Here is a 57671-nt window from a genome sequence, read left to right as displayed (position 1 = left end):
GAGCCTATACTCCGATTTAACGATTAGCTCGCTAACATACCCCTTCCTCCTCACCATTTCTGGACGAAATACAAGGCCAAATTCTCCTATCCACTGAGAAATTTCTTCGAGAAAAGCCTCACTATCCTGTGTAGAAGAACGTGTCTCTGCTACCATTCCGTCGTCAAAACTTGTGAAATTAATTAATATATTTGCTCCCTGTGTATTTTTATAAGTACCGCCTACAAACCTGTCACCTGCCTCTCTTTGTAGGTCAAGGCTCATTTCCTTAGGATATTGAATGAATTTATATTTTTCTGTAAGAGTAGGTAAAAACGTATGCCATAGATTTAATCCGCGAGGGTTTATATCGCGAGCGTTGACGAACCAAACGGCTCTGGCAATGACAACTGATACGAGTTCCATGAAGTATCCTTTCTTCTAACGGTATTTACGTTCCTGTTAAAGAATCTGCCGCATTTTGATTTCTATTCCCTTTAATTAAAGATTTTTGAGGTCTTTTATAGTCATTTATATAGCGAACTCTTGGTGTAAGTGATTTTTCAGGTTCAAGCCCTTTTTGACTACTATTTTTACCGGCGTATTCCTTTATTAAACCTTCAGAGATTTGTAACTCGCTAGTGGTTTCATTAACTTCTTGCTCTTCATTTAAAAGGTTAGGTGAGGGTTTGATACCTAGTTGATCCATTAATTTATCAAGAGTGAGGTTACGTAAAGCCGCAAGTTCGATTAGATACTTTATTCTTTCTACGTTCACCCGTTCGACTTCATCGGTGATACCAATTAGCTCTTGTAGTTCCTTATCACTGATAGTGCGAGATTGCCGTTTGGCAATCAAGTTTTGCATTCGAGTAAAGGTTGCAGGAGGAAACCCTTGATTGATTTTCTGTAGAAGCTCTAGCTCTTTCGCAGGTAGAGATGGCGCACCTTTTTTGACTTTAATAGCAAAAAGTTTGTTCACAAATTGTTCCAATTCTGTTGATGACATTTGTGATGCCGCAACTAGTAGCTGGTCGGTTTCAATGTTATTTGTTGGCATAAAGACAAACTCCTTTACACTTCTTTACATCTTCCTTGCCAATCTTAATCAATACCACTCTTGTTGGCGAGTTAGAAAAGTAAATTCTGTAACCTTGGTTTTGACTTATAGGGTTGTTATTGAATAAGACATACCAACTTGAACGAATGAGACAATCGATATTCTAACCCAGAAATCGAGACATCGGCACTCTCGATAAGGCGAGAATACTTATACCCCATAAACAAGGCTTCATCACAATGTAGAGCCTATCAAGCTTCTGCATTCTGGTTTAGCTGTATTCATTGGATATTTTACGAAGAACTATCCTTCATGCATTTAGTGCTTGACTTGGGTTTTGCAAGGTGCTAAAAAATTAGCACCAATCGGGTGCTAGAAATTTAGCACCCCTGGTGAATAATAAAAACCAGGCGACAACGCAAACAAGATTGAGAGGAGATATGACGCAGAAATCGCACCATAAGCTGAGCCGTCGGGAACGGCAAATCATGGATGTTATTTATAAACTCGGACAGGCAACCGCTGCCGAAGTGTTGGAGCAATTGCCGGAACCGCCCAGTTATTCGGCAGTCCGCGCTATGCTCAGGTTGCTTGAAGAAAAGGGGTATTTAAAGCATCAACAGGACGGGCCGCGATACATTTTCATTCCCACACTGGCGCGCGAAAAAGCCAGAAAATCGGCATTGAAACAGATGTTGCAAACCTTCTTTGACGGCTCAACCGAAGAAGCCGTCGCCACGCTTCTCGATATTTCCGGTTCCAAACTCTCGCAGGATGAATTAGACAGACTTTCCGGGTTGATTGAAGATGCCCGTAAAAAAGGACGTTAATTTATGACCGCAATGTTCAATCTGGTTTTCTTTAATTTAAACACCAACGACGGACTGCAATTACTTTTTGATGTGGCAATGAAAAGTTTGCTTGTCCTCACGTTGGCTCAAGTTATGGTTGCCTTGCTCAAAAAATATTCAGCCGCGACCCGGCACCTGATTTTGAGTGTGTCAATCGCCGCCGTGCTGTTGATTCCGGTGCTGGCGTTGAGTTTACCGGCAATTCGCTTCCCGGTTTTACCGACGTTGATTTCACCAACTGTCGCCGATGTCCACATTGAAAATCAGAATAAAATGAGTATGGAGCCGACCAATTCTTCTCCTGCCGAAATCAATAAACCGGTAACTGACCGGAACGAAACCAGGTTTACGGCTCAGGAACCGATGGCTTCATCGAGAGCCAAGCAAACAGAGCTTTACAGAGTTGATGAGTTATCGCTGCCGCCAGTGATGGCGCTACCGGATGTCGCCTCGCATCTGGAAACCGAAAAGCGTCAGTCGGCAAATGAATTCAACTGGGGAGGGCTTATCCTGGCAATCTGGCTGGGCGGATTTTTAATGGTTTCCTGCCGCTTCGCATTCGGCTTATTCAATGTCTGGTTTATCGCGCTCAAGGCAACACCGGTCACCGATATTTCCTGGGTAACGCTTACGCACAGTTTGAGCAACCGGCTGTCATTGAATAAAGGGGTAAAAATTTTAAAGACCGAGCGCGTTTCATTGCCGATGACCTGGGGCGCATTTCGTTCGGTAATTTTACTGCCCGAAGCCGCAGATGATTGGTCATTGAAAGGTCGAAGCATCGTGTTGCTTCACGAACTGGCGCATGTCAAAAGGCGCGATTGTTTGACGCAAACTCTGGCACAGATGGCTTGCGCGATTTACTGGTTCAATCCGCAGGTGTGGAAACTGGCTGCGCGGTTGCGGGTTGAACGTGAACTCGCCTGTGATGATGAAGTTTTGCAAATCGGCACACGACCTTCCGATTATGCGGGGTATCTGGTTGAAATCGCCCGGTCATTTAAAGCCAACGTCTGTGTCTCGCCGTTTGCGGTTGGCATGGCGTGTTCGGAACTCGAAAACCGTGTGCGCACCATTTTGAATACCAACATTAAACGCCAAACCAATTCTCGCCAGCGTGTGGCTTTTACAACGTTAATCGCGACCTTGTTAATCATTCCGCTGGCGATAATTCAACCGCGAAGCAAGGTTGAAGCCCACATCGCGGAGGTAAATTCTGCCAACGCCGATAATGAAATAGCGATTGTTGAAAACCCTTATGAAGTCAATGAAGTCGCCGGCGCGGATAACCAACCGGCGATTTTAAGAAGCCTGGATGATATTAAAGCTTCCCTGCAAACCCAGAACGCCGCACAGGTTTCGAGCAAAAGCGAAAATCAACCGAATCCGGTCATCGCTGTGAATTTTACTAATGAAGCAAACCCCGGTGAGGTGACAACTGGCGAAGGTCAAGGCAGAGGGCAGGGAAGCGGTACAGGTATCGGCGCAGGAAGTGGCGCAGGAACCGGCACCGGAGCGGGCGCAGGTTATGGCGTTGGCGGCGGAGCAGGAATCGGCAGCGGACAGAATTCCGAATCAAAAAATAAATCGACCAAGCCGCTAACCCCGAATGAATTCATCCGCTTGAAAATGGCTGATGTGACGCCGGAATATATCGAATCGCTTAAAAAAATGGGGTTCGATAATTTAAGCGTTCATCAGATAGCCGAACTGAAAATCCATAACATTGATGAAGCCTATGTTCGTCAGGTGCAAAACTGGGGCTTTGATAAACCTACGGTTCGTGACCTCATCCAACTGAAAGTTTCGGGCGTCACCGGCGATTATATTTCGTCAATAAAAAAAGCCGGTTTCGAGCAGCTTACGGTTCGCCAGCTCACCAGTTTAAAAACCTTCAATGTCACGCCGCAATATATTGACGCGCTGCGTAAACTCGGATTCGGAAAACTGACCTTGAATCAAGTCATCAGTTTGCGTTCGCAAAATATCAATGAAGAATTCATTCGCCAGGCAGAGAGTTGGACAGGCGAGAAATTGACCTTGAATCAATTGGTGCAAATCAAGGTTCATAATTTGACCCCGGCGTTTGCAAATGAAGTGAAAGCGATGGGATTCGACAATGTCTCATTCGAGAAGTTGTTACAAATAAAAATTCATGGCATCACCGCCGACTTCGTAAAAGAGATGCGCGGACTGGGGTTTGATAACCTGACGCTTGAACAAGTCCTCCGGTTGAAAATTCACAACGTCACCCCGGATTACGTGCGAAAGATTCGCGCCGCCGGATTCAAAAATGTTTCGCTCAATCAATTGCTTGAAATGAAAATGCACGGTTTGGACGAAATTCTTCTAAGAAACAGTAAGTAAAACAGACGCTTCAGTCAGTTGAAACCGATAGAGGAATTGTTTGTCCACAGGTCTATAGTTTCTGCAATTCAGTATTTCGTTTTGTAATCCCAGCCAAGATTGTCACAAGGAGTGGTTATGAAAAAAACATTATTCTTCGCAGTTATTGGATTACTGATTTATAGCTTTTCGGGAGCCTCGAACGCTGCGCAGGAATCGTTTGCCGGTGATTGGACTGCCAAAGTCAGAGACACCAGCAAAGGACGTATGCTTTATCTCAATATCAGTATGGAGAAGGATGGACGTTACCGCTATATGAACTGGGGCAGCGAAATGCCTTTGCAGGATTTTCGCGGGCTGGATGTCAACGCGGCGGGGAATGTGCAATTCTCTCTCGCAAGAGAAGCTGGCACGGTGACCTTTGATGGACTGTTCAAAGATGGCAAAGGCGTCGGCGATTTCAAATTCACCCCGAATCCGGGTTTCATCAACACCATGCGCAGTTATGGTTATGAAGGGATTACGCCGGAAAAACAGTTTTCGATGGCGCTTCATGACGTAGGCACCAACTGGGTTAATGAATTGCGGTCGGTGGGCTATGACAAAGTCTCGCTCGATAAATTAATCGCTATGCGCATTCATCGCGTCGATGCCGAATACATTCGCGGCATCAAGGCGCTCGGTTTCGATAAACTTTCGGAAGACAAGTTGATTGCTTTCCGCATTCATAATGTGAACGCGCAATTCATCAAAGATGTCGAAGAGATGGGCTTCAAAGGATTGTCTGCGGATAAACTGGTCGCCATGCGCATTCATAACATTGATCGGGAATTTATCGCCAAAGCCAAGGCGCTCGGCTTTAATGATTTGACCCTCGATCAATTGATGACCATGCGCATACATAAAATTGATGAAGAGTTTATTAAAGGCGTCAAAGAGATGGGCTATAGCGATTTGCCTATGCAAAAACTGGTTTCTCTGAAAATTCATCGCGTCAATAAAGATTTCATCAAAGAGATGGAAGACGCGGGTTTTCGCGATATTCCGCTCGAAAAACTGGTGACGTTGCGCATCCACGGCATCGACAGCAAATTCGTTAAAGAGATGCGCGACGCCGGGTTTACCAATGTAACGGTTGATGAACTGGTGCGCTTGAAAATTCATGGCTTCAATTCCGAAGCGATTCGGAAAATGCGTGGCAATTAATCCTAAATGCAATACGCTTTACAACGTTTAGCCAAATGGTCAAAGAGCGAACGGACAGCGCTTTTCAACCTACCGAAACCTTTCAATGTTGCGATTATGGGACTAATCAATCCCATAATCGCACATTTTTGAAAACCATCCGCCAATCACCCCTTTTCCTTACTTTATAAATCAATCGTTTAGCAGCAACTACGCAACGTGGCACGGCATTTGGTATGAAAACCTGCACCCTGCCGCTAACTTGGTCTTTCGGTTGAAAGAAAAAATTTGTCCTGGGGGGTAATTATGTACACCTTATGGCAAGACCTGCGTTATGCCATTCGTTCATTTCTAAAGACACCGGGATTCGCCCTCGTCGCCATCGTCACCCTTGCTTTAGGGATTGGCGCAAACACCGCAATTTTTACCGTGGTCAATGCCACTTTATTGCGCGGCTTGCCTTATAAAGAGCCGGATAAACTTTTTCACTTGTGGGAAACCCGCTCGCAGGGAGACTACAAACAACGCGAAGCTTCTTATCCCGATTTTCTCGATTGGCGACAGGCGCGTTCTCTCGATGTTGCAGCCTACACCGGTAGTCGCGGCGTCACCTTAACCGGTCGCGGAGAAGCCCAACGCATAGCTTCAACCGGTGTCAGCGCCAATTTCTTTTCAGTGCTTGGCGTTGACCCCATGCTCGGTCGCACCTTTCTTCCTGAAGAAGAGAAACCCGGCGTAGGTCGCGTCGTGGTTCTCAATTATGGGTTATGGCAAAGACTTTTTGGCGGCGATGAAAATATCATCGGCGAGAAAATGACGCTCAACGGGCAAACTTACACAGTGGTTGGCGTAATGCCACAGAGTTTTCAATTCGCATTGCGACCCGGCGTTGAGATGTGGATGCCGGTTGAACCTGGACCCGCACAACTCAGCCGTCGTTATATGCACTGGGTTAAAGTCATTGCCCGACTTAAACCGAATGTGACCGTAGAGCAGGCGCAAGCTGATTTGCAGGCAATCGGTGAACAGATTGCCGGACAGTTTTCCGATTCGCATTCGGGCACAACCGTCAGCTTGATTTCGTTACGCGAACAGATTGTCGGCAGTGTAAAACCGATTATGATTGCCTTGCTTGCGGCTGTCGGTTTGGTTTTGTTGATTGCCTGCGCCAATGTTGCAAACTTGTTATTGGCGCGTTCCGCCTCGCGTCAAAAAGAGGTTGCCATACGCCTTGCGCTCGGCGCAAATCGCGCAAGGTTGATTCAACAACTGCTGACCGAAAGCGTTTTGCTGGCGCTCATTGGTGGAACCTTGGGATTGTTTCTGGCGATGTGGGGTGTCGAGGCGTTGATTGCTGCGATACCGCAGATGCAACTCAACACCATGCCTTATCTGCGCGGCTTGAAAATCGACAACACGATTTTGCTTTTCACCGTTGGTCTGTCGATTATGACAGGTATACTTTTCGGGCTGGTTCCTGCCCTGCAATCTTCCAAATTCGATTTGCAATCGACCTTGAAAGAAGGCGGCAAGTCTTCGGCTACACACCTTCGCCAAAACTTCCGCAAAGCCTTAGTCATTGCAGAGGTCGCCTTATCTCTGGTGCTATTGATTGGCGCGGGCTTGATGCTCAAGAGCACACTGAAACTGTTGCAGGTCGACCCCGGTTTCAATACCGAAAACCTCTTGAGTTTTCAGGTCAGCCTGTTGCAAACGAAATATAGCGAAGCGGAGAAAGTTACCAATTTCTATCAAACCCTTCTTGAACATATTGAATCGGTTCCCGGCGTGAAAGCTGCCGGATCGATTGATGTGACCCCGTTTCTTGGCGGCAACACCCACAGTTTTTATGTCGAAGGTACGCCGCAACCTGAAAGAGGACAATCGCCAGAAATCAATGTCCGCACCATCAGCCCAGGCTATTTCAATGTCATGGAGATTCCGGTTATTGAAGGGCGCGAATTTACCAATAACGATAATCAGCGAGCGCCAGCGGTCGTGGTGGTCAATCAAACCATTGCCAAAAGAACTTTTCCAAATGAAAACCCTATCGGCAAACGGTTGATCTTTTTCGGCGACACACCGACCCCGTTTGAAATTGTTGGCATTGTCGGAGACGAAAAAGTAAATAGTCCCGATTCGCCAACCACCGGCGTGGTCTATTTTCCGTTCTTACAGGAATCGAGCACGGTCATCGGTTTTATCGCCCGCACGACTTCCGACCCGAACAAACTGGCGCAAGCCATTCGCAGCGAATGTCAATCGCTTGACCCTGACCTGGCGGTTTCGGGTGAAACCACCATTCAAAATATACTCGATAGCTTACCTTCGACCTTTGCGCGTCGCTATCCGGCTTATCTGATTGGACTGTTTGCCCTGACTGCCTTGTTGCTCGCAGTGATTGGCATCTACGGGGTGATTTCTTATTCGGTCACCCAACGCACACAGGAAATCGGCATACGGTTGGCGCTTGGCGCACAGCGTTTGGATGTCATCAAATTGATTTTAGGGCAGGGCGTAAACCTTATCGGCACTGGCATCGTCATTGGGTTGGTTGGCGCATTTTTCGCGACGCGATTTCTGGAGAGCTTACTCTTTGGTGTAAGCGCCACAGACTTTTCAACTTTCTTTCTGGTTGCCTCAATTATCGCAGGAGTGGCTCTGGTAGCCTGTTTGGTGCCCGCGCGTCGCGCCGCCAAGACCGACCCGATGGTCGCGCTCAGGTATGAATGACAGTGGAGGAATGAAATGAAAGACCTGCTTCAGGATTTACGTTATAGCTTCCGATTGCTCTTTAAAAATTTTGGCTTCACCGCCGTGGCGCTGATTACCCTGGCGCTCGGCATCGGGGCAAACAGCGCGATTTTCAGTGTCGTCAATACAGTGCTTTTGACGCCGCTGGCATACAAAGACTCGGAACGCCTGGTGATGATGAATCATCGCTACCCCAAACTTGATTTGAACGCTTCGGTTTCTGCTGTTGGTTTTACGCATTACCGTGACCAAAACCAGAGCTTTGAAAACATCCTGGCGTTTAATATGTGGCAGGTGAATCTCACAGGCGCAGGTGAACCTGAACGATTGTCAGGTCTCACCGTAACCCCGACCTTTTTCCCGACGCTTGGCATTGACCCCGCAAAAGGGCGCGTCTTTCTTGCCGAAGAAGATCAACCGGGACGCAACAAAGTAGTTGTTCTAAGTGACGGATTGTGGCGCAGACGATTCGGCGCTGACCCGAACATCTTGAATCAATCCATCACCCTCAACGGCGAAAGCTATAACGTCATTGGCATCATGCCTCCGAGTTTTCAATTTGGCAGAGAGTTTGCGCAGACCGTTGATTTATATGCGCCGCTGACTTTCACCGAAGCGCAATTGCAACCCAATCGCTGGCGCAATGAATTCCTCACGGTTTTAGCGCGCCTAAAACCTGGTGTGACGTTTGAGCAGGCGCAGACCGAAATGGATTCTATTGCCGCCAATGTCAGGCAACAATATTTCACCGGCAGCGATGCCAGCGACCCCGGCAGTTGGGGATTGCGCCTGAGACCGCTTCACGAACTGATCGTTGGCGATATTCGACCGGCGCTTCTGGTGTTATTGGCAGCAGTCGGATTGGTGTTACTGATTGCCTGCGCCAATGTCGCCAATTTACTTCTGGCGCGCGCCGCATCGCGTCAAAAAGAGGTGGCGATTCGTGTGGCGCTCGGTGCCAGTCGTATGCGCATGATTCGCCAGTTTTTAACCGAGAGCGTAGTGCTGGCGTTGATTGGCGGTACACTCGGAACCTTACTTGCCATCTGGGGAATCAACGCCCTGTTAAAACTCAATAACGATTTGATTCCGCGCTCGCAGGAAATCGGTCTCGATAGTCGCGTTCTAATATTCACACTGGGAATCTCTTTACTGACGGGAATTCTTTTCGGCTTGGTTCCGGCGCTGCAATCTTCAAAAACCGATTTGCACGATACCTTGAAAGAAGGCGGACGAAGCGGCGCAAGCGGCACCAAACGCAATGTCCGTAGCGCGCTGGTGGTTGCAGAGATAGCTCTGGCATTGGTGCTCTTGATTGGCGCGGGATTGTTGATTCGCAGTTTCACAAAACTTCAAGACGTAAGCCCCGGCTTCAATCCTGAAAATCTCCTGGTCATGCAGGTGGCGTTGCCCGGCAATCAATATAATGAGCCGCAAAAGATAGACAATTTTTTCCAACAGGCGCTGCAAAGTATTCAAGCGTTACCAGGGGTGCAATCCGCAGGCGTTGCCTCGACTGTGCCGATGAGCGGCAACAATTCGAGCGGCAGTTTTGCCATCGAAGGCAGAACCGTTCAACCGGGCGAGATGGCTCCCTGGGGAAATCGCTGGCAGGCGGGAAGCAATTATTTTCAAACGCTGAATATCCCTTTGATTAAAGGGCGATTTTTTGATGACCGTGACGTGCTGACCTCGCAACCCGTAGCGATTATTGATGAGACCATGCAGCGCAAGTTTTGGCCTGATGAAGACCCGGTTGGCAAGCGCATCAGTTTTCAACGCGACCCGCAAGGCAACCCCATCTGGCGCGAAATTGTTGGCATCGTCGGTCACGTGCGCCACAGAGGACTTGAAGGTGAATCGCCCGTGCAATATTACCTGCCGCATCGTCAACTGGCAGGCAACGGAATGTTTGTGATTGTACGAACCGCAAACGAGCCTTCCGGTCTGGCGTCCGCTGTGCGCGGCGCTATTCAATCGGTTGATCGTGACCTGCCGGTTTATCGCGTCACGACGATGGAACAGGTGGTCACCGATTCAATGACCCAGAGGCGATTTGCCATGACCTTGCTTGGCATTTTTGCGCTCGTGGCGTTGATTCTGGCATCGGTTGGACTTTACGGCGTGATGGCTTATTCGGTCACTCAACGCACCCACGAAATCGGCATACGCATGGCGCTTGGCGCAAAATCCGGCGATGTATTGAAGATGGTTGTCGGGCAGGGAATGGTGCTGGCGGTCATTGGCTTAGGGATAGGTCTGGTCGCTGCATTCGGCTTAACCCGATTGATGACCACGCTCTTATTCGGTGTGAGCGCCACCGACCCGCTTATCTTCGCCATTTTGCCTTTGCTGCTTGCCGGTGTGGCAGTGGCAGCGAGTTTAATTCCGGCGCGACGCGCAACCAAAGTCGAACCCATTATCGCGCTCAGATATGAGTGAGATTTTCTAAATTTTTGTTTTAATGATTCAAATTCAGCAAAGCCAAAAGAGAAAAAAGAGACAAGAGATTTTATGGATAATTTAATTCAAGACTTACGCTATGCCTTTCGAGCCTTGCTCAAAAAACCATTTTTCGCAGTGATTGCCATAATGACTCTCAGCTTGGGGATTGGCGCAAACACCGCCATTTTCAGTGTGGTCAATGGCGTCTTGCTTCGCCCTCTGCCGTTTCCTGAACCTGAACGTTTGATGATGGTCTATAACACTTCGGGTAAAGAAGACCAGGGCAGCGCGACCTACCCGGACTTTAATGATTGGCGCGAACGCAATCAATCGTTCACCCAACTGGCAGCCTATTCGACCAGAGATTTCACCATCACAGGCGTCGGCGAACCGTTTCGTTTGCGCGGCGCGATGGTCACACATGAATTATTACCGCTGCTTGGCGTGAGTCCCGAACAAGGTCGCTTCTTTAGCGCCGAAGAAGATAAGCCGGGCGCGCGCGCAGTGATTCTCAGCCATCGCGTATGGCAGGAATATTTCGGTTCCGAAGGTCGATTACCTGAAAAGCCCATCAACCTGAACGGGCAAAATTACAATGTCATCGGGGTGATGCCCGCTGGATTTGTCTTTCCGATTCAGACCGAACCAGTAATCGAACTATGGACGACAACCGCAACCATGCAGGAAGGTCGCGCCCCGCTTACTGCGCAACGCGGCAATCACGCGCTGGAGGTTATCGGTCGTTTAAAAGCTGGTGTGACGCCGGAACAGGCGCAAGCCGAAATGAGTTTGATAGTCAGCGATATTGCTCAACAGTTTCCCGATACCAACTCGGAATTCGGTGTGCGAGTCGCCGCGTTGCATCAAGACCTGATTCGCGATTTCAGTCTGGCGCTGTGGTTGCTGTTCGGCGCGGTCGCCTGTGTATTGCTGATTGCCTGCGCCAATGTTGCCAATCTTTTACTGGCGCGCGCCACTACCAGACAAAAAGAGGTGGCGATTCGCACGGCGCTTGGCGCGAGTCGTTGGCGCATTATTCGCCAGTTGATTACCGAAAGCCTGTTGCTTTCAGTAAGTGGCGGGATGTTGGGAATGTTGATTGCGATGTGGGGAACCGACCTCGTGTTGTCATTGGTTCCGAAAGGCTTGCCGCGCGCCGCAAGCATCGGCTTTGATGCCAGCGTTTTGATTTTTACAACGCTTATTTCGGTAGTCACCGGGTTGCTTTTTGGCATTGCTCCGGCGTTGCAGATTTCCAAAACCAGCCTGACGCAATCCTTGAAAGAAGGCGGACGTAGTGCATCGGGCGGCGCACAGCACAATCGCATTCGCAGCGTTTTCGTGGTCGCAGAAGTCGCCATCGCATTGACGTTGCTGGTAACCGCAGGACTGTTAATCAACAGCTTCTTTCGCTTGCAAAATCTCAAGCCCGGTTTTGAAACCACCAACCTGTTGAGTTTTCGTCTGGGACTTCCCGATACGCGCTATCCGCAGGAACAACATCTGACGAATTTTTATAACCAACTCGCCTCGCGCATTGAAGGCATCGCCGGTGTAAAAGACGTCGCCTACATTACGGCTTTACCATTTAGCGGACAGGGCGCAGGCGTGGGCTTTTCCATCGAAGGCGAGCCAGGCGAACCCAATCGTCCGTTCCCCTATGAAACGGATTTAAGAACCGTAAGTAGCGGTTATTTTCACGCGATGGGAATTCAACTTTTGAGTGGCAGAGATTTTGATGAACGCGATACTTCAACATCAAATCAAGTCGTCATCATCAATGAAACCCTGGCGAATAAATTTTTCCCCAATCAAAACCCGATTGGCAAACGCATCAATCCGAGTTTTGCGACCGATGATCGCGGCATCCTCATGCGCGAGATTATCGGCGTCGTCAGTGACATCAAACATCGAACCTTGAATGAAGAACCGCGCGCCGAAGTCTATATCGCTTATCCACAGAATCCCCGCCCGACCATGTTTTATGTGGTGCGCACCACCAATGACCCGACCGCTACGGTTGCGGCGATTCGCAGCGAAGTTCAATCGCTTGATAAAGACCTGCCGATGTACAACATCAAAACCCTTGATCAATACATCTCGGCATCGGTATCGCAACCGCGATTCAATATGCTGCTGCTTTGCATTTTCGCCAGCGCCGCGCTGCTTCTTACCATCGTCGGTCTTTATGGGGTGATGAGTTATGCGGTGACACAACGCACCCACGAAATCGGTGTGCGCATGGCGCTTGGCGCGCAGACCGGCGATGTAATAAGGCTGATTGTCAAACACGGATTGAAACTGACATTCATCGGCATTGCCATAGGTCTGGCTGGGGCGCTGGCACTGGGTCGCATCACCGAAAGTCTGCTTTTCGGGGTCACGGCATCCGACCCCGTCACCTTTATTGTCGTGTCTTTGATTTTGACAGGAGTGGCTCTGGTAGCCTGTTTGGTGCCGGCGCGCCGCGCCACCAAAGTTGATCCCATGATTGCGCTCCGCTACGAATAGCGCGAATTGAGAAGAGGAAAACCATGCAAACTTTGATACAGGATTTACGTTATGGCTTACGAATGCTCATGAAAAAACCAGGCTTCACCTTTATTGCCATATTGACGCTGGCGCTCGGCATCGGCGCGACCACCGCAATCTTCACCATCATCAACTCGGTGTTGCTGCGTCCGCTGCCCTATCCTGATGCTGAGCGATTGGTCTATGTCGGACAGAAATTCAGGAGCGGTTTAGCCGGTTCGGGCGAACCCAAGTTTCTTTTCTGGCGCGAACACAATCAATCGTTTGAAGCGCTCGCGGCTTACTCAAATTTTGGCGGCGCGGGTGGCAATTTATCGAGTGGAAACGAGCCGGAATTCGTCAGAGGGTTGCGGATTTCCGAAGATTTCTTTCAAGTGCTCGGTGTTTACCCCGCGCTCGGTCGTCCGTTTACCCAAGCCGAAGACACACCGGGCAGCGCCCCCGTGGCGATTTTAAGTGATGGATTGTGGCAAAGGCGATTTGGCGGCGACAAAGATTTGCTTGGTAAAACCGTTCTGCTCAATGACCAATCCGTAACCATCGTCGGAATTTTGCCCAAGCATTTTCAGTTCAGTGAATCAATCGATTTATACGTGCCGTTGAAGGCGCGACCCAATGCCAATTATGACCCGAACGCCACCGTCGTCGGGAGATTGAAATCGGGCGTGACCCTTGAACAGGCAGCAAGCGAATTTCAATCGATTGCCGACGAGTACCGCGAGGCTTTTCCCAAACAGATGCAGGAGGGGGAAAGCGCAGGCGTCAGACCCTACAAAGAAATTTTCACCGAAGATGTAGAAAAATTGTTGTGGATATTGTTTGGCGCGGTCGGCTTTTTATTGTTGATTGCCTGCGCCAATGTTGCCAATTTGCAACTCACACGCGCCGCCGGACGACAAAAAGAGATTGCCGTGCGCCGCGCGCTTGGCGCTGGCAATGGGCGCATCATTCGACAATTACTGACCGAAGGCGTGTTGCTTGCGCTCATCGGCGGCACCGCCGGTTTGTTGCTGGCGGTCTGGGGTACGGAAGTTTTAATTGCCGCTTTGCCACAAGGCTATTTGCCCAATGCCTCGCAGATCAAAGCCGACGGTTGGGTATTGGCATTTGCAATCGTGGCAGCGATCATCACAGGTCTCTTATTTGGACTCGCTCCGGCGTGGCAAGCGGGCAAAGTCGATGTCAACCAGACGTTGAAAGAGAGCGCCGGCAGAGGCACCGCCACACGCGGGCGATTGCGCGGCGCATTGGTGGTTGCCGAAGTCGCTTTGTCGCTGGTCTTGCTTGTCGGCGCTGGATTATTGATTCGCACCTTTGCGAATCTGCTCAATGTCGAACCGGGCTTTGACCCGCGCAATGTATTGACCTTTCAGGTTGCCCTGAACGGGGCGCGTTACGATACGACCAGTGAAGCGGCGGCTTTTTATCGCGATGCTACCGAACGCATAAAAGCTCTGCCGGGTGTCGAATCAGCGGCGGTGGTGAATAAATTACCGCTCGATTGGCAATTCAACATGCCGGTTACTTTTCCCGAAAATCCCGACAAGGTGCAATCGGTGCAGTTGCGCATGATTTCACCGGAATATTTCAAGGTGATGAAAATCGCTTTGCAACAGGGCAGAGAATTCAATGAAGCGGATAACCCGGGCGCAGCGTCGGTGGCGATTATCAATGAAGCCTTTGCCCGCCGCTACTTTAATGAAAAGAATCCGCTCAACCAGCAACTCACCGTCGGGCGCGGACTGGGTGACCCGATGCGCCAGATTGTTGGGGTGATTGCCGATGTCAAACAGATGGGTCTCGACAGTGATGCCCTGCCGATGGTTTTCGTACCGATTCCGCAAATGTCCGACAAATTGATGGCGGTGGTTCGTGCGTTTACGGTAGCGAATTTCACCGTGCGAACCCGTGTCGCGCCGCTCAGTTTGAGCAAGGCGATTAAGAATGAAATTGCGACGCTTGATGCGACGATGCCGGTCTCGCAGATTTTAACAATGGAAGAGGTCGCCAATCGTTCAGTCGCTTCGCAACGCTTCAATATGTTGATGCTCGCGCTGTTTGCGGGACTCGGTTTGTTATTGGCAGCCGTGGGAATTTATGGCGTGGTTTCAAATGTCGTGGCGCAACGCACCAATGAAATCGGTTTGCGAATCGCCCTCGGAGCGCAATCGGTTGATGTCGTGAAACTGGTGGTCAAATACGGATTGGGGCTTGCCATCTCAGGGATTGGCTTGGGATTGATTGCTTCATTCGGATTGACCCGCTTGATGAAAAGTTTTCTGTTTGGCGTGAGCGCCACAGACCCTTTAACCTTTGTATTAATTTCAATATTGCTCATCACTATTGCACTGCTTGCTTGTTACATTCCGGCGCGACGAGCCACTAAAGTCGATCCGATGATTGCCCTGAGATACGAGTAATTGCAATGAGCTGTTAAAGATGTTCGGTTCAATCAAGCAATCGCGGAACCGGTTATCGAGAAAATCATGGATCATTCGCAACCGTCACTCAAACAGCCTTGCACAACCGACATCTTCCGTTAAGAGAGGAAGTAATGGAGATATTATTTAAAGATATTCGCTATAGCCTGCGCTCGTTACTTCAAAATCGCAGTTTTACCATTGCAGCCATCATCACTCTCGCCTTAGGCATTGGCGCGAATACGGCGATTTTCAGTGTCATCAACGCGGTGATGCTGAGACCCTTGCCGTATGCGGAACCCGAAAGGTTGGTGGTTCTCGGCGAATCCATTCCTGATGAAAAGACCATCGACTATGAAATCTCTTATCCGAACCTGCTTGAGTTGCAATCACAGAATCAATCCTTTGAGCAGGTCGCCGCTTTCGGATTTAACGAATCTGTGCTGAAAGGCAAAGATGAACCGGCAACTGTTTCAACCATGCTGGTTTCTGCAAATTTCTTTTCCGTGCTTGCTGCAACCGTCGAACAGGGGCGCAGCTTTATTGAATCCGAAGACCGACCGGGAGGTGAAGCGGTTGTTGTCATCAGCCATCATTTCTGGCAACAACGATTTGGTGGCGACCCTGATTTTATTGGCAAAACCATTAATCTGGACGATGAGCTTTATACAGTCATCGGCATTATGCCCGCAGATTTTAAATTGCCAGATGAGCGCATAGAGGTGTGGATGGCAGTGGGTCGCCTCGCTGACGAACCATTTATGAAAAACCGCGCGGTGCATTTTCTTTCGGCGATAGCGCGACTCAAACCCGATATCACGCTTGAACAGGCGCGTGCTGATATTGAAACCCTTGCTACTCGCATTCAGCAACAGTACGCCAGTGAAGACCCTGGACATGGCTTGCGACTTACGACATTGCAAGCGCGTATAGTGGGCGATTTGCGTACTGCATTACTTGTGCTTTTCGCTGCGGTTGCTTTTTTACTTTTGATTGCCTGCACCAATGTCGCCAACCTGCAACTTACGCGAGCGCTAGGGCGACAAAAAGAACTGGCAATTCGCGCAGCGCTTGGCGCAAGTCGCCTGCGTATTGTTCGTCAATTACTTACCGAAAGTTTAATACTCGCCCTATGCGGCGGCGCTTTTGGCGTGTTGCTGGCTCTATGGGGGGTTGACGTGCTGGTTTATCAATTGCCCGAATCATTCCCGCGCGTAAAAGAGATTGGTGTTGATCGGTTCGTTCTCGGTTTTGCCCTTCTGGTTTCGGTTTTATCAGGTGTGCTATTTGGCTTGCTTCCGGCAGTCAAAGCGGCAGGCGCAAAGTTAAACGAAACGCTCAAAGATGGTGGCAAGGCGCTTTCGTCGGGGCGAAGTCGCGCGCGTAATGTATTGATTATCACCGAAGTCGCCCTTTCACTCATTTTGTTAATCGGCGCAGGGTTGATGATGAAAAGTTTCTGGCGATTAACCAACGTCAATCCGGGATTTCAAGCAGACCATCTGCTGACCCTGAATATCTCTTTGCCGAGAACGAAATACCAAAGCCGCGAGCAGGTCATCAATTTTTATAAGCAACTTCCCGAACGATTGGAAGCGGTTCCGGGTGTTCAAGCCGTCAGTGCCGTAAATGCTCTGCCAATCAGCGGCGGTGATTCCCACGGCGAACTAGCGATTGAAGCTCGTCCATTTAATCCCGGGGAAGCGCCTGCGGCGAGCTTTCGCCGCATTTTGCCAAATTATTTTCGCGCAATGGGAATCGTCTTACTGAGCGGTCGTGAATTCGATAAGCGCGATGAAAGCGGCGCGCCCGATGTGACGATTATCAATGAAACGATGGCGCGGCGTTATTGGCAAACCCCTGAAGCCGCGATTGGGCAACGAATCAAAGTTGGACCGGCAGAAAACGAACCCTGGTTGACTATTATCGGGGTTGTCGGTGATGTCAAACACGAAGGTCTGAATGCGGAACCAGACCTTGCTACCTTTGAACCGCACTCAAAACGACCGCGCATGACCATGAATTTATTAGTGAGAACCCATGTTGAACCCACCAGCGTACTCCCTTCTGTACGCCGGGAACTTAAAACGGCAGAAAGCGAACTGTTGATTGAGAAGGTGAGCACCATGACGGAACGCATTGATAAATCGGTTGCCCCTGAGCGGTTGAATGCGATTTTACTTGGTATCTTTGCTGCGGTTGGGTTGTTTGCCGCAAGTATCGGGATTTATGGGATGCTGGCTTTTTCCGTAACCCAGCGTACACGCGAAATCGGTATTCGCCTCGCCCTCGGAGCAAAGCGTGCTGATATTCTGAAAATGGTTATCGGGCAGGGATTGCGATTGGTGGTTGTAGGCATCGCGTTAGGTTTACTGGCTTCGCTTTGGTTGATGAGGTTGATGGAGAAGTTGTTATTTGAGGTTCGCCCAACTGACCTTTCAACCTTTGCAGTGATTTCTTTGATTTTGACAGGAGTGGCGCTGGTAGCCTGTTTGGTGCCCGCGCGACGAGCCACGAAAGTCGATCCGATGATTGCCCTGAGATATGAATAAAACAATCTTCAAATAAGAAATTGGGAGGAGTATGAATACATTTTTACAGGATGTGCGTTATGGATTTCGTCAGTTGATTAAAAATCCATTGTTCTCGGTGATTGCCGTTTTGACCCTGGCGCTTGGCATCGGCGCAAACACAGCGATTTTCAGCCTGGTGAACACCGTATTATTGCGCCCCTTTCCGGTGCATCATTCCGATCAACTTGTCAGTTTGAATGTCGAAGGGAAAGACGGCGGGATATCGACATTTTCTTACCCGGACTTTAAAGATTTTCAGGAGCGCAATGAAGTTCTTGATGGCATCTATGCGACGCGCATTACGCCCATGAGTCTCAGTCACAAAGGCAGCAATGAACGCATCTGGGGTTATGAAGTATCGGGGAATTATTTTGAAGTGCTTGGCATACAAGCCATCAAAGGTCGGATTTTTACCAACGAAGCAGACCGCGTCAAACTCTCTAGTCCGGTCATCGTTTTAAGCTACGCCTGCTGGCAAAATCGTTTTGGTGGCGATGCGGCAATCATTGATAAAGAGGTCATCATCAACGGGCATACCTTTAAAGTGATTGGCGTGACCCCGGAGGGATTCACGGGAACCGAACTAATTTTCTCGCCGGAAATTTTTGTCCCCATGACCATGCTGGAGTGGATTGAACCCGGCAGCACCTGGTTGGAAAAGCGGGGCACGCACAATATCTTTGTCAGCGGACGGCTCAAGGAAGGAGTGAGTCAACCGCAAGCCGAAACCGCTTTAAATATTCTGGCAACCCAGCTCGCCAACGAGTACCCGGATACCAACGAAGGCATGCATCTTTCACTCGGTGCGCCGGGTTTTATTCTGCCCAGTATTCGCACCGCTTTTGTCAGTTTCTCTTCGATTTTACTGGCAATCGTTTCGCTGGTTTTATTGATTGCCTGCACCAACCTCGCGAGTTTGATGATGACGCGCGCCACCAAACGCAGTAAAGAGATTGCCATTCGCCAATCGCTGGGCGCGAGTCGCTGGCAGTTGATCAGACAATTGCTCACCGAAAGTTTATTGCTATCGCTTTTGGGTGGCACTGCCGGATTATTGCTGGCTTCGTGGATTGTTGATGCGGTGCTGGCGCTCAAACCCCCGATTGATTTGCCGGTCACTCTGGAATTAAAAATCGACTGGCGGGTGATGGTCTTTTCACTGGCAATTTCGCTCATCACCGCTATTTTGTTTGGTTTGATTCCGGCGTTGCAGGCGACGAAAACCGATATTGTTTCAACCCTGAAATCGGAAACCACAATCGGCGGTCACCATCGTTCGCGGATTCGCAATAGTCTGGTGGTGGCGCAGATTGCCCTGTCGCTCATCTTGCTGGTTGCCGCCGGACTGGTGTTGCAATCGCTCAAGCAACTGCAAACCCTTGATGTCGGGTTTCAGGTCAGTAATGGCATCGTGATGTCATTTGATATTGGCTTGCAGGGCTATGATGAGGCGCGCGGACAGCAGTTTCAAAAGCAAATATTAAATCAGGTGAGGTCGCTACCGGGTGTGAAAGCGGCTTCGCTTTCAGACCTTTTTCCCTTGAGTGGGAATTATTCAAATAACGGCATCTATGTTGAAGGACAACCGACCGCGCGCGGCATGAATGTTCCCAATGCCCTGGTTGGGTCTGTGGCTCCCGAATATTTTAAAGCGATGGAAATTCCTGTGCTTGAGGGGCGCGAATTCACCGAGCAGGATGAACAAAATAGTCGGCGTGTGGTGGTGGTCAATGAAGCTTTCGTGCGGCGATTTCTCCCGGAAGCCGAATCGCTTTCGCAAGCTATTGGCAGACGGTTCAGTTATCGAAGCAGCGAAGGTCCGTTTATGGAAATCATCGGCATCGCCAAAAACGGAAAATACTGGAACATCACCGAAGAACAACAACCCTTTTCCTACACTCCGCTACAGCAAAGCTATAACTCTTATACCACGCTGATTGTCCGTGGTGTGACGGATGCCCGTCCATTGATTCCGCTGGTGCGCAATGAATTCAGGAAACTTGATGAAAATCTTCCGGTTTTTGGCGAAAAGACTCTGGAAGAACATCTCGGATTTACGCTGTTTCCGGCGCGAGTTGCAGCAACTTTATTGAGTGGCTTCAGTCTGGTTGCGCTGATTTTGGCAACCCTGGGAATTTACGGGGTGATGTCGTATTCTGTCGCGCAACGCACGCGTGAAATCGGCATCCGCATGGCGCTTGGCGCAAAGCGTAGTGATGTTTTGCAGTTGATTTTGAAACAGGGAATTCGCATGGCAGTGATTGGCATGATTATTGGTCTGGTTGCCGCTTTTTCGCTCACCCGATTAATGTCAGGATTGCTTTACGGCACCAGCGCCACAGACCCCTGGACGTTTACGTTGGTCTCTATAATTTTAGCAAGTGTGGCGTTGGTAGCCTGTTTGGTGCCCGCCAGGCGGGCGACGAAAGTCGACCCGATGGTCGCGCTCAGATATGAATAGATTTCAACATTTGGTTTTTAATTCCAAAAACCCCGCAACCAGCAAAGCCGTTTGGTTGCGGGGTTGAATTGAATTGCACATGTGGGATAACTAATTCCCAAAAGCGCACAACGACGTTCAAGGCTCATCCGCTAACCAATCAATAACATCAATTATTTCAGCATTTTTTTGAACTCTCCCGATGGCATAGGAATTGACTAATGCTTTCTGCGATTTCTCAAATGCGCGAGACACCCGGCCTGAAAGATATGGAAACCTGTTTGTGGAAAGGTTTGAAGATGTTTAGTCATTGCATACTCTTGTTAATTCTGGCTTGCGAATTGTTAATGCAATCCGCAGGCTTCGGTAATGAAAAGCCGGATATGGCTTCATGCCTGATTAATCAAGCAAAAGCCCGCACGGTGATGACAACCGAAGATGATGCTTTAAACCCCACGGGTAACGCTTCCGTGTTGAAGCTCGCAGAAAAAGCGGCGCAACTGCATGGATAGAGGTGATTTTCGGTAATTCCGTGTGGCTTCTTTGAGGTTACGCAACCATTCACAGGTTGATTTGCAGAGGAGAAAATTATGACATTCTTTCAGGACTTACGATATGGCATGCGGATGCTGATGAAGCAGCCGCTTTTTACATTGGTAGCGGTGCTGGCGCTCACTTTGGGTATCGGCGCGAATACGGCGATTTTCAGTGTCGTCAATGCCGTGTTGCTTAGACCGTTGCCTTACGAAGAATCTGATCGATTGGTGATGGTGAATGAACGCAGCGAACAAATGGATGGGATGTCCATCTCTTATCCCAACTTTACCGATTGGAAAGCGCAAAACCGTGTGTTTGAAAATTTCGCGGTGTTCAATCGCGGCAGTTATAACCTGACAGGAATCGGCGAGCCTGAACGCTTGCAAGCCGGACAGGTTTCGGCAGACCTGTTCTCGGTTCTCAGAGTCAACGCCTGGCGCGGGCGTGTATTTACCAACGACGAAGACCAGCCCGGCGCACAATCAGTCGTGATGTTAAGTCACGGTTTATGGAAACGACGTTTTGGCAGCGACGAAAAAATTCTCAATCAAGACATCACTTTGAATAATCGCAGCTATACGGTCATCGGCATTATGCCCGAAGGCTTTCTCTTTCCCAGCCGCGTCGATATGTGGGTGCCGGTGGGACCGCTTTCGGCTCAGGAAAGCTGGAAACAGCGCGGCAATCATCCGGGGCTTTATGGCGTGGGGCGGTTAAATCCCGGTGTAACCATCGAACAGGCGCGCGCCGATATGGACAGCATCGCGGAAAATCTCGAAAAGCAATACCCGGATTCCAATCAAGGTAATCGCGTTCGCATCGTTCCGTTGCTTGAAAATTATGTGCAGGACATTCGTCCGGCGCTGTGGATTCTATTAAGCGCGGTCGGCATGGTTTTATTGATTGCCTGCGCCAATGTTGCCAATCTTTTACTGGCGCGCGCCACCACCAGACAAAAAGAGATGGCGGTTCGCGTGGCGCTGGGCGCGAGTCGTTGGCGCATTATTCGCCAGATGCTCACCGAAAGCGTGGTGCTCGCGCTCGTCGGTGGCGGACTGGGTTTGTTGTTGGCAAATTGGGGCGTCGCTTTAATTCTCGCCATCAGCCCGAATGGCATTCCGCGTTCGCGTGAAGTCGATCTCGATCTTCGCGTGCTCGGTTTTACCTTGCTGATTGCGGTGTTGACCGGGTTATTGTTTGGCATCATTCCGGCATTGCAAGCCAGCCGTCTTGATGTGCATGGCACGTTGAAAGAGACGGGGCGCGGCAATACCGGCAGACATCACTGGCTGCGAAGCGGACTGGTAATCGGTGAAATGGCGATGACCTTAATCCTGCTCGTCGGCGCGGGTTTACTGATTCGCAGTTTTTATCAATTGCAACAGGTCAATCCCGGGTTCTCTTACGATAACCTGTTAAGCTTCAGCGTCTCTCTGCCGCAAAAGAAATATCAGACTGATCAACAACGCATAAACTTTTTCCAACAGGTCATTCAAAATCTGCAAAGTACAGCGGGGGTAGAGCATGTCGGCTTGGCATCGGGTCTGCCGCTTGGCAATAACGGCTGGCAGACTTCGTTCACCATTGATGGTCAACCGCCTCCCGCGCCCGGTCAAACGCCGCTTCTGGAAGCCTGTCTGGTGAGTCCCGATTATTTTAAAGCCATGAATATTCCGTTAATTCGCGGACGCTATTTCACCGAACAGGACAATCGCGCGCATTTGACCGAAGAGAAGCTGCGTGGACTCAGCCCGGATATGGCAAGCTATATGGGATTGAACGCGATTATCATTGATGAAGAATTTGCCCGTCGTTACTTTCCCGATGAAGACCCGATTGGCAAACATATTCGGATGGGTGGCACCGATCCGAAAAATCCCGTGGCAACCGTCGTGGGCGTTGTCGGTCGCGTGAAGATGGACGGACTCAATACCGATTCCAATCGCGTGCAAGGGTATTTTCCGTTCCTGCAAACCCCGCAAAGCGGCATGACGGTTGTGGTGAAAAGTTCAGGCGACCCCGTTAAAATGGTTGCCGCTGCGCGCCAGCAGATTCTTGCGGTTGACCACGACCAACCGATTTATGAAATTCGCACAATGGATGAAATCAAATCCGAATCCATCTCAACCGAAAGATTGAACCTCACATTATTAGGCATTTTTGCAGGCGTGGCATTGATTCTCGCGCTGATTGGTATTTACGGAGTAATGAGTTACGCCGTCAGCCAACGCACCAATGAAATCGGCATCCGCATGGCGCTCGGCGCGCAGATTTCCGATGTCATGAAGATGGTGATTGGCGAAGGCATGAAGATGGCGGTCATCGGTTTGAGTATCGGACTCGCAGGAGCTTTTGCGGTTACGCGGTTTATGGAAGGGATGCTTTTCGGCGTCAAGCCAACCGATCTCACGACCTTTGCTGCGGTATCGGTGATTTTGGCAGGAGTGGCTCTGGTAGCCTGTTTCGTGCCAGCCAGACGGGCGACGAAAGTCGATCCGATGATTGCCCTCAGATATGAATAAACAACCAGGAGTATTATGAGAAATTTTGTACAGGATGTTCGTTACGGATTTCGCCAGTTAATTAAAAGCCCGATGTTCACCCTGGTGGCGGTGATTACGCTGGCTTTGGGGATTGGCGCTAACACCGCCATCTTCAGTGTCGTCAATGCTGTGTTGCTTAGACCGTTGCCCTATAACGAACCCGAGCAACTGGTGGCGGTTGCCGAAACCGATACGCGCAAGGTTGAAATTCGTGGGGCGCTTTCCTATCCCAACTATTTCGATTGGCGAAAGCAAAACACCTGCTTTGAAAATTTCGCCTCCTACTATCGCAACAGCATGGCGCTCACCGGTCTGGAGACGCCTGTCGATATTCCTTCGGCTACAGTTTCAGCCAACCTGTTTGCGGTTTTGAAAGCCAATCCGCAACTCGGTCGCTGGTTTACCGAAGACGAAGAAAATCCCAACGGCAGGCTTGCGGTCGTCATCAGTCATCGCCTGTGGCAAAAACAATTCGGCGGCGATCCGAATATTCTTTCACGTTCCATCAAACTCAATGACCGGCTCTTTCAAGTGGTCGGTGTGATGCCCGCAGGGTTTCAATTTCCCATCAAAGCCGACCCGGTTGACCTCTGGGTCACACTCGCCGTTGATGGTATGAAAACCGAGGACGACGACGCGCCAATGACTGAACAACGCGGGGCGCATTTTTTCGAGGGGATTGCGCGTCTCAAGCCCGGCGTTTCGATTGAACAGGCGCAGGCTGAAATGAGTCAGATTGCCAGCACTCTCGAAAAACAGTACCCGGAAGAGAACACCTATCGCGGCATTAAAATTTCTCCTTTTCAAGAAGTGCTGGTTATCGATTATCGCGAAGCTTTGCTGATTATTTTAGGCGCGGTTGGTTGTGTGTTGCTGATTGGCTGCGCCAATGTCGCCAATTTGTTACTCGCCCGCGCTACGGTGCGTCATAAAGAGATTGCCGTTCGTGTGGCGCTGGGCGCGAGTCGCTGGCAAATCATTCGCCAGTTGCTCACTGAAAGTTTATTGCTGGCGGTTGCCGGTGGGGTGCTGGGTCTGTTGCTCGCGTGGTGGGGCACGGAGGCGCTGGTTGGATTGATTCCCGAAGATGTGCCGCGTCTTGCGGAAATCAATATCGATTGGCGGGTGCTGGCGTTTACTTTTGTCGTATCGCTTACCACCGGCATTTTATTCGGATTGGTTCCCGCATGGCAGGCGACCAAAGTTGAATTAACCGAAGCCATGAAAGAGAACACCCGCGGCACCGGCGCATCGCGTCATCGTTCGCGTTTGCGAAACGTATTGGTGATTGCCGAAGTTGCCATCGCGGTTGTGTTATTGATTAGCGCAGGGTTATTGCTGCAAACCTTTCGCAAACTCCAGGATGTGAATCTCGGCATTGATACGCACAATGTTTTATCTGCGGAAATCGATTTGCCTGTAACCCGTTATCCCAAACCCGAACAGGCAGCCGCGTTTTATCAGCAGTTGACCGAACGGTTGAATTCGCTGCCGGGAGTGGTAAAAGCAAGCGCGATTACGCCGATGCCGCTCAGCGGCAATGGCTACCGCACCAGTGTTGAATTTGAAGGGCGGGAATATCCGCAAGGCGAGACGCCGCGTTCCCATTTTCGCGTCATCACCCTCGGCTATTTCGACACCTTGAAAATCGCACAGGTGAGCGGACGCGATTTCAATGAACACGACACCGATAAATCGCTCAAAGTGGTAATCGTCAATGAAACCTTCGTTAAAAATTATTTCCCCGATGATAACCCCATCGGTAAACGTGTGAAACCCGGTGTTTCGGTCAGCGAAAAAGAAGAGCCTTGGCGGGAAATCATCGGCGTCGTCAAAGATGTCCGGCACAGCCAAATCCTCGGACGCGAACCGGACCCGGAAATCTACCTGCCGCACACGCAGTGCCAGTTCAATTTTATGGGATTGGCTATTCGCACATCGGGCGAGCCGGGCGCGATGGCAAAATTATTACAAGCCGAAGTCAATGCCATTGATAAAGATATTCCGCTTTCGCGTGTGAAAACGCTTGAACAATATCTCGGCGTGGCAATTGCCCAACCCCGCTTCAATGCCATGCTGTTGGGAATGTTCGGACTATTGGCTTTGACATTGACCAGCATCGGTCTTTACAGCGTGATTGCTTATTCGGTGGCGCAACGCACCCAGGAAATCGGTGTGCGCATGGCGCTTGGCGCGCAGACCGGCAATATTCTGAGAATGGTTTTGCGACAAGGGTTGATGCTCACGGCAATCGGTTTAGGCATCGGCATCGTGAGCGCCTATTATTTGACCGAACTGCTAGCCAGGATGCTTTACGGGGTTCGCTCGACAGATTTTTTAACTTTCTTGTTTACCAGCCTGATATTGACAGGAGTGGCTCTGGTAGCCTGTTTGGTGCCTGCCAGGCGGGCGGCAAAAACCGACCCGATGGTTGCCTTGAGGTACGAGTAAAAGGAGAAATTTCATGCAATCTTTCCGGCAAGATGTACGATTTGCGCTTCGCGTACTTTTGAAAAATCCGCTGTTCACGCTGGTGGCGACCATTGCTTTGGCGCTGGGGATTGGCGCAAACACGGCGATTTTCAGCGTCGTCAATGCCGTATTGATTCAAGCACTGCCTTATAAAAATGCCGATCAACTGGCGATAGTCTGGGAGCATAATTTTAAACGCGGGCGCGACCAGAATGTGGTTTCACCTGCGAACTACCTCGACTGGAAAGAACAAAACAGAGTTTTTGAAGATATGGCGGTTTTCATTGACCAGCCGGTCAATTTAGTCGGGGGTGGCGACCCGGAAGAAATCATCGCTCAGTATGCCTCGCCGAACTTCTTTTCCCTGCTTGGCGTAAATGCCGAGCGTGGTCGGGTCTTTTCATTGGATGATGGAACAGACGGACAACCCGCAGTCGCTATTCTCACACACGGTTTATGGCAGAGACGATTTGGCGGCGATGCAAATATTGTCGGGCAAACAATTAGTTTGAATCAACGCGATTGTCAGGTCATCGGGGTGTTGCCGGAAAATTTCCAATGGTTCATTAAATCGGGGTCGATTACCGGAAAACCTGCGGAACTGTTTCTGCCTTATGTGCTGCCTGAACAAGCGCGGGTTCGCCGTGGGCGATACCTCTCATCGGTGGCGCGCTTGAAACCGGATGTCTCAATCGAACAGGCGCAATCGGAAATGACTGCGATTGCCCAAGGATTAGAAGCGCAATATAACGATTTCAATGCCAATTGGGGCATCAATGTAGTGCCGCTCAGGAAACAGTTGTCAGGAGAAATTCGTCCGGCTTTGTTGATCTTGGCGGGCGCAGTTTTTTTTGTGTTGTTAATTGCTTGCGCCAATGTCGCCAATCTGCTGCTCGCGCGCGCTTCAACTCGTCAAAAAGAAATTGCCATTCGCAAAGCTCTCGGCGCGAGTCGCTGGCAGATCACCAGACAATTACTCACCGAAAGTCTGGTGCTATCGCTGATTGGTGGAATACTCGGTCTGTGGTTAGCCATCTGGAGTAAAGATTCACTGATTGCCCTGGCTCCGCCCAATCTGCTTAGCGTTCAAAATGTCAAACTTGATGTCTGGACGCTCGGATTTTCGCTGGTGATTTCGTTATTGACCGGATTGATTTTCGGACTGATTCCGGCTTATGAATCATCACGCGATAATTTTCAGGAAACCCTTAAAGAAGGCGGCAAAAATATTGGTGGAACTTCGCGGACGCATCGCTTGCGAAGCGCCTTCGTCGTCGCTGAGATGGCGCTGGCATTGGTGTTATTAATCGGAGCCGGGTTGTTGATGAAAAGTTTAGGTCGTCTGCAAACCGTTGACCCCGGATTTCAGACCGCTAACCTTCTCACCATGCGCGTAATGTTACCTGCCAGTAAATATCCGCAGGATAATCAACGCACAGGGTTTTTCAATCAGGCGCTTGAGCGTTTGAGAAATCTGCCCGGCGTGCAATCTGCCGGAGCTATCAATGCTTTACCGTTTGTTCAACCGCCAGCAGGCACCAAGTTTGAAATTGAGGGGCAACCGAAAGCTGTGGTCGGTCAAGAACCGATCACCAAGGTTTGCGTCACCGATAAAAATTATTTTGACACCATGCGCATTCCTTTAAGAAGCGGTCGCTTTTTTAATGAACAGGAAAACACCCAAGTGCGCCACGTGGTGATCATTAATGAAAAGCTGGCTGAGACCTATTTCCCTGGTGAAAACCCACTCGGCAAACGCATCACGATTGCCATGAAAAACGAAAATTTGCCGACCGAAATCATCGGAGTCGTTGGCGATGTTCGTTACATGAACCTCAACAGTGAGAGCGAACCGATGGTTTATTGGCCGCATCCCGAACTGACCTATTCATCGATGAATTTTGTTATCCGCACCCAGAATGACCCTTTGAATCTGGCGGGTGCGGCGCGTGCCGTGATTGGTGAACTCGATGCTGATCAGCCGGTCGCCGATGTGCGCACCATGGAAAGCATTGTCGGCAACACCTTGGTGAGCGCGCGCTTCAATATGTTGTTGCTTTCGATATTTTCAATGCTTGCGCTGGTATTGGCTTGCGTTGGGATTTATGGGGTGATGAGTTATGCGGTGACACAACGCACCCACGAAATCGGCATTCGCATGGCGCTGGGCGCGCAAACCCGTGATGTCTTGCGGATGATTATCAAAGAAGGGTTGAGCCTCGCACTTTTAGGGACATTGATCGGTCTGGTTTCGGCGTATGGCTTAACCAGACTGATGACGAAATTGTTGTTCGAGGTCAGTTCAACCGATTTTGTCACCTTTATTATCGTACCGCTGATATTGACAGGAGTGGCTCTGGTAGCCTGTTTGGTGCCTGCCAGGCGGGCGGCAAAAACCGATCCGATGGTTGCCTTGAGGTACGACTAGAACCGCAATTCGTCGAACCGGTTTTCCATTTTGATTGCGGGATTTGAATAATTTGCAGAAATCGGCTGGGTGAGCATTTAGCTCCAAAACTCTGCAAGCTACTTTGTATATTCACTTCCCGCAATCAACGATTACCGGATTCAAATCACCTTTCCTCAACCAGGCAATCTTCAGGCACGGTTCACATAGACTATTTGAACCGCTTAGGTGGTAACGATTCGCATAGGCTATGATTGGTTTAATTTGATAACGGAGGATTCATGCAAACCATCTGGCAGGATTTGCGCTACGGCGCGCGAATGTTATTAAAAAAGCCGGGCTTCACTTTGCTTGCAGTATTGACACTCAGCTTAGGCATTGGCGCGAACACGGCGATTTTCAGTGTCGTCAATACGGTATTGTTGAAACCCTTGCCCTACATTGATGGCGACCGGTTGACGCTGATTTGGCAAACCAATCCCAAAATCGAATTTTTTGCCAATCAAATTCCCCCGACCGTCGCCGATTATGTGGATTGGCAAGCGCAGAACCAGACGCTTGAAACCATTTCGCTGATGGGTTCGTCGTCGGTGAATTTAACCGGAAGCGGAGACCCGCAGCGAGCTGGCGCAGCAACCGTCACCACGAATTTTTTTGAACTCCTCAAAGTTAAACCGCGATTGGGCGCAGCCTTTGCAAGCGTCGATGAACAGAACTTAAAGGAAAAAATCGCGGTCATCAGCGATAACCTGTGGCAATCGCGCTTTGGCGGCGATGAATCGATCATCGGTGAAAAAATCCTTATCGACCAGGAAAGCTACACTATTGTTGCCGTTATGCCTTCGGGGTTCAATTTTCCGCGTCAAAACGAGATGCCCAAGCTCGCAGGCATCTATCATCAAACCGACATCTGGATTCCGATTCAATTAACGCCTGAACAGAAAGCGGATCGCGCAAATCATTTCAACACCGTCATCGGACGACTGAAAGACGGCGTTGCGCTTGAGCAGGCGCAAGCCGATCTCAGTGCCATTGCAAAAAGCCTCGAAGAAAAATACCCCAATAACAATGCGGGTTTCGGCGTTCGGATTGTGCCGATTCGCGAACAGGCGGTCAGTGATATTCGTCTGGCATTATTTGTGCTGATGGGTTCGGTGGCGTTTGTGTTACTGATTGCCTGCGCCAATGTCGCGAATTTACTTTTTGTTCGTGCCGCTGCCCGTCGTAAAGAGATTGCAATTCGTCTGGCTTTGGGCGCAAACCGCTTGCGGGTTATTCGTCAGTTATTAACTGAGAGTTTATTGCTATCAGCCATAGGCGGGCTTTGCGGCGGTTTACTGGCGCCGTGGGTAATCGAGTTGTTGATTAAACTCGCGCCGCAAAATATCCCATTGATTGAAAATGTCCAGACAGATAGCCGCGTGTTAATTTTCACGCTGACCATTTCATTGCTGACCGGCATCATTTTCGGATTGGTTCCGGCATTTCAATCTTCGGACATTAAATTGAATGAGGCGTTGAAAGCAGAATCCAAATCGGCAGGCGGAAATCTCCGCCATCGTCGTCTGCGCAAACTGATTGTGATTTCGGAAATTGCTCTTTCGATGATTCTGCTAATCGGCGCGGGGTTGATGCTTAAAAGTTTTGCGAAGCTCTTAAATGTGAACACCGGATTCAATGCATCCCAGGTCATCACCTTCAACCCGGCAATCTCCGCAAAAAAATACACAACCGATGAAGCGCGTCTGGCGATCAATCAACAAATCCTCGAAAGTGTAAAAGAAGTTCAAGGCGTGAAAGCCGTCGCCGCTGCCTCGAACCTGCCGTTGAGCGGTTCGGAAAATATGGGTGGCTTTTATATCGAAGGAAAACCCGTTGAAAACCCTGACCAATCGACCATGGTTGACCGGCGCGCGGTGACGCCCAGTTATTTTTCGACGATTGGCATTCCGCTAGTGCAAGGTCGGGATTTCAATGAATTTGACCGCGCCGGTTCACCAGGCGTGGTGATTGTGAGCGAAGGTTTCGCGCGCCGCTATCTCGCGGATGAAGAAGTGCTCGGCAAACGGCTGAAAATGGGAAGCGCCAATTCCAATCGCCCTTATCTGACCATCGTCGGGGTTGTCGGTGATGTGAAACATTCCACTATTACCGAACCCGCCAGACCGCATGTGTATTATCCGTTTATGCAGCGACCACAACTTGGCATGTCTTTTGTCATCAACGCGGATAGTAATTGGCAAACGCTGGTTCCGTTAATCCGGGAAGCGATTTGGAAAGGGGATAAAGATATTCCGGTTGATTCCATCAAACCGCTGGCGCAACTGGTTGATGAATCGATTTCGCGAAAACGTTTTCAAATGATTTTGCTTGGATTTTTTGCAAGTCTGGCATTGGCGCTTGCCGGCATCGGTATTTATGGGGTGATGGCTTCTGCGGTCGCCCAACGCGCCCAGGAAATCGGCATTCGACAGGCGCTCGGCGCAAAACCTTCGGATGTGATGAAGCTGATTTTCCGCGATGGGTTATTCATTACCTTGAGCGGCGTCGCGTTCGGTTTGATGGGGGCTTTGGCTTTAACCCGACTGATGACCGCTCTGGTTTTCGAGGTGAAGGTAACCGACCCGATAGTTTATTTTGCGGTGACTCTGATATTGACAGGAGTGGCTCTGGTAGCCTGTTTGGTGCCCGCGCGTCGCGCCATCAAGGTCAATCCGATGATTGCGCTCAGGAACGAATAGACGAGCGGTTGATGGTAAAAATAAGCTTTGCCGGGATAGAGTTCGGGTAAAAGTAATAAAAGGAACCTCAACGGGTTTTGGTCGTAATTTATAACGTTCGCTTCTCGAAATTAATCAATCAGCTAGATTTGAAAACCGGTCAATAAAAAAATCCGGTTTGCTTTTGTGATTTCGGACTGCCAATAAAAAATCAGGAGGAGTCAGATGTTACTGACATTCGTTTTTGCGTTTTTATCGCTTTTTCCATCCGCTTCGACTGACGAATGGAAAAAGAGTTTCACCATCGAAAACATTCCGAAATTGCGTGTTGAAAGCGGCGACGCGAATATCCGCGTGCTGGCGTCGGAAAGCAAAACCGTTGATGTTCGGGTGATTTCCGATGGCTATAAAATTGGCGACGATGGCATCAAAATCATTGACCGACAAAATGGCGATAATGTTGAAATCGAAGTCCGTTTCCCGCGTCGCTGGTTTCAAATGAACTGGCGAAGCAAACGTGTGGATATTGAAATCAATGTGCCTCGCGAAACCAATCTGGATTTAAATACCGGGGATGGTCGAATCGATTTATCGGGCGTAAAAGGCGAAATCCTTTTGCGCAGCGGCGACGGCAAAATCAACCTGACCGACGTTCACGGGCGGCTCAGTGCAAAAACCGGTGATGGCAATATCGAGATGCGCAATGTCAAAGGCGAGATTTCGATGAGCACCGGTGACGGGCGCATTGAGGCAACCGGGTTGGAAGGCGCTTTTCGAGCCGAAACCGGCGATGGTCGCTTGCGAATCCAGGGTCGGTTTGACGCGCTCGACATCCGAACCGGCGATGGAGGAATCGAGGCTACGGCTTTGGACGGATCAAAAACCGAATCGAACTGGAGTTTGAAAACCGGCGATGGCGATATTACCTTGCGGCTTCCTGAAACGCTCTCGGCAGATGTTGAAATGCACACCAATGACGGACACATTGATTTGAATATTCCGGTGAGCGTGGTGGGGAGAACCGGCAACAACGAAATTCGCGGGCGTATCAACAGCGGCGGCAAGATGCTTTATTTAAAGACCGGCGATGGTTCGATTCGTCTGGAAAAACTTTAGACCGGAGTTTACTCAGGCTTCTCTATTTTTCAATCATCAACTCAAAAAAAGAATAATTGGGGCGGCTCGGGTCTCAACTATTCTTATTCATTCAGGCTTGTTTCCTGTTCAGCCCACCTTTCTCAAATGTGGGATTTTGGCGTCCCACATCCGCACAGGTGAACATCTTTTTCCATAAAAATATTGATAAAAGCCTGAATATTTCCGGGTTTTTTGCCGGAATTTCATGGCATACGAATTGACTGAATCTATCTGTTGTATTGATGATTAAAGCGAACCCAAACCCGGCAAAGAACCGCTTTTAATTGAACCAGAGGAAAAATTGATGATTGGTTACCGCTTTTTCATGTGTGCGTTCCTGATTTCTGCTTTGCTGGCATACTCGGCTTTCGCAAAAGGAAAAAACCATCTTGCATCAGACCACAACCCGCGAAAAAAAAATCGGCTTGAAAAGTTGAACAAGGACTTCATTGCAACAGCGCGAAATTTTGAAGTGCAAAAACTGGCGGAAGGAGTTTTTGCGGTAATCCGAAAAGACCTTCCGGGATTGATGGTTGATGCCAATAATGTATTTATCATCAACGATGATGATGTTTTTGTGATTGATGCCAACGGCGCTCCGGCGATCACCAGAGAGGTGCTGGCGGCGCTTCGTAAATTGACGAATAAACCGGTGCGCTATGTCATCAACACCCATTATCACGATGACCACATCCGGGGCAATCAGGTTTACCGCGAGGCATTTCCCCAGGTCGAATTTATCGCGAGCAACTTTTCTTTGGATTACCTGCGCAGTCAAGGCGCAGTGAATCGCAAAAACTTTCTCGAAGGCGCGCCGCGATTTGCCGATGACCTGCGTGGTCTGATGAAAAGTAATAAAAGTTTGCTCGGCGGTGAGATGACCGACGAAGAGCGCGCCAGCCTGACGAGTGATTTGAAATTGATTGATTTGGTGTTAAGCGAAGGACAAATTGCCCAAACCATTCTCCCGACCATTACGGTTAAAGAGCGTCTGACATTTCAAAGAGGAAACCGCGTCATCGAAATTTTGCAACCCGGAAGCGGACATACAGCCGGAGACCTGATTGTGCATTTGCCAAAAGAGGGAATTGTCATCACCGGTGATTTAGTGGTTTCGCCGATTCCGTTGGTCGGTAACCCGCAATCACATATCAATGATTGGGCGAAAACTTTGGAAAAAATCATCGCCTTGAATGCAAAAATCATTGTGCCGGGACACGGCTCACTGATGCGCGATGACGCCTATGTCCGACAACTTGCGAATCTGTTTTCGACCATCAAACAGCAGGCAGAGGTCGCGGTTGCCAAAGGGGTGACGTTGGAGGAAGCCAGAAAAACCATTAATCTGGAGGAGTTGAGAAAATCCTTTGTCGGTGATTCCAAAGTGAAAAAAATCGCTTTTAATATGTATGTTGCAGGTCCTGCGGTAGCGGCGGCTTTTCGTGAAGCCAAGGAAAATCAACGGTGAGTAACCTTATGCAAGTAAGCGTGGCTTCCGGCTCAAGAATTTTTATCGATTCAGGAAATTCAAACTGCGAATCGTTAGTTATAATTGAACCGATAATTTCCGAATGCAGATTAAATTTAAACATTGGAGTTAAAAATGAGTGTACCGTTAATTCAAATGCGCGGCATTGAAAAATTCTATCAACACGGAATTTCCAAAACCTTTATCCTTCGACGAATTGACCTCGACATCAAGGATGGCGAATTCGTTTCGATTATGGGACCATCGGGCGCAGGCAAATCCACCCTCCTGCATATTATGGGAATGCACGACAACAGTTGGTCCGGAGAATTTTACTTTGACGAAAAACCCGTGCATAAATTCAATCCCAAACAGCGCGCCGAACTGAGAAACCAGAATATCGGTTTTGTATTTCAAAGCTATCACCTGTTAGACCATCTGACGGTTTACGAAAACCTTGACATTCCGCTATCGTATCGCAATATCGGTAAGCGTGAACGCGACAGCATCGTCTGCGACATACTGGATCGCTTTAACATCGTCGGCAAAAAAGACCTCTATCCGACGCAGCTTTCCGGCGGTCATCAACAGTTGGTCGGCGTGGCGCGCGCGGTGATTGCCAATCCGAAAATGATTCTTGCCGATGAACCGACCGGTAATTTGCACTCCGGGCAGGGGAAAGAAATTATGGAGTTGTTTAAAAAATTGAATGAAGCGGGAACCACTATCGTTCAGGTGACGCATTCGGAAGTCAATGCATCTTACAGCGACCGCACCATTCAAATTGCTGACGGCTGGATTGTCAAAGGTTGGGATGACCAGAGGTAGTTTGCGACACCAAACCGGCTACGGTGGTCGGTTTGGTGTTATCGCTTTATTTTAACAACCGAAAATATTTCAGCAGAAATTGATATAGATTTAATGAAAGACTCACAGAACCCCAAAATTCTGATAGCTGATGACCAGACCGATGTACTGGAGGCTTTAAAATTTTTACTGAAGCCCGAAGGCTATGCAGTCGAAGCCGTAACCTCTCCGCAGGCGATGTTGGCTGCGCTCGAAGAGCAGGATTTTGATTTGGTGTTGATGGATTTAAATTACGCGCGGGATACCACCTCTGGAAAAGAAGGCTTGGATTTGCTTGACCGCATTCAATCTGCGGACAGCACGCTGCCGGTGATTGTGATGACCGCCTGGGGAAGTGTTGACCTTGCGGTTGAAGCCATCAAACGCGGCGCCCGTGATTTCATTCAAAAGCCCTGGGACAATGCGCGGTTGCTGACCATTCTCAAAACTCAGCGAGAACTCGGACAAGCATTAAAAAAAGGTCAACGGTTGGAAGCTGAAAATCGAATATTGCGCGACCAACCGCGTCCCCGGCTGATTGCCGAATCGGAATCCATGAAACCGGTGTTGCAAATCGTTAACCGCGTTGCCGCCTCCGACGCCAATGTCTTAATCACCGGCGAAAATGGCACCGGGAAAGGCTTGCTCGCAAGCGTCATTCATTCGATGTCGTTGCGCGCCGCCAAGCCTCTGGTGACGGTGAATATCGGCAGCATTCCGGAAGGCGTATTTGAAAGCGAAATGTTCGGGCATGTCAAAGGCGCGTTTACCGATGCGAAAAATGACCGCGTCGGCAGATTTGAACTTGCGGAAAACGGCACTTTATTTCTTGATGAAATTGCCAACCTGCCGCTCAGTCAGCAACCGAAACTGTTGAGGGTTTTGGAAACCGGCGAGTTTGAACGTGTCGGCACCTCGAAAACCCGCAAGACCGATGCGCGCATTCTGTCGGCAACCAATTCGGATATTAATCAGGAAGTTGAAGAAGGGCGGTTTCGTCGCGATTTACTTTTCCGCTTGAATACTGTGGAAATTCACCTGCCGCCGCTTCGCGACCGCCGCGAAGATATTCTTATTCTGGCGATTCACTTTCTGCATCAACATTCGCGGCGCTACCGAAAAAATATCGAAGGGTTTGACGATTCGGCGCGACAGGCATTGTTGAAATATTCCTTTCCGGGAAATGTCCGCGAACTCGACCACGCCATCGAACGCGCGGTTTTAATGGCGCAGAGCAATCTGATTCAAGCAGTTGATTTGGGATTGCAGAGAGGGCGCGAGGTGGCGCGGCGATTGGAAGACATGAGCCTCGAAGAGGTCGAAGCCTACCTGATTCAAAAAACCCTTGCCGAGTGTGATGGCAATGTCAGCCGCGCCGCTGAAAAGTTGGGACTCAGTCGCAGCGCCCTCTATCGTCGTTTGCAACGCTACGGGCTGTGATAAACTCTCTTTCTCGACGATGGCTTCAAAGGCGCAAAAACTCAATAAAACTGTAGCCGGAAATCTAAAAACCGCAAAACCTGCTCCCAGAACCCGCAAACTTTCGCATTCCAATTATATATTTTTCATGTCGATGCTCGCAGGACTTCCTGCGGTGATTTTTTCAATGGTGTTTTTGTGGCAGGGCGATTATACGGCTAAAGTGCAATGGACATTTTCGCTGTTGATCATCGGCTTCTGGTTCGGTTGTTCGCTGGCGGTAAGAGAGCGGGTGATCTTTCCTTTGCAAACGCTCTCGAATTTACTCGCAGCCCTGCGTGAAGGTGATTTTTCCATTCGCGCGCGCGGCGCAATGCACAACGACGCGCTCGGCGAAGCGTTATTTGAGGTTAATTCGCTCGGACAGATTTTGCGCGAACAACGCCTGGAAGCTTTTGAGGCGACGCAACTCCTGCGAACCGTGATGACCGAAATTGATGTTGCGGTATTTGCGTTTGATGACGAAAAAAAATTACGGCTGGTAAATCGCGCCGGCGAGAAATTGTTGGCGCAACCGATGGAGCGTTTGACCAAAAGTTCGGCGGGTGATTTGGGACTTGCCGATTATCTCGAAGACGAAGCCATCCGCACGGTTCAACAAACTTTTCCCGGTGGCGCGAGTCGTTGGGAAATTCGCCGCACCACGTTTCGCGAACGCGGCGTGCCCCATCAATTACTGGTGATTTCGGATGTGAGTCGCGCTCTTCGTGAAGAAGAGCGGCTTGCCTGGCAAAGAATCATTCGCGTTCTCGGACATGAATTGAACAATTCGCTGGCACCGATTAAATCTATTGCCGGAAGTCTTGAGAGCATGATTTTCAAAGACCCTTTGCCGGATGATTGGCGCGATGATGCCCGGCGCGGCTTTTCCATCATCACCGGTCGGGTGGCATCACTCACAAGATTTATGGAAGGCTATTCGCGGCTTGCCAAACTTCCGCCACCGCAATATCAACCGGTTGAAATCGGTGCCTTGATCCAACGGTTGGTGAACCTCGAAACGCGAATGAAAATTCGCTTGCTGGAAAACCCGGAAATCGTCATTCGCGCAGATAGTGACCAACTTGAACAACTGCTGATTAACATCATCCGCAATGCCGTTGATGCTTCGCTGGAAACGCGCGGCAATGTGCAGGTGAGTTGGCGACGACGCGGCGATTTTCTTGAAGTGTTAATCGAGGATGAAGGGCATGGCATAGCCAATTCCAGCAATTTATTCGTGCCGTTTTTTACCACCAAACCCAACGGTTCGGGAATCGGCTTGGTGCTCAGTCGCCAGATTGCCGAGGCTCATGGCGGGACGCTGACCTTGGTCAACAAAAAAACCGGTCACGGATGCGAAGCGAAACTGCGCATTCCGACCCGCCTGACGGCTGCTTCACGGATTCAATAAAACTCAAAAAATTGCGGTTTTCCAACGGTTTTTCAATAATTCAAGAAAACCTAAGATTTATTAAGAAAGGTCTACAGGACTTTTAATTTGAAAGGCGCTATGTTGGCGTTGAATGAAGCGCGGGATTGGAGTTTTTATTTTCGGTCAGTCGTGAAAAATCGTGTTCGGGATTTTGCCTTTACGGAAATAGAGAACCGAGACCCGCAGTTCTTTCAAATTTAACCGCATCGAAAACGGATTACCTTTCAATGCAAGGCTGGGACTGTTTTTCGGTGCGGTTCGCTCAAATCGTTCGGGATTTAATGGGATTTTAAAAAGCCTGGACACCTGTTTGCATTTTGGAAATTACCGGTAGTTGTACTATGATGTGGCATCGCGGAACCTGCCAATTATCAATAGCCAAAAAAAATTTACTACTCAATGATGCTAAGTGAGAAACAGCGAGCCTTATTTAGCGTCAACTATCTGCTGATCTAAACCACTGAATTTACCCTATTGGTGACTGAAAGCCGTGCCTGATAAATCGGTTCGGATACTTCACTAAAGAAGGGACAAATCATCAGAGGGTAATGTTTATGAAAACCATAATGAAACGAATTATTTTGTACCGCTTTGGGTTGTTGGTGGCATTCCTGATCACCACCGTAACCTTTGCATTCAGTCAGGCGCAACACAACCATGAAGCCAATTTGTCGGTTTCCAAAGATAATCGCGCGACTTCGACGAAGACAACCGCCGAATCAGCCCGCGCCGCGTTTGAAAAGTTCACTAAACTCAATGGCGAGTGGATGGGGCGCAGCACCAAAGGTTGGGAAGAGAAGGTCAGCTTTCGCGCCATCGCGCAAGGTTCAGTCGTGGTGGAAAACTCTTTCGATGCGCACCCGAACGAAACCATGATGACGATGTTTTATTTGGACCAAGGGCGTTTAATGCTGACGCATTACTGTGTAGCCAAAAACCAACCGCGTCTGGTTGCGTCGTCTTTTGATGAGGATGGCAAAACTATCTCTTTTACTTTTCTGGATGCGACCAATTTGCCCTCACGTGACAATGGGCATATGGATAAAGCGGTTTTCAAATTCATTGACGAAAACACCATCACCACGCAATGGACATGGTATCAAAACGGTAAGGAAAACTGGATGGAGGAAATCAAATTGCAGCGGATCAAGGGAAAATAATTTTCTCGAAATCGTTCCGGCTAAGCTATGGAATCATACGCTGAGCGATGAAAAATCCCGAACCTGCCGTTTTATTGGTTAGCTTGAATAAATGGGCAACGCTTAAATTGAAGGAAAAATAAGCGGGAAGAAAAAGATGAAAATATTGAAGCTTGAAATAAATGAACCTAAGTATTTTGTTGTTTTGACGCTTTTAGTTTTGGCGTTTACACAAGTTGCTGCTCAAAATGAAAAACAAAAGAAGGCAGATATTTCCGCGCCCGTTGAAAAAGTCATTACGCTTGAGAAACGAACCCTTCCTTCAACAGGAGGACTTACTGGCATCAGCAATATCTTTTTCTCAAAACCTAAAATATCCGGCAAAATTTCCTATGGTTTCTCAAAGAAACTGAAGGATGTTGAATATGCAACTATTGTTGACAATAACCCCAGAAATCCCTTAATGGTTGACAGTAAACCCCGCAATTTCTTTTCAGACTTAGTTCCGATAGGCATTATTCGCTACAAGAATAGTGCAGGTGAAACGGAATATGTTGTTGACACCGACGCTGATTTTGATTTCACACGGGAAAAAAAACTGACGTTTCAGACTTTCGGAGATATGCGGATTGCCGATGTGAAGATTCGCGTGCGGGTCAATGTTCCTTTTAGACCGGATTTCAAGCCTATCGGAGATTATCAAATAATCCTCTCAAAAGACGGTTATGTCTATGCTCGAATTAGTGAATATCGGCAGGGGAATATTAAAATCGGGCAAAATTCTTACAAAATAATAATCCGCCCGTCATCAAGAAATAATCCGAGTTTTGACTTATCAAGTAATACAATTTGTTTGCTCGATTTCAATCAAGATGGCGAATTTACGGAAAGATGGCAACTGGACTCAAAAGGCGAAATTATTGCAAATGAAGAAATTAAAATCTCAAACCCTTTTATGATTGATGGGGAAAGGTTTAGGATTGCCGAACTTGATGAAGCTGGAACCAAACTAAAAATTGTCTCGTCAAATGAGGAAACTTCTATCTCAAACGGCTTCAAAGCCCCTGATTTTTCTCTCAAAGGAATCGATAACAGCTCATTTGATTTGCGAAGCCTCAAAGGAAAAATCGTTTTGCTGGAGTTCTGGTCAATCACTTGTCCTTTTTGTCAACGCATTCTGCCCGAAGTAAATTCACTCATTAAGAAAAACAAAAACGAGGATTTTGTCGCCATCGCCGTTGCCAGAGAGAACGATATTGCAGAGGTCAATAAATATCTGGCACAGAATCCAAGGGAAGCCAAAGTCGCCCTGAGTAACGAGGAGATTTGGCAGACTTACAACAGACCAACTATTACGCCGACTTATTATTTGCTTGATAAAAAAGGCGTCATCAGGCTTTCAGGCTATGGAGCATATACGGACCTTATCAAGATTATTGATAAAAAGATTGAAGAAATTCGCAGTCAAAATGAGAGGGTAATTAAATGAAAAGTTTGAGTTTAATTTTTTTGTTATTCGGGTTGTTCAATGCTTCGCTTTTAACAAGCGAACCAAAACCAATTCGGATAGACGTAAATCATTCAAACATAGGTTTTGCCGTTCCGATTGCAGGCGGTTTGTCGAAAGTTCGCGGTAAGTTTTCCGAGTTCAAAATGGAATTGAATTATGACGATAAAGACATCACCAAATCTACTGTTGACGTGAAAATTACTGTGAAAAGTATTGATACGGGAATTAACCAACGCGACGAACATTTACGAACGGCAGATTTTTTTGATGTAGAGAAATATCCCGAAATCACTTTCAAAAGCAAACGGGTTATTAAAAATGGCAAAAAGCTAACGCTCGTCGGCGATTTTACGATGCACGGCGTGACAAAAGAAATAAGTTTTCCTTTCACGATTACGGGCAGACAGTTTGAGGAAAAAGAAAAACTGCTGACACTTGGTTTTCTGGCGGATTTAACCATCAATCGCCGCGATTTCGGAATCAATTATCAACATCAAAGCGTTCCGAATTTTATTGGCGATTTGGTCGAAATTGAACTCAGCATTATCACTAGAGCAAACAAAATTGAGTAAGCAATCCGGTCTGAGAAACAGTTTTGAAAAAAAAGTGAGTTATGAAAAAACTAATTTATTGCGTTTTAATAATTGTCTTTTTGGGCGTTGGAGCAAACGCGCAGTTTCCTGCCGGTTACGGCTGGGTTTTTCCGCGTGAAAGTCCTTCGGCAAGCGTTTCGCAGACGGTTGGAGTTAGCGAGATTACGATTAAATATCATCGCCCGATGGTTAAAGGACGTAAAATCTGGGGTTGCCAGACAACCGACATCAGACCTAATCCAAGCACAAATTACGGATGCCTAGTTCCGAACGGACAGGTTTGGCGAGCCGGCGCTAACGACGCGACGACAATTACTTTTTCCACTCCTGTCATTATCGAAGGTCAGACGCTTTCCGCCGGAACCTACGGGCTGTTTATAATTCCTTCCGAAACAGAGTGGACCATTATTTTTAATAAACGGGCAAGACAATGGGGTTCATTTTCCTATAACGAAACGGAAGATGCTTTGCGTATAAAAGTCAAACCTCAAACATCCGAGCATCAAGAGAGACTTAAATACGATTTTCCCGATGTGTCCAACTATGCGGCGCAAATCGCCTTGCATTGGGAAAAGGTGAAAGTTATTTTTAACGTAACGGTTGAAACCGACAAACTGACTTCCGCCAAAGCAAAAACCTCTTTTGACCCGGCATCGGGATATTTTGCCGCCGATTATTATTATCAAAACAAGACAAATCTCGATGAGGCGTTGAAATGGATAAATGCTGCTTTAGCGTTTGATGAAAACGGCTCGAATTTAATGCTCAAGGCAAAAATTCTGGCGGAACTCAAACGCTACGGCGAAGCCATTGAAACAGCGGAAAGAGCAGTAAAAATCTACCGCGATAAAAAACAAATAAAGCCTCTTGAAGCGGCGGAGAACCTAATAAGTGAATGGAATAAGTTGAAACAGTAAGACCTGTTTGGGATTCAATAGAGATGAAAAAAATAATAAACAGAAGAGAACTTCTTAAATCAATACCTGTTTTGGCAACTGCTATCTCGGTTTACTCAAGCGGTTCGGCAAAAGTTTTTGCTCAAGAAAATATTTCCGTTTCAAGGGATTTAGCGAATATCAAACTGAGGACGACTCCTTCCGAATTCATAAAAAAGAAAAAATTTGCCAAAGTATTCGGCTCAAAAATGGCTTATTTCGAGTCGGGCAAAGGCAATCCGATTGTTTTCTTACACGGCAATCCGACTTCTTCTTTTTTATGGCGAAACGTCATCCCTCACGTTGAAGAATTCGGCAGATGTATTGCGCCTGACCTTATCGGAATGGGCGATTCGGACAAACTCGCGCCAAGCGATGCCAGTCGTTATCATTTTGCCGAACACTATAACTATCTCGAAGAGCTTTTGAGAAAAATCGGGGTAGAGAAAAATGTCATTTTGATGGTTCACGATTGGGGCGGAAGTCTCGGTTTTGAATGGGCAAGCCGAAACCCGGAAAAGGTCAAAGGCCTCGTCTTCATGGAGACATTTATCGTTTCGCAAAATGCCCAAAATACCCCTCCGCAAGTTTCAAATTGGTTTAAGGCTTTTCGCACCCCCGAACGCGAAAAGCAGATTTTGGAAGAAAATTATTTCGTCGAAAAAGTGCTGTTACGACAGTTTCCGAAAATGAGCGACGAAGACAAAGCGGAATATCGTCGTCCGTTTTTGGAAAAAGGCGAAGCGCGTCGTCCGACGATTGTTTTTCCCCGTCAAGTTCCGCTTGACGGCGAGCCGAAAGACGTTCACGAAAAGGTTTCAGCGCATCTCGAATGGATGGCGAAAAATGACATCCCGAAACTGTTTATCAAAGGCGAACCCGGCGGATTGATTCAAGGCGGGCGCGAAAGAATCTGTCGGGCTTGGAAAAATATCACGGAAGTTTCGGTCAAGGGTAATCATTATTTGCCGGAAGAATCGCCCGTTGAGGTTGGACAAGCGATTGCCGAATGGGTTGAGAAATTATCAAAAAAAGTTGAAAAGGTTTAGCCCAAGCGGATTTTAAACAATCAGCGATTCTGTTCAATAAAAGAGGAGATGTTTTAGTGATGGGAAAAGTTTTATTTTTAGCAATTATTTTATTGATTAGCGCGAATTTAGTTTTTGCTAAGGAAAGTCCGACCGATTTTAAGGTTTACGGAGTGAAAATCAATGTTCAGAGTCTTGAGAAAGGGGTCGAATTTTACAGCGGCGTGATGGGTTTCAAAATTGAAAAGATAAATCTTGCGCTCCGCGAAGTTTATCTTTTGAGCGGCGATAATCGAAAAATTATTCTAAAGGAAACTGCCGAAAAACTTTTCCCTGATGAGGGCGATTACTCATGCACGTCATTCGCTTTGCAGGTAAATAGTCTTGATAGCACGTTGAAAAAATTGGGAGAAAAAGGTGTGAAATTTTTTGAAAAAGAAAAGCGCACTGAAGGTATAGGTTTTTCGCTGCATTATTACGACCCGTTCGGCAATATCTTTTCGATGGTTGAGGTTACTATTGGCGAACGCAAAACCATTGATGAACCTAAACTCTACAATTTTGGTTATTACATTCCAGACATACAAAAAGGAATGGATTTTTATTCTACTAAAATCGGTTTTATCGAGCGGACTAAAAAATATATGCCGGAAGATATGCCGCTTTATCACGCCGATAATTCGTTTGGTTTTATGCTCCATCTCAATCGTAAGGATTGGGGTTTGCGAAAAGATGTGAATGGTAAAAATGCAGTTAATCTGGTTTTTTCGACCAAGAATTTGGCTCAGGCGCAAGAGAATCTGAAAAAACTTGGTATCAAGACATCCAAACCGATGCCGTCAATCGGCGGACAATATTTTTCATTTCAAGATAATTACGGTATCAGAGTTGATTTGATTGAATCGTTGTGAGGTGGAAAAGACGGAAAAATCGCCTGCGCCGTTGAGGAATTGATAAAACTATTGAGAGAAATTTGTAATGCAAATGAACATACGATTTTTATCAAAAAATAAATATCTCGCGCTTTTGCTGATTCTGTTTTTTACTCAACAGGCATTTTCTGTTACGACTGCCGAACTACAAGATTTGTATGACCAAAAGCAGTATTTTGATTTGCGCGATAAATTGCGCGAATTTCAAAATGATCAATCCAATGAAGTGATTTTCTTTCGCGGGGCAATCGCTAATAAATTCAATTCTCCGCAAGAATCAATCGCCTTGCTTAATCGGTTTCTGAAAAACGCTTCGCCGAAAGACGAACGTTTGAAAGACTGCTATTTGCTGTTTGCCGACAACTACGCGAAGACTTTTCAATACGCCAAAGCCGCCGAAAGTTACCAAACGTTGCTGCGAAAATTTTCCGGCGAAATGGATGGAAAAGATAAGGCTGATTATGAAAACGGCTTTAGGCTTTGGAACACTTTGAGGAAAGTTCGTCCGCAGAAAGTTTGGTTCCAGGGCGATTCAAGAATTCAAGGTGTTAAAGCCGAGGTTGGGCTAACCGTTCCGGTTGAAATCAACCGATGCCCGAAGGAATATTTGATTTTTGACACCGGCGCGAATCTCTCTGTGGTTACGGAATCCCTTGCCAAAAAGTTGAACCTGCAAATTATCGAAGCCCGGATTGATGTTGGTGGGATTACCGGAGTGAAAACCCGAGCAAAACTTGCAGTAGCCAAAAAACTCAAACTCGGCAATGTCTTGGCGGAAAACGTCGTCTTTCTGGTTTTTCCCGATAAAGCATTGTATATCGAGCCAATCTCCTATCAGATGACCGGATTTATCGGGTTTCCCCTGATTGCCGCGTTGCGGGAAATCACTTGGGTGAAAAATCAAAAGATTTTGATACCTGCCAAACCGCCTAGCCGCACCGCACAAAATCTGGCTCTCAATAATTTAACTCCCTTGATTGAAGGGCATTATCAAGGAAAACGTCTGATTTTCGGTTTCGATACAGGTGCCAGCAACACCAGTTTTTATCAACCGTTTTTCAAAGCATTTGAGGATGATGTCATCAGGAAAGGAACACAAAAACCCGAAAAAATATCGGGCGTTGGCGGTTCAAAAGAGATAAAAGCCTATTTAATGAAAGACATCAAAATTTATTTCGCGGGCAAAGAGGCGACATTTCCAACAGTAAAAGTCTTGACGGAAAAAACGACCGATTTAAGTCAATATGTTTATGGCAATATCGGCAGGGATCTGGTTGACCAATTTGAAAAGATGACCATGAATTTTCAGTCCATGTCGGTAGCTTTTGAATAAAACACTGTGTTCCCGGACGCCGAGCGAATGATTGGAACAAAGATTTTGAGAACGAGGATAACCAGGAATCCTTGAGAGCGCGCTAATGTACGTAAACCCAGCTATGACTAAAAGCATGAAATCGCTTTAATAATTTTGAATTTGTGAGGTTGAGAAAATGCAGTGGCATACAGTTAAAAATAGTTTGGCAGTAATTTTCATTTTCGGTCTGATTATCGGCAGCGGCTTGGCGCAACAACCGCCATCAGCAGCGATGGCAGATGCCAATAAATTATTTCAAGAACAGAAATGGGCGGAAGCCATCAACGCCTATCAGGAAATCGTAAAAAATAATCCCACAGCGGGACAGGCGTGGTATCGGCTGGCATATAGCTTACACGCCACAGGTAAATATCAAGAGGCGGTTGCCGGTTATCAAAAGGTGCTTTCCATCAACTCGAAAAATGCTCAGGCGATGTACAACCTGGCTTGCGCGTATTCAAGGTTGAATGAAAAAGACCAGGCGATTGACTGGTTGAATAAAGCGATTAACGGCGGTTTTCCGCAGCTGAGAGCCATCAAAGATGACCAAGATTTTGATAATCTTCGCAACGATGCGCGCTTTCAAGAGGCGTTGTTGACTGCCGCAAAAATCGCTACGCCGTGTCTGGTCAACCCTGAATATAAACAATTCGATTTCTGGGTTGGCGAATGGGAGGTGTTCAATCCACAGGGGCAACGGGTTGGTAGCAGCGTCATTCAAAAAGTGACCGACGGATGCATCATCTTGGAAAACTGGAGTGACACGGTTGGCGGCAGCGGCAAAAGCCTGAATTTTTATAATCCTGAAACCCACAAGTGGTATCAAAAATGGGTTGGCAGCGGCGGCAATATCACCGAATTTGAAGGCATTTATCAAGACCGCAAGTTGCTTTACGAGAGCTTCAAAGTCAACAAAGACGGCAGCAAAGTTTTAACTCGAATGACGTTTTTTGATTTGGGTTCGGATAAGGTTCGCCAATTCTGGGAGCAATCAACTGATGAGGGCAAGACCTGGTCGCCACTTTTTGATGGAACCTACATCAGGAAAAAAACCGCCCCATGATTTTGTGCAATCCGAGATATTTTTTTCGTTCTCTGAACACCTATCGCAAAATGCATTTTGGCGCGAGCGGATAAAACCCAAAAGGTCTTGAAAAAGCACAAAAGGACACAAAACTGCTTTGAAAATTCGTGTTCTTCGCAACTTTGTGATAAGACCTTTTCCGATGCGCCCCAATGCAACCCGATATAACCTGTGGAGGTCGGACAGTGGATTCAAAAACTATCACGAGAAATCAACCCATCAGCGTGTTGATTTTCACAATTCTTCTTTTTCTGGTTTCAACATCTACCATTCAGGCTGCGCAAATTTCCGTTGAAAAACTTAAAAAAGAGGCTGAAAAAGCGCTTCGCAAAGGCAATTTTGAAAATGCCGAAATCGGCTTTCGTCAATGGTTGGTGGTTGAAGCGCAAAACCCCGATGCCCTGCTTGGACTCGGTTGCGCGTTACTGAAACAGAGTAAACTCGCGCAGGCTTACACCGTGGCAAACGAGGTCATTGCGCTTGACCGGAAATCTGCGAGAGCCTATGCCGTCAGAGGTATGGCGCTGCTGGGTTCGGGCGAGGTGAATCAGGCGCGGCATGATTTTCAATTCGCAGTGAATATCAATGGAAAAGAATCGATGGCGATTGCCGGGCTTTCAATGATTGCGCTGTATGAAAACCGCTTGATGGATAGCATTCAAGGGTTTCGTCGCGCCATCGATTTGGATGGCAAAGAGCCGGACTATTTTTATTACCTCACACAGGCAGCAACGCGCGGCAAACAATACGGCATAGCTGCCGAGGCGCTCGACCGGTTTCTTCACCTCGCGCCGCAAACCGATGAAGAGCGACGGGCGCGAATGCGCGGGCAGGTTGAACTGCTCAGATTTTTGGGAAAACAAACGCGCGTCTATGAAACCGTCGGTGAAGAGAAATCTTCGACCACTTTTGAAATCGTCAGCAATCGCCCGATTTTGAAAATTCGGATAAATGGCAGAAAAGAGCCTCTGCGATTTGTGCTCGATACCGGCTCGCATATGACGGTGATTTCCGACGAAGCCGCCAAGCGGTTAAAGATTAAACCCGTCGCTAAAGGCGGAAAAGGTCGCGGTATCGGTGGTTATTTCAATATCGTTTATGGCTTCTTACATCAATTGGAAATCGGTGGCGCGCGAATCGAAGGCTTACCGATATTCATTCGCCCGTTTATTCAAGATGCCTTTCCGGTTGACGGCTATCTGGGGACTTCAGCCATTGCCGAATTTTTAACCACAGTTGATTACGGCGCAAAACAATTAATCCTGACCAGACAAACCGATAAGCAGGCGATTCAAGCGCAATTCGATTCCGTTGAAACGGGAACCGTATTGCGGACGACTTCAAATGGCTTGTTGAGCGGAGAAGTGAAGGTCGAAGGTTTTGAACAACCGTTGAATTTTGTCATTGATACCGGCGCAACGGTTTCGGTTCTTTCACAGGAGATCGTCGAGAAATCTGCATTGAAAGCTTTTCGCACCAATGAGCAAGCCAATGTATTAGGAGCGGCAGGCATTGAAGAAAATGTCACGACGCTTTCGATTCCGCGTCTGGATTTCGGCGGTCATGTTCAGGAAAACGTGCGCGCGCTGGTTTTAAATTTACGCCCGATTAATGAAACTTCAGGGTTTCAACAGGTCGGAATTATCGGCGGCAATGTCTTGAGAAATTTTCGCGTAACCTTCGATTTTCAGCGCACCCTGGTTTTACTGGAACCCACGAAAGCCTTGAATAGCCCTGTAAAACAGAATCAATTTTTCGACATCGTTGCCGGCATCCGCTTTTAGTTTCCTAAAAGGCGACAGGGGAAATATCAAACTACAGGGGTAATTTTCCCTGTTGCCTGGTTTTCTGAGATTGAAAAGACAGGAACGAAAAAAAATTGCGGCTGAGCGCTTTCTTTTAAAAGATTGAATTTGCCGAAGGTGTTTTGGCATACCACGCTGGGTATTAGTATAAGAGGAGTTTAACAATCGTTGAGAAGCCCGCTTGGGTTACCGTTTGAGTTTTTCTTCGATTAAAAATCTTCTGGTTTATTGCCACTTCGCCTTCGGCACTATTTTTTATAAGCGATGCAAATTTGCTAATTCAATTCTTTTCGGCAGTTTTTTTATGGCATGATGTCGCCTATGAATGCGAAAGAGATTCAGACGAGAATGCGGGCAATGGGCAGTGAAGAGCGGGCGCGGGTTTCTGAGTGGTTTTTCAAAACCGGACCCGGCGAATACGGCGAAGGCGACCTCTTTTTGGGACTGGATTCGCCGACCTTGAGAAAACTGGCGAAAGAATATCGGGCGGCAAACTTTAAAATTCTCTTGTCGCTGTTGAAATCGAAATTTCATGAAGAACGTTTACTGGCATTGTTAATTTTAGGTTTGCAATTTCTTAAAGCTTCGGATGAAGCAAAGCATGAGATTTATCGCTTTTATCTGGCAAATACGCTTTATATCAATAACTGGGATTTGGTGGATTGTTCCGCGCCGCATGTGGTCGGGGCTTTTTTGATTGATAAAGATAAAGTGATACTTGCAAAGTTAGCGAAATCCGAAAGCCTCTGGGAACGGCGCATCGCCATCGTTGCAACACATTATTTCATCAGAAATTATCATTTCGACACGACCTTTAAAATTGCCGAGATGTTATTGCAAGACCGCGAAGACCTCATTCATAAAGCGGTCGGCTGGATGCTCAGAGAAGTTGGCAAAAAACATTTTGAAGCCGAAGAAGCCTTTATGCGCATCCATTATCAACGTATGCCGCGCACCATGTTGAGGTATGCGATTGAGCGATTTCCCGAAGAGTTACGGCAAAAATTTCTCAAGGGGCACATTTAAAATTCCGGATTTTGCTGATGGAAATAAAGCTTGATTTGATGAACGCCGACGACTGGCTTCAGGTCAGAGCGATTTATCTGGAAGGCATCGCCACGCAGAATGCGACCTTTGAAACCACCGCGCCGCAGTGGACAGTGTGGGATGCCGGGCATTTAAAAAGCTGTCGTCTGGTGGCGCGACTCGATGGTGAAGTCTATGGATGGGCGGCGCTTTCGCCGGTATCCGGTCGCTGTGTTTACGCGGGGGTTGCCGAAGTCAGCGTCTATGTTTCTGAAAAAGCGCGCGGGCACGGCATCGGGCGCAGATTGCTCAGCGCCTTGATTGAAGCATCGGAACAAGCAGGCATCTGGACGTTGCAAGCCGGGATTTTTCCGGAAAATCAGGCAAGTGTGGCGATTCATCGGCAATGCGGTTTTCGCGAAGTCGGGCGGCGCGAGCGCATCGGAAAAATGAACGACAGGTGGCGCGATGTTTTGCTGCTTGAACGCCGCAGCCGTTTAATTGTTTAATTCAAGTTATTGACTAATTATTTACGGGATCAACTCGGAGTCCCTTAATCATTGCAAGTGATGCAAGCGCGATTTGCATCCTTAACCATTGAGAGGGAGAGTTTCATGAAAACGTTGTTGTTCACCTTGGGAGTTATCCTGCTGGGTTGTTTCAGTTCTTTGGCGCAAACCGAAAAACCAATTTCGCAATCCGGCGAAGAGCAAGCCATCCGCCTGCAAGCCAATCTCATCAACCTCAATGTCAAAGTCACAGACGCGCAGGCGCGTCCGCTGGTCGATTTGAAAAAAGAAGACTTTGTTATTTTTGAAGATGGAATTGAACAGGATGTCGCTTTTTTTCAACCGGTCAACGCGCCTGTCAATCTGGTTTTGTTGTTGGATTTCAGCGGCAGTACACGTGAAAAAAGAAAAATATTATTCAAAGCCGCCAAGAAATTCGTTGACGCCCTCGGTAAAGACGATCAAATCGCGGTCGCGGGGTTTACCCGAAAATATTATCTGATTTCCGATTTCACCAACGACCACAACCTGCTTAAAAAACGCATCGATGATGCGGATGAAATCAGCGGCGGCACGGCTTATTACGATGCCCTGTGGAAGACGCTGGATTTATTAATGTCCAAACGCGACTCGCGCAAAGCCATCGTCGTATTAACCGATGGCGTCGATAGCTCACTGTATAAAAATCGCGGCAGTTATTCGTATCTGCCGACCACGCATTCTTTTGAGGAATTACTCGACCGCGCCGAAGAAGAGGATGCTTCGATTTATCCGATTTATCTGAATACCTTGAAACCGCCGTCAAAAGGCGGTGGTTTTATCGGCAAATTACTGGGCTTTGGCAAAGAGATGAACGCTTATCGAGAGCGGGCTTACAACGAAGAAAAGATGATTTACGCGCTGGCGCATCAGCAACTGGAAGCCCTTGCCGAGTCAACCGCCGGAACTTTGTTTACCGCCAACCGGGAAGAAGACCTCGAATCGGTTTATGAGAAAGTCGCCGCCGAATTACATCTCTTCTATAGCCTGGCGTATGCGCCGAAAAAGGGCATGGGAACGGGCGAATTTCGCAAACTCGCAATAAAAGTCCATCGGGAAAATGCCAAACCGAAAACCCGCAAAGGTTATTTCGCCAAATAAAAAAATGTGATAACGGGTGGATTCTATTTTTATCTGGTCGGGCAGCAGGGCGACAATCCGGTTCACTTTGAAGGAATCGTTCAGGTGCTGGCGATGAAATCGACAATCACCCTGGCGAGTTCTTCGCCTTTGTCTTCTTGCAGGAAATGTCCGGCATCAGTGATGGTCGTGTGCTTTTGTCCCTGAGTGCCGGGAATGAGTTTTTGAAAGATTACATCGCCGCCGCGCGTAATCGGGTCGCTATCACTGAAAGTGCAGAGAAACGGTTTCGTCCACTGTTTTAAAACTTCCCAGGCTTGGCGATTGGCTTCAGATGCCGGGTCATCCGGGGTAATCGGCACGAGCAACGGAAAAGCTCGCGCGCCGGCTTTATAGGTTTCATCGGGGAACGGCGCGTTATAGGCGTCAATGACATCCTGCGAAGGTTTACCTACCACAGCGCCTTTGATAATTCCGCCCGCGTGAAATTCGGGAATCGATTGCGAATAGTCGCGCCAGCGCAAAAAGGCTTCCGAAGGTGGTCTATCGCCGGTTGGTAAAAAAGTATTTCCGGCAACGATGCGCGAAAACCGTTCAGGATTTTCAGCAACGACTCTGAGTCCAATCAAACCGCCCCAATCCTGTCCGAAAAATGTGATGTTGGTGAGGTCGAGTTGTTTAATGAACTCGGTAATCGCATCGACATGAAATTGATAAGAGTAATCCGATTTTTCGATGGGTTTATCGGATCTGCCAAAACCAAATAGATCGGGCGCGATGGCGCGATGTCCTGCGGCTTTGATGATGGGAATCATTTTGCGATAGAGAAATGACCAGGATGGTTCACCATGTAACATCAACACGGTTTCGCCGGAGGTTCCCGGTTCATCAATGTAATGCATGCGCATTCCCAGCAATTCCAGATAATGCGGCGCAAAATTGAAATCCGGTAGATCGGTGAAATATTCATCAGGCGTTCTTAGAAATTTCATGGCGTCGATTTTAATCGGCATTCATTAAAAGGTAAAAGAAAATCTTGGCAGGATAGTTGTGAGATTTTTTGAATACCGTGGGAGTAGCTTAAAAAAAATGTCGCCTGGTTGACGGGAAAGCCTGTCTTCAAATTGCGCGGATGAGATGAATTGTCTTGCCAGTTTATCCGCCTCATCCGCTGAGTCCGAAGTTAATGTTGTCCTTTGGTGTGAGGACACTTATTTTTAGTGGCGAGCGGTTCTACTCTGTTTGATAAAACAAAATCGTCCGGTTGCTGATTAATTCACCGGCGGTTTGGTTGCCGTTGGGTTCGACCGATTCCGGTTTCGGCGAAGTTCTCGCATTTTTCTCATCTCCTCGCGGGTAATGAAGCCATCGTGGTCAGCATCCAGGCGGTCAAAAGCTTTTGGTCGTTTATTCCACTCTTCGCGGGAAATCCGTTGATCCTGATTAATATCCAATCTCAGCCACGCTTTGCGCATTTTCATCTGACGCTGTTGTCGTTGATTGCGAAGCCTCGGCTTTTGGCGCTCAGTGGGTTGCTGAATTTGAGGCGTCGCCGGTTGCTGCGTAGGGTCGGATTGACCATAGATTGCCATCGGAGTCAAACAAAGAACCAGAAAAAGACAGAAATTAAAAAATGCTTTCATCGAATCATCCCTCCAAAAATTATATTGCGATGTCTGTTGGACTACAGCAGCGGCAATTAAGTTTGGAAGATATATATAAATCTCGCGCTTTTAACATAAAAGTGGATTGGCACAGGCATTTGAAGAGAAACGCATCACATCACGGTTTTGGCGCGGGCAGCGATCAATTTGACGACCTCTGCGACAAGAATTTCGGGATTTACGGGTTTGGTTAAAAAGCCCTGAAAGCCCATTTTTAATGCCCGTTCACGTTCTTCATTGAAGGCATAGCCGGTTAAGGCGAGCGCCGGAATCTGTTTTCCATCGTTCATATTGCGCAACTGTTGAATAAGGAAATAGCCGTCTTCATCGGGCATTCCCAGATCGCTCACGATGATATGCGGGTTCCAGTAAGTCAAAATCTCAAGGGCTTTTTGAACGGATTCGGCGGCTTCGATTTCAGCTTTGCGTTCGCTCAGCATAAAGCAGGTCAACTCACGGGTGTCGGTCTGGTCATCAACCACCAACACACGCAACCCTTCGAGCATTAATAATAATTCATTCGAGGTTGGATTTTTGTTCGCACTGGTAAACTCGCTGGGCTTTTCATTGGGTGTGTGAAGCGTTTTACGGGGAAATTCCAGCGTAAACGTTGCGCCTTGATTCACGCCGGGACTTTCAGCCATCACCTTTCCGCCATGTGATTCGACGACGTGCCTGACAATCGCCAAGCCCAATCCAAGCCCACCATGTTTGCGAGTCATTGACCCATCGGCTTGACGGAAGCGATCAAAGATATAGGGTAAAAATTCCGGTTCAATCCCTTGCCCGGTGTCGCTCACCTGCAAACGGATGGTCTCGACGCTTTGTTGCAAGTTTGCCGTCACTTTTCCTCCCGACGGGGTGAATTTCACGGCATTGGATAATAAATTCCAGATTGCCTGTTGCAGTCGGGTTGAATCACCGACAATCGGTGAGATGTTTTCATCCACAGTCACCTGTAGATCAATATTTTTTGCCTGAATAACCGGCAGCAAAGTTTCAATCGAAGATTTTAAAATGTTATCCAGCGTCAAAACATCCAGCCGGAAAGGGAACTTGCCGGAGATGATGCGCGAAACATCGAGAATGTCTTCGATAAGCTTGGCTTGAATTTTGGCATTGCGTTCGATGGTCTCCATCGCTTTGGCTGCGGTTTCCGTATCGGCTTTGCCGCTATTGAGAATTCTGACCCAGCCAAGAATGGCATTTAACGGAGTTCTCAGTTCGTGCGAAAGCGTCGCTAAGAATTCATCTTTCAAACGATTGGCATTTTCCGCTTCGGTTCGGGCATTCTGTTCGCGAATCAGCGCTTCTTCGCGTTCACCTTCAACCCGTTTTCTCTCGACGATTTCGATTTCCAGTTTGTCAACGGCTTCTTTCAGTTGGCGAGTGCGTTCCTCAACCCGACGTTCCAAATTTAAATTCAAATCATCGAGTTTGAGGTTGGTTTCCTGTAACAGTTCCGCCTGTTTTTTTACTTCGGCAGTCATGCGATGGAGTTCGATAAAGAAACGCGCTTTGGCTTTCAGGATTTCCGGTTCCATCGGTTTGAAAATGTAATCCACCGCGCCGAGTTCATAACCTTTGGCGATATGACTTTCATGTTGATAAAGCGCAGTAATAAAAATAATCGGTGTGTGTTTTAGTTTTTGCACTTTGCGCATCAAGGTGGCGACTTCAAACCCATCCATCACAGGCATATCGACATCAAGCAGCACGACGGCGAATTCATCATCCAGTAACCGCCTTAACGCTTTCTTGCCGTTTTCGACCGAAATGATATTTTCATCCAAATCATCAAGGGTTGCCTGCATGGCGATACGATTAGCTTCATTATCGTCCACCACCAAAATATTAACCTTATTTTCCTTACTCATAACTCTATGCAATGACGATGAAATGACACCCCATCTCTTAAACGACACCTTCGTCGTTTTGCCCCCCCGCAGTCAATGTTTATCAGCAGTAACCATTCAATCAGCGGCATATCGGCTTTGAGCCGATTACCTCAATGCAAATAGGTTTTCGCGCTGCCGTGCCTATCGATATGCCCAAACTCTTAATGCCGACAACAACTGATCGGTATTCACCGGTTTGGCAATGTAATCGGAAGCTCCTGCATCAATACATTTTTGCCGGTCACCTTTCATGGCTTTCGCAGTAATCGCAATAATCGGCAGTTGTCGGTAATTTTCCAACGAGCGAATTTCACTCATGGTTTGATAGCCATCGTATTCAGGCATCATCATATCCATCAAAATCACGCTAATGTCTGGCGTCTGTTTCAGAATATTTATTGCGCTTTTACCATTGTCAGTCGAAAGCACCTCGATGTTGTAAGTTTCCAGCAGGCTGGTTAAGGCAAAAATATTTCTGATGTCATCATCGACGATGAGAATTTTTTTACCGGCGAGCATTTGATTGGGACTGAACAAATCGAAAAGCAACCGGCGTTTGGCTTCCGAAAAATTCGTCGCTGACCGATGCAAAAACAACGCGGTTTCGGCAAATAATCGTTCCTCTGACAAGACCTCTTTAACGGTCAATTGCTCCATCAGCCGTTTCAATTTCTTCTCTTCCTGTTTGGTCAAATCCGGGTGCCCCTGCATGATGACAGGAATGCGCCTCAACATCGGCTGTTTGACAATCGATTCCAGTAACCGAAGCGCGGCTTTATCCGGCAGCCCGGCATCAACCAGCAAACAGTCGGCATTGTCTTTACTCAAAGTTGCAATGCCATCTTCCAAAGATGAAGCAACGGAAACCTGTATATCTCCGCTATCGGAAATTTCCAGATTGTCGCGGTGTGTATCTCCGTCCTGCCCGACAATAACCAGGTGTTTCTGGGGTTTTTGAACATAATCTTTGATTTGTTTAATAACTTCGGCGACGCCTTCGATACTGGTTGGTTTATCGCTTTGATCCAAAACCGCGTATCCTTGTGCCCAATGGGTCTTTTCGAGCGCGGTTATGGATAACACGCGAACCGGTATGTGTCGCGTATTCAGATTGACTTTCAAACGGTCAAGCAGCACCCAGCCATTCATATCCGGCAGATTGATGTCGAGGGTGATGGCGGTCGGTCGGTAATGCTCGGTAAATTGCAGCGCCGATTCGCCAGACTCAGCAATAATGCTTTTGAACCCTTCCTGTTTTGCTGCCTGGTGGAGAATGCGCGCATAATTGTAATCATCTTCAACGATGAGCAGAACCAGATCGCCGGGTTCGATTTTTTCGCGGTCGTCGGGTAATTCGCCGAATGCCAGGTCAACCTGAGACAACATCTCTTGTATCGGCGCTGATTCAGCAACCCGATTGACAAAATCCTGAATCCGACGATTACTCTGCATCGCCGTTTGCGGGGTGTATCGCAACGGTAAGTAGAGCGTAAAAGTGCTGCCTTCGCCGATTTCACTTTGCAAAACCATCTCACCGCCGAGCAATTGCGCCAGTTCGCGACTGATTGCCAATCCCAACCCGGTGCCGCCGTATTTTCGACTGGTGCCGCCGTCTGCCTGTTGGAACGCCTCAAAAACAATTTTCTGTTTCGGTTGCGGGATGCCGATTCCGGTATCGGCTACCGCAAAGGCAATCACTTCAGAGGCTTCATTCAATGAGCGATTGTCACTGCTCCAACCGCCCGTCGCTCTTTCGATATGCAAAACCACTTTGCCGCGTTCGGTAAATTTCAAAGCATTGGACAAAAGATTCTTGAGGATTTGTTGCAGACGTTTGGCGTCCGTAAACATCTTCTTGGGAAGGTTGTTCGAGAGGTCGATTTCATATTGCAAACCTTTGCGCTCGAACTGATGGCGGAATACCCGCTCCATCTGTTTTTGTACTTCATTGAACGGCAGGTCATGCAGGTCAAGCGTCACGGTGCCCGATTCAATCTTCGACAGGTCAAGGATGTCATTAATCAAAGCAAGCAAATCGTGCCCGGCGTTTTGAATGGTTCGCGCATATTCGCATTGCTTATCATCGAGATTGCCTTGCGGATTTTCCGCCAGTTGTTGCGCCAGAATCAATAAACTATTCAACGGCGTGCGCAACTCGTGTGACATATTCGACAGGAATTCCGATTTGTATTTCGAGGTGAGCGCCAGTTGTTCGGCTTTCTCTTCAAGCGCGCTCTTGGCGAGTTCAACCTCCTGATTCTTCTGCTCGACTTCGATTTTCTGTTCTTCCAGGAGGCGGGCTTTGTCTTCGAGTTCTTCGTTGGTTTTTTTGAGAATCTCCTGCTGGCTCTGCAATTCTTTGGCAAGCGATTGTGATTGTTTGAGCAAATCTTCGGTTCGCGTACTCGCCTGAATGGTATTGATGACGATGCCCAACCCTTCGGTCAACTGTTCGAGGAATGATTGGTGCGTCGCGTTGAAACGCTCGAATGCCGCAAGTTCGATAACCGCTTTCGGGGTGCCTTCAAAGAGCACCGGCAGGATGATGACGTTAAGCGGCGATGCCTCTCCTAAACCGGAATTGATGCGCACATAATCGGCGGGCACGTTGGTGAGCAATATTCTTTGCTTTTCCAGTGCGGCTTGCCCGACGAGGCTTTCGCCGAGTCTTAGCGAATTGGAAATCACCCGCCGTTCGCGATAGCCATAACTGCTCTTCATCTTCAATACCATCTCGCCCTCTTCATCGGTTTCGATAATGTAGAAGATGCCGTGCTGCGCGCCGACAAGTGGCGCAAGTTCCGAAAGCGTCAATTTTGAAACTTCCAGCAAATCGCGTTGACCTTGCAAGAGGCGTGTGAATTTCGCGATGTTGGTTTTCAACCAATCCTGTTCAGCGTTCGTTTGTGTGGTCTCCTTGAGGTTGCGAATCATTTCGTTGATGTTGTTTTTGAGTTCTTCGACTTCGCCGCGTGCGCCGACTTGAATGGTGCGGCTCAAGTCGCCTTTGGTAACGGCGGTCGCAACCTCTGCGATAGCGCGTACCTGTGTGGTCAAATTTTCCGCCAACTGATTGACGTTATCGGTTAAATCGCGCCAGGTGCCGGCAGCGCCCGGCACAACTGCCTGACCTCCCAACCGTCCATCAACACCGACTTCGCGAGCTACGCCAGTCACCTGATCAGCGAAGGTCGCAAGCGTATCAATCATGTTGTTGATGGTTTCGGCAAGCGATGCGATTTCACCTTTGGCTTGCACTGTGAGTTTTTGTTTCAAGTCGCCGTTTGCGACAGCGGTAACGATTTTTGCGATACCGCGCACCTGGTCTGTAAGGTTTGCAGCCATCGAGTTGACATTATCGGTCAAATCTTTCCAGGTGCCGGAAACGCCGGGCACTTCGGCTTGTCCGCCAAGTTTACCTTCGGTGCCGACTTCGCGGGCGACGCGGGTGACTTCGGCGGCAAACG

At 48.1% G+C, this 57671-nt stretch carries 37 protein-coding genes (1 of these 37 only partly in view); 31 read left to right on the top strand and 6 right to left on the bottom strand.

The genetic code is table 11. The features are described from left to right. Both AB1757_13185 and AB1757_13180 read right to left on the bottom strand, forming a co-directional pair. A protein-coding gene (locus tag AB1757_13185) for a hypothetical protein (GenBank protein MEW6127987.1) crosses the window boundary here: on the bottom strand, positions 1-405 show its 5' portion. It extends 276 nt beyond the left edge of the window; only the first 405 of its 681 coding nucleotides appear in the window; it begins with the start codon at positions 403-405; its stop codon lies off the left edge, out of view. 25 nt (positions 406-430) lie between these two features. Then, positions 431-1039, bottom strand: coding sequence for a hypothetical protein (locus AB1757_13180; GenBank protein MEW6127986.1), 609 nt, complete (start codon positions 1037-1039; stop codon positions 431-433). 440 nt (positions 1040-1479) lie between these two features. Here AB1757_13180 and AB1757_13175 point away from each other — a divergent pair, with 440 nt between their 5' ends. From AB1757_13175 to AB1757_13025, 31 genes are all read left to right on the top strand, one after another. Further along, a complete protein-coding gene (locus AB1757_13175) occupies positions 1480-1869 on the top strand; it encodes a BlaI/MecI/CopY family transcriptional regulator (GenBank protein ID MEW6127985.1) in 390 nt (129 codons plus the stop codon). A gap of 3 nt (positions 1870-1872) precedes the next feature. After that, the gene (locus AB1757_13170) at positions 1873-4257 is read left to right on the top strand and encodes a M56 family metallopeptidase (protein MEW6127984.1); all 2385 of its coding nucleotides are present in this window, start codon (positions 1873-1875) and stop codon (positions 4255-4257) included. A gap of 117 nt (positions 4258-4374) precedes the next feature. After that, the gene (locus tag AB1757_13165; protein MEW6127983.1) at positions 4375-5442 is read left to right on the top strand and encodes a hypothetical protein; all 1068 of its coding nucleotides are present in this window, start codon (positions 4375-4377) and stop codon (positions 5440-5442) included. Between the two features lie 285 nt (positions 5443-5727). Beyond that, positions 5728-8154, top strand: a complete 2427-nt coding sequence (locus AB1757_13160; protein MEW6127982.1) for an ABC transporter permease — start codon at positions 5728-5730, stop codon at positions 8152-8154. Between the two features lie 15 nt (positions 8155-8169). Further along, positions 8170-10617, top strand: a complete 2448-nt coding sequence (locus tag AB1757_13155; GenBank protein ID MEW6127981.1) for an ABC transporter permease — start codon at positions 8170-8172, stop codon at positions 10615-10617. A 72-nt stretch (positions 10618-10689) separates the two neighbouring features. Then, positions 10690-13131, top strand: coding sequence for an ABC transporter permease (locus AB1757_13150; GenBank protein MEW6127980.1), 2442 nt, complete (start codon positions 10690-10692; stop codon positions 13129-13131). Between the two features lie 23 nt (positions 13132-13154). Then, positions 13155-15572, top strand: coding sequence for an ABC transporter permease (locus AB1757_13145; GenBank protein ID MEW6127979.1), 2418 nt, complete (start codon positions 13155-13157; stop codon positions 15570-15572). Positions 15573-15706: 134 nt separating this feature from the next. After that, positions 15707-18124, top strand: a complete 2418-nt coding sequence (locus tag AB1757_13140; GenBank protein ID MEW6127978.1) for an ABC transporter permease — start codon at positions 15707-15709, stop codon at positions 18122-18124. 31 nt (positions 18125-18155) lie between these two features. After that, positions 18156-20606: an ABC transporter permease gene (locus AB1757_13135; protein MEW6127977.1), complete on the top strand. Its 2451-nt coding sequence runs from the start codon at positions 18156-18158 to the stop codon at positions 20604-20606. A 221-nt stretch (positions 20607-20827) separates the two neighbouring features. Further along, a complete protein-coding gene (locus AB1757_13130) occupies positions 20828-21097 on the top strand; it encodes a hypothetical protein (protein ID MEW6127976.1) in 270 nt (89 codons plus the stop codon). A 78-nt stretch (positions 21098-21175) separates the two neighbouring features. After that, complete coding sequence (locus tag AB1757_13125) at positions 21176-23644, top strand: ABC transporter permease (GenBank protein MEW6127975.1); 2469 nt, start codon at positions 21176-21178, stop codon at positions 23642-23644. Between the two features lie 15 nt (positions 23645-23659). Further along, positions 23660-26116 carry an ABC transporter permease gene (locus AB1757_13120; GenBank protein ID MEW6127974.1) on the top strand — a complete coding sequence of 819 codons (2457 nt, stop codon included), beginning with the start codon at positions 23660-23662 and terminating at the stop codon, positions 26114-26116. 13 nt (positions 26117-26129) lie between these two features. Next, a complete protein-coding gene (locus AB1757_13115) occupies positions 26130-28565 on the top strand; it encodes an ABC transporter permease (protein MEW6127973.1) in 2436 nt (811 codons plus the stop codon). A 260-nt stretch (positions 28566-28825) separates the two neighbouring features. After that, complete coding sequence (locus tag AB1757_13110) at positions 28826-31285, top strand: ABC transporter permease (protein ID MEW6127972.1); 2460 nt, start codon at positions 28826-28828, stop codon at positions 31283-31285. A 204-nt stretch (positions 31286-31489) separates the two neighbouring features. After that, positions 31490-32380, top strand: coding sequence for a DUF4097 family beta strand repeat-containing protein (locus AB1757_13105; protein ID MEW6127971.1), 891 nt, complete (start codon positions 31490-31492; stop codon positions 32378-32380). 493 nt (positions 32381-32873) lie between these two features. After that, positions 32874-33869, top strand: coding sequence for an MBL fold metallo-hydrolase (locus AB1757_13100; GenBank protein ID MEW6127970.1), 996 nt, complete (start codon positions 32874-32876; stop codon positions 33867-33869). A gap of 135 nt (positions 33870-34004) precedes the next feature. Continuing rightward, a complete protein-coding gene (locus AB1757_13095; protein ID MEW6127969.1) occupies positions 34005-34697 on the top strand; it encodes an ABC transporter ATP-binding protein in 693 nt (230 codons plus the stop codon). Positions 34698-34790: 93 nt separating this feature from the next. Next, a complete protein-coding gene (locus tag AB1757_13090) occupies positions 34791-36155 on the top strand; it encodes a sigma-54 dependent transcriptional regulator (GenBank protein MEW6127968.1) in 1365 nt (454 codons plus the stop codon). After that, positions 36073-37587, top strand: coding sequence for an ATP-binding protein (locus tag AB1757_13085; GenBank protein ID MEW6127967.1), 1515 nt, complete (start codon positions 36073-36075; stop codon positions 37585-37587). The genes AB1757_13090 and AB1757_13085 overlap by 83 nt, the downstream gene beginning before the upstream one ends. A gap of 587 nt (positions 37588-38174) precedes the next feature. Next, the gene (locus AB1757_13080; protein MEW6127966.1) at positions 38175-38768 is read left to right on the top strand and encodes a hypothetical protein; all 594 of its coding nucleotides are present in this window, start codon (positions 38175-38177) and stop codon (positions 38766-38768) included. Between the two features lie 136 nt (positions 38769-38904). Then, positions 38905-40236 (top strand): TlpA disulfide reductase family protein, encoded by a 1332-nt coding sequence (locus tag AB1757_13075; protein ID MEW6127965.1) that lies wholly within the window; start codon positions 38905-38907, stop codon positions 40234-40236. Continuing rightward, entirely contained in the window at positions 40233-40829 is a 597-nt protein-coding gene (locus tag AB1757_13070; protein MEW6127964.1) for a YceI family protein, read from the top strand. The genes AB1757_13075 and AB1757_13070 overlap by 4 nt, the downstream gene beginning before the upstream one ends. Positions 40830-40870: 41 nt before the next feature. Next, positions 40871-41767 carry a DUF2911 domain-containing protein gene (locus AB1757_13065; GenBank protein ID MEW6127963.1) on the top strand — a complete coding sequence of 299 codons (897 nt, stop codon included), beginning with the start codon at positions 40871-40873 and terminating at the stop codon, positions 41765-41767. A gap of 71 nt (positions 41768-41838) precedes the next feature. After that, on the top strand, positions 41839-42834 hold the full coding sequence (locus tag AB1757_13060; protein ID MEW6127962.1) for a haloalkane dehalogenase: 996 nt from the start codon (positions 41839-41841) through the stop codon (positions 42832-42834). A gap of 59 nt (positions 42835-42893) precedes the next feature. Further along, positions 42894-43724 carry a VOC family protein gene (locus AB1757_13055; GenBank protein MEW6127961.1) on the top strand — a complete coding sequence of 277 codons (831 nt, stop codon included), beginning with the start codon at positions 42894-42896 and terminating at the stop codon, positions 43722-43724. A 67-nt stretch (positions 43725-43791) separates the two neighbouring features. Continuing rightward, positions 43792-45078 carry a retropepsin-like aspartic protease gene (locus AB1757_13050; GenBank protein ID MEW6127960.1) on the top strand — a complete coding sequence of 429 codons (1287 nt, stop codon included), beginning with the start codon at positions 43792-43794 and terminating at the stop codon, positions 45076-45078. A gap of 157 nt (positions 45079-45235) precedes the next feature. Beyond that, the gene (locus AB1757_13045; protein ID MEW6127959.1) at positions 45236-46162 is read left to right on the top strand and encodes a tetratricopeptide repeat protein; all 927 of its coding nucleotides are present in this window, start codon (positions 45236-45238) and stop codon (positions 46160-46162) included. A 206-nt stretch (positions 46163-46368) separates the two neighbouring features. After that, on the top strand, positions 46369-47967 hold the full coding sequence (locus AB1757_13040) for an aspartyl protease family protein (GenBank protein ID MEW6127958.1): 1599 nt from the start codon (positions 46369-46371) through the stop codon (positions 47965-47967). 342 nt (positions 47968-48309) lie between these two features. Continuing rightward, the gene (locus tag AB1757_13035; protein ID MEW6127957.1) at positions 48310-49014 is read left to right on the top strand and encodes a DNA alkylation repair protein; all 705 of its coding nucleotides are present in this window, start codon (positions 48310-48312) and stop codon (positions 49012-49014) included. 14 nt (positions 49015-49028) lie between these two features. After that, positions 49029-49523, top strand: a complete 495-nt coding sequence (locus AB1757_13030) for an N-acetyltransferase family protein (protein MEW6127956.1) — start codon at positions 49029-49031, stop codon at positions 49521-49523. Positions 49524-49628: 105 nt separating this feature from the next. Then, positions 49629-50663: a VWA domain-containing protein gene (locus AB1757_13025; protein MEW6127955.1), complete on the top strand. Its 1035-nt coding sequence runs from the start codon at positions 49629-49631 to the stop codon at positions 50661-50663. Positions 50664-50743: 80 nt separating this feature from the next. Here AB1757_13025 and AB1757_13020 read toward each other — a convergent pair whose 3' ends face one another. The 4 genes from AB1757_13020 to AB1757_13005 form a co-directional block, all read right to left on the bottom strand. Then, the gene (locus tag AB1757_13020) at positions 50744-51634 is read right to left on the bottom strand and encodes a haloalkane dehalogenase (protein MEW6127954.1); all 891 of its coding nucleotides are present in this window, start codon (positions 51632-51634) and stop codon (positions 50744-50746) included. A 279-nt stretch (positions 51635-51913) separates the two neighbouring features. Next, a complete protein-coding gene (locus tag AB1757_13015; protein ID MEW6127953.1) occupies positions 51914-52285 on the bottom strand; it encodes a hypothetical protein in 372 nt (123 codons plus the stop codon). A 134-nt stretch (positions 52286-52419) separates the two neighbouring features. Next, entirely contained in the window at positions 52420-54183 is a 1764-nt protein-coding gene (locus AB1757_13010; GenBank protein MEW6127952.1) for a response regulator, read from the bottom strand. 162 nt (positions 54184-54345) lie between these two features. Continuing rightward, positions 54346-57671 (bottom strand): response regulator (locus tag AB1757_13005; protein MEW6127951.1); only part of this gene is annotated, 3326 nt, incomplete at its 5' end.

This window comes from Acidobacteriota bacterium (assembly GCA_040754075.1).
GTDB lineage: Bacteria > Acidobacteriota > Blastocatellia > UBA7656 > UBA7656 > JBFMDH01.
The sequence above is the reverse complement of the archived record's forward strand: the minus strand, read 5'-3'. Positions and strand labels throughout refer to the sequence as shown.

What these genes read in the sequence shown, in the direction of transcription:
- AB1757_13090 (MEW6127968.1), top strand. Translation starts at nt 34,791, where the DNA reads ATGAAAGACTCACAGAACCCCAAAATTCTGATAGCTGATGACCAGACC.
- AB1757_13065 (MEW6127963.1), top strand. Translation starts at nt 40,871, where the DNA reads ATGAAAAAACTAATTTATTGCGTTTTAATAATTGTCTTTTTGGGCGTT.
- AB1757_13150 (MEW6127980.1), top strand. Translation starts at nt 10,690, where the DNA reads ATGGATAATTTAATTCAAGACTTACGCTATGCCTTTCGAGCCTTGCTC.
- AB1757_13055 (MEW6127961.1), top strand. Translation starts at nt 42,894, where the DNA reads ATGGGAAAAGTTTTATTTTTAGCAATTATTTTATTGATTAGCGCGAAT.
- AB1757_13145 (MEW6127979.1), top strand. Translation starts at nt 13,155, where the DNA reads ATGCAAACTTTGATACAGGATTTACGTTATGGCTTACGAATGCTCATG.
- AB1757_13170 (MEW6127984.1), top strand. Translation starts at nt 1,873, where the DNA reads ATGACCGCAATGTTCAATCTGGTTTTCTTTAATTTAAACACCAACGAC.
- AB1757_13180 (MEW6127986.1), bottom strand. Translation starts at nt 1,039, where the DNA reads ATGCCAACAAATAACATTGAAACCGACCAGCTACTAGTTGCGGCATCA.
- AB1757_13175 (MEW6127985.1), top strand. Translation starts at nt 1,480, where the DNA reads ATGACGCAGAAATCGCACCATAAGCTGAGCCGTCGGGAACGGCAAATC.
- AB1757_13110 (MEW6127972.1), top strand. Translation starts at nt 28,826, where the DNA reads ATGCAAACCATCTGGCAGGATTTGCGCTACGGCGCGCGAATGTTATTA.
- AB1757_13095 (MEW6127969.1), top strand. Translation starts at nt 34,005, where the DNA reads ATGAGTGTACCGTTAATTCAAATGCGCGGCATTGAAAAATTCTATCAA.
- AB1757_13165 (MEW6127983.1), top strand. Translation starts at nt 4,375, where the DNA reads ATGAAAAAAACATTATTCTTCGCAGTTATTGGATTACTGATTTATAGC.
- AB1757_13070 (MEW6127964.1), top strand. Translation starts at nt 40,233, where the DNA reads ATGAAAAGTTTGAGTTTAATTTTTTTGTTATTCGGGTTGTTCAATGCT.
- AB1757_13120 (MEW6127974.1), top strand. Translation starts at nt 23,660, where the DNA reads ATGAGAAATTTTGTACAGGATGTTCGTTACGGATTTCGCCAGTTAATT.
- AB1757_13135 (MEW6127977.1), top strand. Translation starts at nt 18,156, where the DNA reads ATGAATACATTTTTACAGGATGTGCGTTATGGATTTCGTCAGTTGATT.
- AB1757_13035 (MEW6127957.1), top strand. Translation starts at nt 48,310, where the DNA reads ATGAATGCGAAAGAGATTCAGACGAGAATGCGGGCAATGGGCAGTGAA.
- AB1757_13125 (MEW6127975.1), top strand. Translation starts at nt 21,176, where the DNA reads ATGACATTCTTTCAGGACTTACGATATGGCATGCGGATGCTGATGAAG.
- AB1757_13045 (MEW6127959.1), top strand. Translation starts at nt 45,236, where the DNA reads ATGCAGTGGCATACAGTTAAAAATAGTTTGGCAGTAATTTTCATTTTC.
- AB1757_13155 (MEW6127981.1), top strand. Translation starts at nt 8,170, where the DNA reads ATGAAAGACCTGCTTCAGGATTTACGTTATAGCTTCCGATTGCTCTTT.
- AB1757_13115 (MEW6127973.1), top strand. Translation starts at nt 26,130, where the DNA reads ATGCAATCTTTCCGGCAAGATGTACGATTTGCGCTTCGCGTACTTTTG.
- AB1757_13140 (MEW6127978.1), top strand. Translation starts at nt 15,707, where the DNA reads ATGGAGATATTATTTAAAGATATTCGCTATAGCCTGCGCTCGTTACTT.
- AB1757_13130 (MEW6127976.1), top strand. Translation starts at nt 20,828, where the DNA reads ATGCGCGAGACACCCGGCCTGAAAGATATGGAAACCTGTTTGTGGAAA.
- AB1757_13050 (MEW6127960.1), top strand. Translation starts at nt 43,792, where the DNA reads ATGCAAATGAACATACGATTTTTATCAAAAAATAAATATCTCGCGCTT.
- AB1757_13085 (MEW6127967.1), top strand. Translation starts at nt 36,073, where the DNA reads ATGGCAATGTCAGCCGCGCCGCTGAAAAGTTGGGACTCAGTCGCAGCG.
- AB1757_13010 (MEW6127952.1), bottom strand. Translation starts at nt 54,183, where the DNA reads ATGAGTAAGGAAAATAAGGTTAATATTTTGGTGGTGGACGATAATGAA.
- AB1757_13015 (MEW6127953.1), bottom strand. Translation starts at nt 52,285, where the DNA reads ATGAAAGCATTTTTTAATTTCTGTCTTTTTCTGGTTCTTTGTTTGACT.
- AB1757_13075 (MEW6127965.1), top strand. Translation starts at nt 38,905, where the DNA reads ATGAAAATATTGAAGCTTGAAATAAATGAACCTAAGTATTTTGTTGTT.
- AB1757_13080 (MEW6127966.1), top strand. Translation starts at nt 38,175, where the DNA reads ATGAAACGAATTATTTTGTACCGCTTTGGGTTGTTGGTGGCATTCCTG.
- AB1757_13025 (MEW6127955.1), top strand. Translation starts at nt 49,629, where the DNA reads ATGAAAACGTTGTTGTTCACCTTGGGAGTTATCCTGCTGGGTTGTTTC.
- AB1757_13105 (MEW6127971.1), top strand. Translation starts at nt 31,490, where the DNA reads ATGTTACTGACATTCGTTTTTGCGTTTTTATCGCTTTTTCCATCCGCT.
- AB1757_13020 (MEW6127954.1), bottom strand. Translation starts at nt 51,634, where the DNA reads ATGAAATTTCTAAGAACGCCTGATGAATATTTCACCGATCTACCGGAT.
- AB1757_13160 (MEW6127982.1), top strand. Translation starts at nt 5,728, where the DNA reads ATGTACACCTTATGGCAAGACCTGCGTTATGCCATTCGTTCATTTCTA.